Genomic DNA, 56,096 nt, shown 5'->3' on the forward strand with positions numbered 1-56,096 from the left:
GCCTCGTACGGTTGCCATACCAAATAAAGAGACAGCATGTGCGATATTTTTAATCTCACGGCTAAATCCGTACAAAGGTGAATTGGACGATTTTAAAATATTAGCTGTTAGCATTGGATCGCTCTCAACCACTTTAACAAGATCTGCTAAAGAACTATTTTTATCGACGCAAATACGCTGAATTTTTACAACCGTGTCATCAAGTGGGGGTAGAGCTTTAATTTTCTTTAAAATATTCTCATCCATAATTGATTCCTAGTAAATGTTAGTTACCACATTTTAGCGGTAGTTCGTTTATAGTTTCCTTTTGCCTTTTTACATGTAAAGTTTTTAAGTAACTATTCTGTAAAATGCGTGAAATTTATATTACATTATAAGGATTCAGATATGGCAATAACCGTCTATTATGACAAAGATTGTGATTTAAGCATCATTCGTTCAAAAAAAGTTGCGATGATTGGTTTTGGTTCTCAAGGACATGCACATGCAGAAAATCTTCGTGATAGTGGTGTTGAAGTCGTTGTTGGTCTTAGAAAAGATGGCAGTTCATGGGCAAAAGCAGAAGCTAAAGGCTTTCGTGTAATGAGCGTTGGCGATGCAACGAAATACGCAGATGTTATTATGATTTTATTGCCAGATGAGTTACAAAGCGATGTGTTTGCCGCAGAAATTAAACCCAATTTAAGTGCGGGCAAAGCGATTGCATTTGGTCATGGTTTCAATATCCATTATGGTCAAATTATCACTCCAAAAGGTATTGATTGTATCATGATTGCTCCAAAAGCACCTGGTCATACGGTAAGAAGTGAGTTTGTTAATGGCGGTGGTATTCCTGATCTTATTGCCGTAGATCAAGACGCAACAGGTTCAGCAAAAGCATTGGCACTGAGCTACGCATCTGCTATCGGTGGTGGACGAACAGGTATTATTGAGACAACCTTCAAAGACGAGACTGAGACTGACTTATTTGGTGAGCAAGCCGTTCTTTGTGGTGGTGTCACCTCTCTTGTTGAAGCTGGTTTTCAGACATTAGTAGAAGCGGGTTACGAACCTGAGATGGCATATTTTGAGTGTTTACATGAACTTAAACTCATCGTTGATTTGATGTACCAAGGCGGTATCGCTGATATGCGTTATTCTATCTCTAATACAGCAGAGTATGGTGATTATGTGAGTGGAAAACGTGTGATCAATGCTGAGTCAAAAGCAGCCATGAAAGAGATTTTAGCTGAAATCCAAGATGGTCGTTTTGCAAAAGATTTTATTTTAGAGCGAAAAGCAGGATACACCCGTATGAATGCTGAACGTGCAAAAACAGAGAGAAGTCTGCTTAATAAAACAGGTGAAAAACTAAGAGCAATGATGCCTTGGATTACTTCTAAAAAAATCATTAACAAAGATAAAAACTAAATTAGGTTACTTTGCTAGTATTAATGCTAGCAAAGTTTTTTAATCTAACTATGAGCATAATAACGCTTTAGGTCTTATTGTGCTCACGAATAGTGCATTACAAATAAGATTTTGAACACATAAAGAGGTTACATGGGTATTGTGATTACCGTAACGTCTGGTAAAGGTGGTGTTGGTAAATCAACAACAACCGCAAACCTAGCCGTTGGACTTGCAAATTTAGGTAAAAAAGTTGTAGCAATTGACTTTGATATAGGTCTTAGAAATCTAGATATGATTTTAGGTCTTGAAAACCGCATTGTGTATGATGTTGTCGATGTCATGGAAGGTCGTTGTAACCTTGCTCAAGCACTGATTAATGATAAAAAATCCAAAACCCTTTATTTCTTACCTGCAAGTCAGACAAAAGATAAAGACATTTTAAGTAAAGAAAAAGTCAAAGCTTTGATAGAAAGCCTCAAAGAGAACTTTGACATTATCTTAATCGACTCACCCGCTGGAATTGAGAGTGGATTTGAACACTCTATTTTTCTTGCAGATCGAGCACTCATCGTTTCGACACCGGACGTAAGTTCTGTACGCGATGCAGATCGTGTTATTGGAATCATCGATGCTAAAAGTGAAAAAGCAACCAATGGACAAGAAGTTGAAAAGCATGTTATTATTAACCGCATTAAACCTGAAATGGTCGATGCTGGCAATATGCTCAGTGTTGAAGATGTGTTGAGCATTTTAGCCTTGCCACTCATTGGTATTGTTCCTGATGATGAAGACATTATCACTTCGACCAACACAGGAACACCTATTGTGACAAAAGATAAATCGCTTGCGGCTGAAGCCTATCGTCGCATTGCACGTCGCATTTTAGGAGAAGAGGTTGAGTTTCTTGATATTAGAGCGAAGAAAGGACTTCTTGCAACTATCAAAGGAATTTTCAAATGAGTTTTTTTGATTCACTTTTTGGGCGCAATAAAAATACAGCGCATGTCGCAAAAGACCGCCTTAAAATTATGCTAGCACATGAAAGGGCTAGTTGTAAGTTACCGTATTTAGATGACCTTCGCAATGACTTAATTGATGTCATCAAAAAATACACCAAAGTAGAAGATGTTAAAATTACTTCTCACAATAATCAAAATCTGGAATTCTTAGAAGTTGAAGTAATTCTTGGAAAGTAATGTAATTTATGGTAAAAAAAAATAAAGAAAAACAGACAAAAAAAGTAACGCCTTCGCATCAAGAGATTCGTTCAAGCACTTTGAAAAAATACAGCTTGATGATTATGTTCGTATTAACGTTGGTGATGATCGCCTTTGGCGGTTATCTCTACATGACAACCTCGTATCAGCATTACAAAGCTATTCAGCAGCAACAAAATGCATCAACAGATGAGTTAATGCGCAAAATGAAGCAGATGTTGGATGATGAAAAAACACGTTTGGCAACGCTTCCTCCTGTGCCAACAGCAGAATCCAATGAAAGCAATACAACAACGACGCCAAAAACCACAACAACCACGCAAGAAAGCAATCTCACCACCAAAGAGCCTGCCGTTTTTCCTGAAAACAATCAAAGTGTTGCCTCCACTGCAACTCCTGCAATGGAAAGTAGCGTGCCTAAAGTGGCTACTTCGGTTAAAGAAGATGATAAAAATCATGACCGCTCTGAAGTTCAAGAGTACCAACGTAGTTTAAAAGATGAAAAAATAGTCTCTAAACCCACAGAAGTGATTCGTAAAAAGTATCCTGCTGGGACAACGCCAAGGCTAGCGATTATCTTAGATGATGTTTCTTTTCCTTGGCAGACACGTTTGATTAAAGAGATTCCGTATAAGGTAACCCCCTCTTTTTTCCCGCCAACCAAAGGGCATCCAGAAACCGTTCGTCTTTCTCATGAGTTTGAATTTGCAATGATTCACTTGCCGTTAGAATCAAAATACTACTCTCGCCCAGAGGAAGATACCCTCAATACAACCGATGGCATTGATGTTATTGAACGACGCATCAAGCGTATTAAAGAGTGGTTCCCTCAAATTAAATACTATAACAACCATACCGGTGGCTCCTACACGGCTGATTATAATGCTATGGATCGTTTAATCAAAGTGATGAAAGAAAATGGGTTGATTTTTGTGGACAGTCGGACAATTGGAAGCAGTAAAGCTCCTGTTATTTGCAAAAAATATGACATGTTCTTATATTCACGAGATGTCTTTTTAGATAACTCACTGGATAAGCCTTTAATTCGTGAACAATTGCGCCAAGCTGTGGTAAAGGCCAAGAAAAATGGTTATGCGATTGCTATTGGGCATCCTCATAAAAATACGTTGGAAGTCTTGCGAGATTCTAAAGATCTCTTAGAAGGTGTTGATCTCGTTTATCTTAAAGATTTGTGATGTTTCAAACCATAGACTTTCATATTCCTGAATTAGAGAGCATGAAAGTCTATCCTTCTGCTTTGTATTTTTTAGGAAACATCTCTCTTTTGAAACGCCCTAAAATCGCAATTGTCGGTACACGCCGTCCAAGTGCTTACACCAAAGCCTATACACAGATGTTAGCTCGCAAACTTTCTCAAAACGGTTTATGTATTGTCAGCGGTGGCGCACAAGGTGTTGATGCGATAGCGCACTTGGGGGCACAAAGCAACAATACCATTATGGTCGCAGGTACGGGGCTTGACATACGCTATCCTGCTATCAATCAAAAACTGATTGCGGAAATCGAATTACACGGATTGGTCATCAGTCAATTTGAGGCAGGTAAGCCCTCAACAAAATGGAATTTCCCGCTGCGTAATGAGCTGGTTGTTGCCCTGGGAGACGAGCTTATTGTCACACAAGCCGATTTGAAAAGTGGTAGCATGCGAAGCATTGAATACGCCCTTAAGATGCAAAAGCAAATCTATGTGTTACCCCAACGTTTAGGTGAAAGTGAAGGCACACATTGGTTATTAAAGCAAAACTTGGCAAAATCAATTGATGATATTGAAACGTTCTGTGGACGTTTTGGCTCCACATCTAATGTCGAAGAGAACGCATTTTTAGCGTACTGTGACACGCAACCTTTGTACCACGATGCCGTTGAACGTTTTAGCAAAGAAGTGTTTGAGTACGAATGTTTAGGACAAATAATCGTTGAAAATGGGCGCATTAAACGCGCATGAAGGATAAGAAATGATTGGTTTTGAATGGATACTTGCATTTTTGGTTTTAGGAGCCGTGGTCGGCTTTATGGCAGGGCTTTTGGGTATAGGCGGTGGCGGCATTATGGTTCCCGTTTTAACGAGTATTTTCTTGGCACAAGGTGTCCCTGTTGAACAAGTGGTTCATATGGCACTGGGTACGTCTATGGCGTCGATTGTTATGACCTCTTATGCAAGTATGCGAGCACACCATAAACGAGGTGCGGTACAATGGAATGTGGTTAAAATGATGGCAAGCGGTGTCATTATAGGTACCTTTGGTGCTACCTTTTTAGCATCTAGCATGAAATCATCTCAACTTGCTATTTTCTTTGCCGTATTTATGGCTTATGTGTCTATTCAGATGGCAATCGATAAGAAGCCAAAACCAAGCCGTGAACTTGTCAGCAACAAAGCGCTTTTTGGTGGTGGCACGTTTATTGGTATTGTCTCAGCGCTTGTCTCTATCGGTGGCGGCTCACTGACCGTTCCTTTTTTGGTCTGGCAAAATGTTGATTTGAAAAAAGCGATAGCTACATCGGCTGCAATTGGTTTCCCTCTTTCTATCGCAGGTACGGTGGGGTATATGGTCAATGGCATGATTCACTCGCACGCTTCTTCAGATATGGTGCTAGGTTTTGTCTATCTTCCTGGTGTGATTTTGATTTCTGCAGTGAGTTTTTTTACAGCACCTCTTGGTGCAAAAATGGCGCATAATTTACCCGTTGCGAAACTAAAAAAGATTTTTGCATTACTCTTAATGAGCCTTAGCATCAAGATGCTGACATCGGTTTTGTAATTTTTACATGTAAAAGGATAGTGCATGGCGATAGAAACAGTAAAAGCCTATTTTAAAGAGCATCATATGGAAGATGCTGTGATTGAGTTTACAAAGTCTAGTGCCACGGTTGAATTAGCCGCACTTGCACTGGGCTGTGAACCTGCACGCATCGCAAAAACGCTCTCCTTTTACAGGGGAGAGAACGCTGTGTTAATTGTTACGGCGGGTGATGCTAAAATTGACAACCAAAAATATAAGGAGCATTTTCAAGAAAAAGCGAAGATGCTAAAATACGAAGATGTTGAAACCTTGATAGGACATGGTGTGGGTGGCGTTTGCCCTTTTGCCGTGAATGAGGGTGTTGCCATCTACTTAGATGTTTCACTTAAACGGTTCGATACAGTTTATCCAGCAGCAGGCAGTGCCAACAGTGCTATTGCCTTAACATTAGAAGCGTTAGCTTTTCATTCTAAGGCTTTAGGTTGGGTTGATGTGTGCAAAAATTGGCACGCGTAGTTTTACATGTAAAGAGGAAAAATAGATGAAAAAATATTATTGGTTGGTTTTACTCTTACCCTCTTTGGCCATAAGTGGCAGTAACCCTTTTTTAGAAATTCAAGCGAAAGAGGCTACAAAACACTGTATGGAAACATCAGAGATTCAAAACACGTATACTCCAGAAACCCTTTTCCAATCCAGCGCGTTATGCGTTGAAGAAGAAAAATACCCTCAAGCTGTTGAGCTTTATCTTGTGGCAATAGCGTATGGAAATTACGATAGCGCCAGAGTGTTAGATAAAACGGCAAGACAAGCTTTAGATAACCTCAAAACAAGTAATTTTGGCGATATTGATGCGCGTAAACGCAATCTTTTTGCCGAGGCACTTCGTACGCGTTTAGATAATATGAAACAGAGTTGCTCGTTTCTTATTGCGTTAGGAAAACCTAATTATTATCCACGTTATATGGTGCAAGCGGGTGAAAATGCGCTGATTCAAAAATCGAACAATAGCTTGGTGCCAAATTACAATGAAAAAGAGCTCTGGCACGACACGCTTTTTACCTACCTTCGATGTCCGTAAACCTTTTACATGTAAAACTGCAAAGAGCGCTTTAAATCAATCTAGGTTACAATAGATACCTTATTTCAACAACGAGTAATCATAGTGAAAAAAATGGCATGTATCGATGTGGGGTTAAAACGTATAGGATTAGCCTTATGTCTTGGCGCAAATATTGTCACTCCACATGAAGCAATTTTACGTAAAAATCGCGACCAAGCGGCGCGAGATGTGGATGCTTTTCTAAAAGAGTGGGGTATTGAATGTTTGATTGTGGGGCTTCCAAAAGGCGGAAGTAGCAGTGAAGAGATGGAACGGAGAATTAAACATTTTGTGAGTTTGCTGTCATTTAGTAATGAGGTCATTTATCAAGACGAATACGGCTCAAGCAATGAGGCGAAAGAGATGATGCAAGGTGTTACCCGCCAAAGGCGTGATGGAAAAATTGACTCCATGGCGGCTAAAGTTATTTTAGAGCGTTATTTAGATGCACAAAAGGCGCACCATGGTTGAGCTTGAGGTTGCCGAAATTATCGGAACGATTGCATTTGCTTTGAGTGGTTTTTACGTGGCTATCAAAGATAGATTGGATTTATTGGGTATTTTTATTGCTTCTTTTTTGACGGCATTAGGTGGAGGACTCGTTCGTGATACCTTAGCCAGTCGTGCGCCGTATACGTTTACGCACCTTTTGCCTTCTATTTTGGTGATTGGTGTTATTGCATTAAGTATCGTGTTGAAGTTACATCTTAAAGATGAAATCGAGAAGAAGTTTTATTTTATTATCAGCGATACATTGGGATTGGTCTCTTTCTCAATTTCAGGTGCATTGGTTGGATTGCAAGCGGATTTTAATTTTTTTGGCGTCATTTTATTGGCATTAGTGACAGCCGTTGGAGGTGGTGTCGTCAGAGACATTTTGCTCAACCGTGTTCCGTTACTTTTAACCAGTGAATTTTATGGAACGGTTTCTCTGTTGGTTGGAGCGATTTTGTATGTTTTTGAACAATTGAGTATCAGTGGCTATCTTTCATTTATGGCCGTTTTTGCTTTTGGTGTGACGCTTCGTTTGGTGGCTTATTATAAACAGTGGCAGTTGCCCAAAATTGGGTAGCACTTTTGTGCTATAATGCGATTTTTTTAGAGGAGTGAATTATGGATTTAGAAACAATGGATAAAGAGTACGTTCTTCACACGTACACACGAAATTATGTCAATTTTAAACACGGAATTAACGCAACACTTTTTGATGATAAGGGTAGAGATTATATCGATTTTACAAGTGGTATTGGCGTTGTGAGTGTCGGACATGGTAATCAACGCTTAGCCGATGCCATTAGCGACCAAGCACGCAATCTCATTCATACCTCCAATCTATATATGATAGAACCGCAAGCAAGACTGGCTAAAAAAATCAATGAACTCACAGGGTTTGACGTGAGCGTTTTCTTTGGAAACTCAGGAGCCGAAGCCAATGAGGGCGCGATTAAACTTGCACGAAAATACGGCGAGAAAAAATTTGCCAATAAAAAATACAAAGTCTTAACGCTTGAACATTCATTTCATGGAAGAACGATTACTACGGTGAAAGCAACAGGACAAGAGAGCTTTCATAAAAGCGCGTTTGCTCCATATCCTGAAGGGTTTGCTTATACTAAAGCCATTGCAGATTTGTACAATGCGATTGATGATGAAACCATTGCCGTTATGATTGAACTTGTACAAGGTGAAGGCGGGGTTAAAGCGTTTCCAAAAGCGGAAATTCAACACCTTGCGAAGTTCTTGAAAGAGAAAGAGATTTTATTGATTATTGATGAAGTTCAAAGCGGTGTTTTTAGAAGCGGTGAATTTTTGGCAACCTCGTTGTATGATATTGAGCCTGACATCATCACTCTTGCAAAAGGGCTTGCGGGTGGTGTGCCAATAGGTGCGGTTGTAACCAAACATAAAGACATCTTTGAAGCGGGAGACCACGGAAGTACTTTTGGTGGTAATTTCCTCTCAACCCGTGCTGGACTTGAGGCGTTAGCCATTTTAGATGAGTACAAACAAAGTGGCATGCTTGATAAAACACTTATCTATTTTGAAGAAAATCTTAAAAGAGTGTGCGCGGCATATCCTTCCTTATTCGAAAGTGTAGAAGGTCTTGGCATGATGCGTGGAATACGCTGCAAAAGTGCGGATATCCTCGCCAGCATCATTAAAAAAGCGTTTGAAAATGGACTGTTGGTTCTAAAAGCGGGACAAAATACGCTTCGTTTCTTACCGCCTCTTACGATTTCAAAAGAAGAGATTGATGAAGGCTTCAAACGTTTAGAAACTGCGTGCAAAGCACTTAGTTGAGGCCTGTTTGAAATTTAGCGCGTATATGCATGAATGGCTCTATGGCAAAGAGGGCTATTACACCAAAGAGCGAATCATTGGTAAAGAGGGTGATTTTTATACGGCTGTGAGTACCAGTATGTTTTTTGGCGGTTCTATCGCTAAAAGATTAATTTCAACGATAGAGAGTGGATTTTTAAGTCCATCGGCCTTTGTCGTTGAAATTGGTGCGCACAAGGGCTATTTATTAGCCGATATGATTCAATTCATCTATACACTCAAACCTGAACTTCTCCAAACCTTAACCTTTGTCATCGTCGAGCCGTTTTCAAAAAACCAAACCATGCAAAAAGCATATTTTGATGAAGCCTTTGGCGATGCTATTACTCTTTTACATATAAAAGATTTAGAAGCGTTTTCGTGCCATGAAGCCTTTTTTGTCGCCAATGAAATTTTTGATGCCTTTGCTTGTGAGGTAATCAAAGAGGATCAGATGCTTTTTATTGAGAATGGTACAGCCTATTTTGATACGATGGATGATATCACAAGAACATATGCGCATGAATATGGCATCACTAAGGGTGAGCTGTGTTTAGGGTATGAACCGTTTGCTGCTTCTATGGCACAATGTGCAAAACGGTTTGAATTCGTGACATTTGATTATGGTCAAAAAGAGCCAAGGGAAGATTTTTCGTTGCGTGTGTATGCAAAGCACACCGTCCATCCTTTTTTTGCATTAACCCATCTTGTCGAAGAGTCTTTACAAGAGAAAGAGTCCTTTGACACTTTCTTTGCTCAGTCAGATATTACGTATGATGTCTGTTTTAACCATCTTTTTCATGCCTTCAAAAAAGAGGGGATTCGTATTGAGCAGTTTAGCTCTCAAATGAAGGCATTGGTCGATTTTGGTTTAATTGAATTATTAGAACTTTTTGCACAAAAGGTCTCTCCTAAAGTTTATGAACAAGAAGTCAATCGTGTGAAAACATTGATTGACCCTTCCTTTATGGGAGAACGATTTTGTATGGCATGTTTTCGTAAAGGAGAAGAGAATGCATCTAATCATTAATGGCGAGGCAAAAGAGAGTCACGCATCAACCATTCAAGACCTCTTAAATGAACTTGGCATTGAAAGTAAAGTGATGGCGGCGGCTGTGAATATGAGCGTGATTAAAAAAGAGCAGTGGGAAACGTATCAGTTATGCGAGAATGACCGTGTTGAGTTTTTACAATTTGTCGGTGGTGGTTAATGCCACAAAAGAAGAGATTCTTTTTTCCCTTCTATCACAGCAACCGCAACGGCAAACCCATTGTCGTGTGTGATTGAAAGCGAAACATCTGTAATCGCATAGGTTTCTATAAGGTGTTTAGAAAGTGTGAAATGAGGCGCATTTTTTGCGTCTTTATAGAGTTTAATATCAAAAAAACCGCATGTGGCGCTAATACCTGTTCCTAATGCTTTTGAAATGGCTTCTTTTGCCGCATAAAAACCAGCCGCAGTTGCGTCATTTTTAACGAAAGAGAGTTCTTCTGGCGTGAGAAACTTTAAGAGCGCTTTATCGCCAAAACGCTCTTGAAGCTTACGAATACGTTCAATAGAAACGATATCAATCCCTATCATTGAACCACAAAATCTGTAAAGTAGATATTTTTAACTTGACCATCGGAGAGATTTTCATTGATTTTATCAAGGACCTCTTCTTTGAGTTTATCTTTACCTTTTAAGGTACTGATTTCTTCAAACGTTTTGGATGAGAATGTACGGATAATAATGTCGCGAATAAGCGATTTTTTATGATCCATCTCTGGTTGTAATTTTGCATCACTGAGTTCTAAATCAATCGAAACTTTTAAAAAGCGGTTACCACTTTCGCTGAGTAAATTCACAACGAATTGCGCCATAGGATACATTGGTCCGATAACAAGATGGTCCGTTGATCTTTTTGTTTTTTTCTTTTCTGTTTTAACGTCTTGATGACTTGTATCCGCATTTGCAACCGTCGCTTCATCATGGCTACCGCCTAAGAGAAAAAACGCAGCTGCGCCACCACCTACGAGCAGTACTACTAATAATACAATGATGATAATAAGGACGGTGTTACCTTTTGATTTTTTTTCAACTGTGACGTCACCATCTTCGGGTTTTTTACCAGCCATTTTGCTTCCTTCTTTTACATGTAAATCTTAAACTCTTAGTCATATCGACTAAAATTTGAAAAATTTTACATCCACTCGATTAATTTTGAAACTTCATCAATGTTATAGCACTTCACACCATCTAAACTTTCAAGCGGAAGCGATGGCACGACGGCCTTTTCAAAGTGTTGTGACTTGGCCTCTTTTAAACGCAAATCAAGGTTGAAAATATCGCGTACATCACCGATTAATGTTACTTCACCGATAAAAACAGTATCTTTACTAATGGGGCGATTACGATAAGAGCTAATGATAGCGGCAATAATGGCTAAATCAGCGGATGTTTCTGTGATTTTAATGCCACCTGCAATATTGATATAGACATCGTATTGATTAAACGGAAGGTCGAGTTTTCGCTCCAAAAGCGCTAAAAGCATCGTAAGGCGATTGAGTTCATATCCTGTGGCACTGCGTTTTGGATTGGGGTAACCGCTATCGCTCACTAAAGCTTGCACCTCTAAAACGATAGGACGACTTCCTTCCATTAAAACCGTAATAGCAGAGCCTGCTTGTGCACGACCTCTGGTAAAAAACTTTTTAGAAATATCTTTGGCACTAACCAGACCAATTTTGGTCATCTCAAAAATACCGACTTCGCTAGTGGTTCCAAAGCGATTTTTAAAGCCTCTTAGAAGTCTGAGTTCTCGTGAAGAATCACCTTCAAAATAGAGTACCGTATCGACCATATGTTCTAGCACTCTTGGTCCTGCGATAGAACCATCTTTGGTGATATGCCCGATGATAAAAATAGCAATATTACGCTCTTTCCCAAAACGCATGAGCTCAAATGTAATCTCTCTCACTTGTGAAACGCTACCCGGAGCTGAGGCGATTTTTTCACTGTAAATGGTTTGGATGGAGTCGATAATTAAAACCTCAAAGGACTGTTTTTCTAATTCAGAAAAAATGGTATCCAGTCTGATTTCTGAGAGTAAAAAAAGATTGGGATAGTTGCTATCAACACGATTGGCACGTAATTTAATTTGGCTAGAGGATTCTTCACCACTGACGTAAAGAACTTTTTTCCCTTCTTTGGCGAGATTTCCAGCAATTTTTAGAAGGAGGGTTGATTTGCCAACACCAGGACTTCCCCCGATGAGTGTTAAACTTCCAGCAACAATGCCTCCACCAAGAACCAAATCTAGCTCGGAATCTCCTGAACTAAACCGGTCAATGTGTTCAAATAAAACCTCTGTGATTGGAATAGCCGCGCTACTTTGAGGAGAATTTGGTTTTGAAGAGACCTCTTTGAGCACTTCAATTTGTTTTTGCGAAAGCTCAATGAATTCATCCCATGCCCCACAATTAGGACATTTTCCAAGCCATTTTGCGCTTTGATGCCCACAGGCTTGGCACTCAAAAAGAATCTGTTTTTTAGCCATTGGTCGAAGTGAAAATTGAATCTAAAATCGTATCAATATAATCATCGGGATTAAATGGAATTAAATCATCTTTCCCTTCACCGACACCAACATAAGCGATAGGCAGTTCGAGTGCTTTTGCGATACCAAAAAGTGAGCCGCCTTTTGCTGTACCATCAAGTTTGGTAATAATAATAGCATCAATATGAATCATTTCATGAAAGGCTTTGGCTTGATTAATGGCAGACGTTCCTTGCGTTCCATCCAAAATTAAAATTTTGCGGTGGGGTGCGCCAAGAAGGGCTTTATCGCAAATGCGCACGATTTTTTTAAGCTCGTTTGCAAGATTGACTTGATTGTGAAGTCTGCCTGCGGTATCAATAATGACATGGTCTATTTTTTTAGCAATTGCAGAGCTAATGGTATCATAAGCTACAGCAGAAGGATCATGCCCTTGTTGTGTGTACACAATCCCTACATCAAGACGTTCCGCCCAGCTTTTGAGCTGTTCAATAGCCGCAGCCCTGAAGGTATCGGCAGCACCTAAAAGAACGCTTTGTCCCTCTTGTTGGTAATTGTGTGCCAGTTTGGCAATGGTAGTTGTTTTTCCCGCGCCATTCACACCGATAATGAGCTCAACAAATGGCTTTTGTGCTGTTGTGACTTCAGGTGTTTTGTACGTAAAGTAGGCTTTTAATACACGTTTAACATCGGCTCGTACGACATTTTGTGCTGGGGGGAGATAATAAATGATTTCTTCAACTAATTCATAGGGAATATCAGATTCTATTAAAATTTCTTCCAAAAGAGCCTTGTCGATTTTCTCAACTTTTTCAGGAAGAATCTCTTTAATAGCACCGAGTGTTTTATCAAGACCTTTTTTAATAAAGCTAAACATTAAAGCACTTTTTTGATATCGGCATCAATCATCTCTTCGGGTATTGCACCGACATAATGTGTTGAGTATTGTCCATTTTTATCGTATAAAAACATTAATGGAATATTCTTGACTCCGCCAACACTCTGTGCAAATTTAAAATTGTCGATACCGTTGGTAATGATGTAATTAATATTATTGAATTTCATAAAATTACTGATCTCTTCATTGGATTTATTCTCTTCAAGTAAAACACTAATAATGACAAAATTCTCTTTATACTTCTCTTGAAGGCTAATTAAATGGGGAATCTCTGCTTTACAAGGAGGACACCATGTAGTGAAAAAATTGACTAAGACGACTTTGTTTTCATAGCCTGAAAAACTATATCCTTTGTCTTTTGTTGTAACGACTATCTCTTTTCCTGTAATATCATGCAAAACAATCTTCTCTATTTTAACTTCTTCATTGGTTGTAATGTTGTTATCAGCTTTCTTTTTTTCAGAAGAACAACCGCTTAAAAAAAGTAGGGCGCAAGAGGTAAACAGAGCAATCCAAAATTTCATTGTGATCCTTTTTTTAGATTATAAAGGATATGATTGTAGTCAAACAAGCCTTAAAGTGACAACAATGGAAAAAATTAAGTTTGAAAACAAATCACACTTTCGCTCCGTTGCAAGAGCTAAACTCAGTACATTACGTAACACTTATAAACGTGATAAAATCATTCAGAAAGAGCTTTTATCACTGTTACAATCTGTAAGAGCCCGTACCATTCTTTTGTACAATCCACTCCCTATTGAAGCCAATGTCACGAACGTAATCGCAACATGCAGACGAAGAAAATGTAAAGTGTATGTTCCGTTTATGGAAGGTATTAGTTTCAAGATGGTAGAATGGAGATTGCCTTTATACACGAAAACATTTAACATCAAGGAGCCAAAGAACTCTTTTGCTGTTAAACCAAACATTGATTTTGCTATCGTGCCTGTCATTGGGGTTGATGGGGCACTCAAACGCGTTGGTTTTGGGAAAGGGATGTACGATCGTTTTTTTGAGTCTCTGACACCTAAACCTCCAATATTATTTGTTCAAAGGGAGCTTTGTATGACACACACTCTATTAGCAGAAGAACATGATATTGCAGCAGATATTTATTTAACCCCATATAAAACTATTATAAAAAGAGGGAAAAATGGTCTTAGAGTCATTAGCAGTCGGTGGAGCCGCGCTAGTAAGCGGCGTTGCAGGATTTTTCATCGCCAAAAAGATGGAAGCTGCCAATTATGAGATACATGTTGCTCAAGCAAGAGCCAAAGCCAAAGCCATAGAGCATGAAGCAGAATTAATCCTTAGTAATAGCAATCTAAAAGTTAAAGAAGCAGAGCTAGAAGCCAAACGCAAATACGAAGATCGTACGATTAGCCTTAAAAAAGAGCATACCGAAAAGGTATTAGAGCTTGAGAAAAAAGAGCGTTCGTACAAAGATGAACTCAAAAAAATAACCAAAGAACGTGAAGAACTCCAAGTATTACAAGAGAACGCAACGACTTTATTTGAAGAAGGCAAACAATTAAAAGATGAATACAGTGTCAAAGTCAGTGAAGCATTAATTGTCTTAGAACGCTCCGCAGGACTGACACAAAATGAAGCGAAAGAGATAGTTCTTACCAAAGTAGAAGAACAATCACGCGCCGAAATCGCCCATACAGTAAGACGCCTTGAAGAAGAAGCCAAACAAGATATCAAACGACGCGTTAATTACATTTTAGCGCAAGCGACAACCCGCTTTGCCGGTGAATTTGCAGCTGAGCGTTTGATTAATGTTGTGAATATTAAAGATGATGAACTTAAAGGCCGTATCATTGGTAAAGAGGGTCGAAATATCAAAACGCTTGAGATGCTTTTAGGTGTTGATATTATTATTGACGACACACCAAATGCCATTATCTTAAGTAGTTTTAACCTCTATCGCCGTGCCATTGCAACTAAAGTCATTGAACTCTTGGTTCAAGATGGAAGAATTCAACCTGCACGTATTGAAGGTATTTATGAAAAAGTCAAAGATGAATTTGATCAAAGTCTCATGGAAGAGGGCGAGAATATTGTCATTGACCTAGGTCTTACAAAAGTTCACCCTGAGCTTGTGAAACTCATTGGTCGTCTTAAATTTAGAGCAAGTTATGGTCAAAATGCTTTGGGACACTCTCTTGAAGTTGCACACCTTGCGGGTATTATTGCCGCTGAAACGGGTGGCGATGTCCTTCTTGCACGCCGCGCAGGTATCTTACATGATATCGGTAAAGCTTTAACCCATGAGACAGCAGGCAGTCACGTTGATTTGGGTGCTGAAATCTGTCGTCGTTATAAAGAGCATGATGTTGTCATTAATGCCATTTTTGCTCACCATGGACATGAAGAACCGACATCCGTTGAATCAGCTGCCGTATGCGCCGCAGATACTCTCTCAGCTGCACGTCCTGGTGCGCGTAGAGAAGTTTTAGAGAGCTTCTTAAAACGTGTTCAAGATATTGAAGATATTGCTAAAAACAAACAAGGTATTAAACAAGTATACGCCATCAATGCGGGTCGTGAGATTCGTGTCATTGCCAATGCAAAATTGATTAATGACGATGAAGCTGTTTTACTTGCTAAAGAAATTGCCAAAGAGATTGAAGATAAAGTTCAATACCCTGGCGAGATTAAAGTCAATGTCATTCGCGAGTTACGTGCGGTTGATTTTGCGCGTTAATTCTTTTTACATGTAAAGAGCTTCGGCTCTTTACATTCTGCACTTTATACCTGGAAATTTTATGCAAACACTCTATACATTCACATCACTGTTTCACATTGTAAAGAGCTATAAAAAAGAGCTGATTATCGCAAATATCGTTGCTTTTTTAGCGGTGGCTGTGAGTACGCCTGTTCCACTTTTAATGCCTCGATTGGTTGATGAGGTCTTGTTAGGAAAAGCGGGATTTGTGACCCATTTTGTTGATGCGTTATTTCATTCGCATCAGCCACCGTATGTCTATATTGCGATAGTTCTCATCACTGTTATTGTCCTTCGCGTACTTTTTTTCTTGCTCAATTATATGCAAACAAAACTCTTTACCATCGTCTCCAAAAATGTTGCGTTCAAAGTTCGTGAAGACGTTCTTGCTCATTTGAGTAAAGTAGCAATGAATCAATTTGAGCTTTTTGGCTCAGGTAAAGCGGCATCGTTATTGGTTGTTGATATTGAAACCATTGATAATTTTTTAGGTGTTTTTGTGAGTCGGTTGATTATTTCTATTTTAACTATTTTGGGCGTGGGTGCTGTTTTATTAATGATTCATTGGCAATTAGCACTTTTCATCTTAATTTTAAATCCTGTCGTGATTTTGTTTACAACCAAATTAGCTAAAAAGGTAGCGAAACTTAAAAAAGAGCAAAACAAAGCATTTGAGCTTTTCCAAGATACGTTAGCCGAAACATTGGAAATGTTTGTGCAAATTCGTTCTACCAACAAAGAAAAACTGTTTTTTGATAAAGTCCATGAGCATTCACAAGCGATTAAAACCAGTTCAATTTTATTTAGCTATAAAAGCGATGGCGCCAATCGTCTCTCTTTTTTGATTTTTCTCTCAGGTTTTGAGCTTTTTCGCGCTGCAAGTATTTTTGTTGTAGCGTATTCAGATTTAAGCATTGGCTCGATGTTGGCGATTTTTGGTTATCTTTGGGTCATGATGCCGCCTATTCAAGATATTTTGAATATTCAATATTCGTATCACAATGCGCAAAAAGCATTGGATCGCATCAACGAAATTTTACAGCTTAAGCAAGAAGATATAGGATTACATGTAAAAAATCCTTTTGAAAAAACGCTCACAAATGCCTTGGACGTGAAAGAGGTGAGTTTTAGCTATGATGGGCATAAAACAGTGTTGGAAGACATTAATTTACATATTCCTAAAGGCTCAAAAATCGCTATAATTGGCGCAAGTGGAAGCGGTAAAACAACCTTGGCGCATCTTTTGGTCGGGCTTTACCCACTTGAAGAGGGCGATATTTGCTTTGATGGAATTTCCGTTAAAGAGATAGGGCTTGATATTGTGCGAGATCACCTTTTTTTAGTGTTGCAAAATCCACAGCTTTTTAATGCCACCATAGCGCAAAATTTAATGCTGGATGAAAAAAGTGACCATGCGCTCATTCATAAAGCACTACAAATTGCGCAATTAGACCAGTTTATTGAAGAGCTACCCGATGGTTTACAAACACAAATTGGTAAGCATGGGATTAAACTCTCCGGCGGTCAAAGGCAACGTCTTTCAATTGCTAGAATGGTTCTTCAAAATCCAAATATTGTTATTTTGGATGAATCTACCTCGGCATTGGATGTCCATACGGAAGCAAAATTATTCAATGCGCTTGAAGCGTATTTAGAAGGCAAAACGACGATCATCATAGCGCATAGACTGAGTACGATAAAAAAAGCGGACTATATTTATGTGTTAGATAAAGGTAAAATTGTAGAATCAGGAACTCATGAAGCGCTTATGCAACAAGAGGGTGCCTTTTTTAACTATGTTGTAGAAAATCAAAGGAGTAAAGACAAATGAAAAAAGTATGGATCAGTCTTTTGATGGCATTGTGTGTCAGTACGTTGCTGTATGGTTCAGCTGAAGAGAAGTTACTCAATTCTTCCAATGCACTCAAAAGCATGTTACGGGATTCTCAAGCCATTCCGCGAAAAGTTTTTAGTACGGCACAAGCCATAGCTATATTTCCTAAAACCATTGAAATTAGTATGCTTTTAGGCGGTAAAACGGGTAATGGTGTGATGGTCGTACGCCGCAATGATGGTTCATGGAGCTATCCATTTTTTGTTAAATTAGGTGGCGCGGGACTTGGGTTACAACTTGGTTATGAATCCAAAGACATCTTAATGGTCTTTAGAAGCAAAGACAGCGTTAAGAAGCTGATGGGTAATAAGATTACCTTAGGGGTGGATGCTTCTGTTGCTGCAGGTCCTGCAGGGGAGAGTGTCGGTAAAGGCAGTGAGCTCGATTTTAAATCGGAAATTTATACGTATACGAAAACCGAAGGGTTGTTTGTTGGTTTTTCTGTTGATGGCTCTGTCATGACACATGACCATGACCAAAATATAGAACTTTACGGTAATAATATTACCCCTGAACAGATTGTAGAATCAGATGGGTTACTCTCTTCGTATGCCATTGAAGAGTTTATGAAAACAATTCAGCAAATTAGCAACTAAGGATTCATGTGCAAGATATTTTAAGTTCTCTTTCGACCTATGGTTATATTTTATTGTTTGCGTATTCTTTCGGAGGAGGAATGCTTGCGATTATTGCTGCGGGGGTTTTGAGTTATGCGGGGAAAATGGATTTAAGTGCGTCTATTGCTATTGCCGCAGTAGCCAATGTTATTGGCAGTGCCTTTTTATTCTCTATGGGACGTTATAATAAAAAAGCGTTGATGCCTTACATCAAAGCACATCGTCGAAAATTGGCATTGAGTCATATTTTGATGAAACGCTATGGTGATAAAATTATTTTTATCCAAAAGTTTATTTATGGATTAAAAACGTTGGTTCCCATTACAATTGGACTTACAAAATATCCTCTACTGAAATTCCATACGATTAACACTATTTCAGCAATTATCTGGGCTGTTGGACTTGGACTAGCAAGTTTTCAAGCCGGTGAAATTTTGATGAAAATTGCCTCGTATTTTTCAGATAATCCTTATATGGCTCCAGTGATACTGCTTAGTATCTTAGGAATTATTTGGCTCTACTTTCAAAAGGCAACCACAAAGAAGAGCTAAGGCTCTTCTTAAAATATTTTGTTGCTGATGACCAACATCTTCTGTTCAAAACGATTCATAAATTCATTGTATGCTTTACGTGAGTGACTTAGGGTACAGATTATACTTTTCATAGGGCACCTCTGTTATAAAATTTTCATTATTGTAATAAAAAATAAAAATGTGCTATAATTATATTTCAAAATGAAATATTGGAGGGTAAAAATGCCAGATATATTAGCCGTTTTGCATAAAATCAAAGATGTTCTTTCCGAAGAAGTTGGTAATAGAAAAGTGTTTGATAAAGATGTTGCCGAAGCCCTTGGCATTAATCAGCTCACCCTTGCTACTATGAAAAACAGAGATAAAATTCCTTATAAAGAAATTTTAGAATTTTGTGCGAAACGCAAAATATCTATCAATTGGCTTTTATTTGACCAAATTGTGGAGAGTTTGCAAGTTGAAACCGACAAATTTGCACGCATTCACTATTTTAAAGATATTTACGCCTCAGCTGGTGGTGGGGCTTTAAACGATGATGAGTCGAGTGAAATGATGACACTCGATGAAGAGATTGTCGCTAAACTTGGAGGCATCGGAATGATAAAGCACATTCAAGCCATCAATGTTTTAGGTGATTCTATGGAACCAACGCTTTACAGTGGCGATGTTGTTTTTATCAATAAAGAGTACACCAATGCGATGAAAGCGGGTATTTATATTGTCTCAACGCCTGCTGGGTTGTTTATTAAACGTTTGCAGTTACAAGCCAATGGCATGGTCGCACTCGTCTCCGATAATGAAGCCTATTCACCTGAGCTCATCAATGCAGATGATGTTCAAATTTTAGGAAAAGTAGTTGGTAAGTTGTCTGCTAATATTTGAGAGTTCATCCAGTCAGAAAACGCTGCTTCTGGATGAACTAAGAGGTTATTTTTGTTTAGACCAGTAGCCTGCAAGAATAGAGCCAGAGATGTTATGCCATACGCTAAAAATAGCGCCTGGTAATGCACTAAGCGGCGTGAAGTATTTCATAGCCAGCGCTACGGCAAGGCCTGAATTTTGCATACCGACTTCAATCGCAACAGTTTTACAAATTTTCTTATCGTACCCTAACCATTTGGTAATAAAATAACCGCTGGCAAGCCCCGATGCGTTATGAAGCATAATCCCCAAAATCGTCATGAGCCCAACGGTTGCGATGTTCTTTTGATTGAGTGAGACAACAATGGCGATAATAAATACAATAGCAACCATCGAGAACGTTGCAAGATACGGTTCATAGCGTTTGATGATGACATGTAAAAAGTAATTGACAATGACACCTGAGATAACGGGCGCAACTACCATTTGTAAAATTCCTATTAACATACTTTGTGCTGGAACAGGAACACTCTGCCCGACATAAATCCACGTTAAAAAAGGTGTCGCAAAAACGGACAGAAGCGTAGAGGTCATTGTCATGGTAATGGAAAGTGCGACATCCCCTTTGGCTAAATAGGTAATAACATTGGATGCGGTTCCTCCTGAAACAGCGCCGACAAGTATCATACCGACCAGTAATTCTGTGGAAAATCCAAACAGTTTTGAGAGTAGAAATGCCGCAAAAGGCATAATAAAAAATTGTAATGCAACCGTGATAGCAATAATTCTTGGTTGTTTAAGCACGCGTGCGAAATCTTCTAAACGCAATGTGACACCCATAAAAAACATAATGGCAATGAGTAAAGGAGCAATTTGTGCTTTATACGGCGTGAAAAATTGAGGCATCATATACGCAGTTATTGAAAAAAGAAGTGCCCATAACGGAAAAAGGGAGTTAATACGACTAATCATAACGTTCCTTTGATAAAAAATAAAGAGAGATTATAACAAAGCAAAGATTGATTTATGCAAAAAGAGAAGGGAAAAGAAGATTACATGTAAAGTAAAAATACTTTACATGTAATGAGGTATTAGAGTTTATCTTTAATTTCAATGGTAAGGATTTTATCATTTTGATTAATGCTATCAAGCACTTTAAAGCTCTCTTTATCGTCTTTTGCAATTGCGCCAAAAACGGTATGCATTCCATCTAAGTGAGGACAATCAACAAAACAGATAAAGAACTGGCTACCGCCGGTATTTGGTCCTGCATGTGCCATAGAGAGTGAACCACGTTTGTGTTTGCTTTTTTGACCTTTACATTCACATGCAATAGACCAACCAGGACCACCGGTTCCTCTTCCATCTGGGCAACCACCTTGTGCCATAAAGTTTTTGATAACACGGTGAAAAATAAGACCATCATAAAATTTGTCATTGGCTAACGTTGCGAAATTTGCAACAGCAATAGGAGTCTCTTCAGGGTTGAGCTTAATGATTATGTCACCTTTTTCTGTTTTGACGATGGCATATTGAAAAGCAGCTAATTGCTCTTTTGTGTAGTCATACGTTTTAAGTCCCTTCATTGTAAAGCCTTTAATGTTTAATTTAAATAGTTTTGATTATAACAAGCCGTTCCTATGAGATGGATTAACTCTTATTAATAACCGCTTCGTTTTGCTTGCTTAAGAGTGTTTTCACATACTTAGGATTTTCAGTGGGTGGCTTGGAAACGATAATATGTTGCAACGTTTCTAGCTTTTGATACGTTTTGGCAAATTCAACTAAAAGTTTGTCTTTTGCAAAATAGTGAAAGTAATTGACAAAAGATTTTTCCCAATCAATGGCTTGATTTTGGTTTAAAACAGCATCTTTAAACTGTTCGATATACAGCTTACGCATGATATTAGCGACATTTTGCTTACATGTTGCAATTTCCATATAAGGTGCAAGATTTGCAAAAACTTTTGCATACTCTTTTTTATCGAGTAATATAAGCTGTTCTTCTTGAAACTGTTTTTTCATCTCTTCAAGTGTTTGGATAAGCTCATAATTACTTTGAAGTTGAAACTGGTTTTGTGTTTTTACGGCTTCCATCAGCATATGATGTGTTATTTGATATTCTAAAATCATCAAGGCTTTTGAGGCTTCTCGTAAGCGATTGGCTTGATTTTGGTAAGGTCGGAATTGATGTAAAATATCGGCAAGAATCAGCGCTTGCTGATAGTTTTTCTCTTCTATATATTTGAGTGTTTCATGTTGGACGCGTTCTGCAACTTGCAATACCTTTTGGTACAGAGGTGTCAATTCTAAGAACGCATTCTGTCCAACCAGTTTGAAATAAAACGCAAAATTTTTCTCTTTCACTGAAGTCTCGGCTAATGTAAAAATGCCTGAGCGTTTGAGCATATTCTCAATAATGGGCTTTTTCACTTCAACGTCTAAAAAGAGGCGTAACGTGTCTTTGGCTTGCTCTTTGTTATGTTGAGGGTCTCTAGAGAGCAAAATTTGTGCTTTTTGAAGGTTTTTATTCCATAAGGATTCCATATGCGTATAAAGAGAGCTTTGTTTCAGCTCCGGTTTTGATGTCACAAGGTCGTAGGCTGCTGCAAAACTTAAGCTCCTGATATAGCGATGCAGTGCCATTAAATCGGGTTGCAGCATCTCAATTTCATTAAATTCAAGTTTGCACTTAGGATGAAACAGATAAGGATCAGCCAAAGCTTGTGCTTGTGCAATCTCCCCTCGAGAAAGAAGATTCATAATGGTCTCTTTCTCTTCTAACCAGCATTCGTAAATTTTTTTCGTTTCGCGATGTGACATTAAGAAAATATTTTTTTGAAATAAAAGTGCGGCTTCTTTGATTTGTCGTAATTTAATATAGTTGATAAACTCTTCTTCAAACTCTCTATGATTGTAAAAAAGAACCTCTCCTGTTTTAAAGCCAATCATAAAATAGCGTTTACCGCGAGCCAGCGTCGTAATTCCTTGATAGGGGAGTTTGACTTGATACAAAATATCCATCGTCTCAATATGAACAGCAAACAGCATCGACTCGCGTGTGCCAATATATAAAAACTTTTTACTGTGCGAGATTGAGAGTACCGAAGGCCATAAACTATGGTCCAAAGAGACTTCTTTGATAATTTGTTGGCGGTAAAGGTCGATTTTAATCAGCTTTCCATTGCGCAAAATGGCTAGGAGATATTGGTTGTCCAAAAATGCCATCATCTCAATGACGGTTTCCAGTTTTTGCTCAAAAAGAATGCTGAAGCTATTGGTTTTATAGACGACAAGGTCTTTTGAAAAAGAGGAACGTGCGGCAAGGTGAAACTCTTCACTAATCGCCACAGCGCTGATTGTATCACTGGTTACGGGTAACTCAGCTTGCAAGGTTCCATCTTGCGCACTGATAATATAGCTTCTTCCACGCTCATTTCCCGTGATTAAAAGCGCATCGTGTTCACTGAGTTCTGCTTTGGTGACAACTTCATTATCGTTGTAATGCAGTGTGTGGATAGGTAAAATTTTAGAACGAATGTCAATGATATGTTCGCCCCCTTTTTGTGAAAAAGAGACATAAGCAAGCGATTTACCTATGGCAAAAGGTCGTTTATAATAATCAAATAACATATGATCATAGAGGCGAGAGAGTGAGGTGCTTTTCGTAATTTTAAGCTCAGCAAGATTAATGATATGGAGATGGCACTCGTTATCAATGATATGAAGGGAAGAATCATCCTCTGCTAAACTCATGCGAGAAATAGCAGCGTGAAAAGCTATCTCTCTTGAACTTGGCAGCATAATTCAAAATCCTCTTGCTTAATAATACAAATCAAGTATGTCTTATCTGAATAAAGGCTAATTTTCACTAACACTTCTTGCATATGACTGATGGACTGAATAGAGCCTTTAAACGTTATATCTCCTTCATAGGGCCAATTGTTTTTAATGGATTCGATACTGGTAAAATAATCCATTTCTTCAAAATAGACCAACTCTTTTAAATGAAGGGATTTATTCGTGAGTTTCGTCAATGTATCGTCATTAGAATGGCTACTGACAATTTCTTCAAAAAGTTTATTATGACTTTTAAATACAAGATCATCTTGAATCAGTGCCGCTGCAAAAGGAATGTGCTTTAAGAGTTCATTTTCCTTAAGACTCATTGCTAAAGTAAGATTCTCTTGTGCGCGTTCTTCGTTGTGTTTATGAAGCTCCGTTAAATCTTGGATAATGCCTATAAATTCAATAATGTCACCTTTACTATCTAAAATAGGCACAATGGTTGTAAAGTGATACAACGGTCTTAAATCGCGCGTTTGGTTGATGAGAAGACCTTGCCATGTCTTTTTCTCTAAAATGGTTCTCCAAATTTCAGTGTAGAGCTTTTTATCGGTTAGTGGGTGACCAATCAATTTGTGTGTTTTTCCGATAATTTCTTCTTTGGTGTATCCTGTCGCTTTACAAAAATTTTCATTGACATCGGTAATCACGCCAAATTTATCCGTCATGGAAACAATCGTTGCTTTATCAAGTGCTTCTTTATACGATTTTAAAATAGAGCTTTTTAGATCAAGTGACCTTGATTGCATATTGGCAAGTTTTTTTAGCTTTGTGTTAGCTTCTTGTAAATCTTGCTCGTATTTCCGCAACTCCTTTTTATGGTGTATGTGCTCAACAATTTTGTGTAAAACTTTAAAAATTTGTTCACTTTGCAAAGGTTTTGTAATGAAATTATCCACACCTAAATTAATCAGTTTGACGAGATACTCAATTTCATTGTGTGCTGAGGTAACGAGTACAGGTTGTTCTGGGTAGAGTTCTTTAATTTTTTCAATCATCTCGATGCCATCCATGACAGGCATCCTAATATCTGTTATGACAAGATTGTAATGATTTTTTGCGAGTTTTTGTAGCCCTTCTTCTCCATTGCTGGCCAGATCGACTTGGTTGAAAATATCACTTAAAAACAGGCTTACTTCTTCACGAAGCGATATATCGTCTTCGACATAAAGAACATTTAAATCTTTACTCCAAGCGATAAGTTGATCAATAGCATTTTCCATAACTTAACTCCAGCTAAGGATTTAGTAAATGTATTATATACTCCACGCGTTGTATTTGTGTTGTATTTTTTGATATACTAACCTAATTCTAGCGAAATTACCTGATAAATCTACGAATTGAGGAAGCAAAGTGCGTCAATCATTATCTTTACTACTGGTAGAAGATGATACCGCCTTAAACGAAGAATTAACGATTTTTCTAACAGATTTTTTTGACACAATTGATTCATGTATCTGTGCAGAAGAGGCTTATACCAAGTATTTGGAAAATACCTATGACCTTGTTATCAGCGATATTCAACTTCCTAATCAAAACGGTTTGAATCTTATAGAAAAGATTAAGAAGAAAAAACCCTCTCAAATGGTCATTGTAATTTCTGCGTATAAAGAGACGGATTATTTTCTCAAAAGTATTGATTTAGGAATTTTTAGTTTTTTAACCAAACCTTTTGATTCGCAGTTGCTTATTAATACGATGATTAAAGCAACAGCATTGTTGCAACAGGTACAGCCAAAAAGCGAAATAACGCAGGTTGTTTTACACGATGGCGTGGTCTTTGATATGAAAATGAAAACGTTACATGTAAAAGGTCTTGAAGAAGAATTGACTACGAAGGAAGAGTCGTTACTGTACATTCTTGTTAAAAATGCCAATGCGTTTGTTCGCAATGAACAGCTTTCCCAAGAAATTTGGCAGAATGATGAAGTCAATAGCTCGACCCTGCGCGCTTTGGTGAAACGAGTGCGTGATAAACTAGGCTACGAAGATTCTATTATTAACCTCAAAAATCGTGGCTATAAACTTACGACGAAACGTGACTAAAAAGGTGTGGGACATCGAAATAAAATCCTTGCGAAAAATCGACACCTAAGCGTTTAACGGTCTCATATTCGTCTTGTGTTGCAACATACTCTGCAATGACTTGAATATGCATTTTTTTAGCCATACTGGTAATGGTCTCAACAATATGTTGGTTGCGTAAATTGGTATCAATTCCGCTAATAAACTGACCATCGATTTTAAGGAAACTCACGCCAACACTCTCTAAGCGGTTGAGATTTGATCTGTCACTTCCAAAATCATCCAATGCTAAACGGTATCCCATTGATTTTAAGATATTGAGGTTTTGAAGCGGCACATGGTTAAGATCGCTTAAAATAATATCTTCTAAAATTTCAAAAGTAACGAATGTAGGGTCAATCTCATAGAGTTTTTGTTTCGCCATTAAAAATTCGATAAAACTACTGTTTAAAAGGTCTTCATTGGTGATATTTAAAGAAAATTCAACCTTCTGATGTGAGAAGATTTTGAACGATTTATTAATCATACTGCGTGTAAGATTGCTCATCAATCCACTTCGTCTAGCCGCTTCTAAAAAATGCGATGGAGAGATGACTTCACCATCATCTTCAATGCGTGCGAGACATTCATATTTGGCTATTTCGCCTGTTTTGTTATCGACAATAGGTTGGAAATAGGGCACTACACGGTCTTCTTCAAGCGCTAAACGAAATTTTTGTATCCAATTGGTTTCACTTTCAGAACGCTTGAGAAAAAGGTCAGATGCATTGTAAATGTTATATTGATTAGGTAACCCTCGCATCTTCGCTTCGCGTAACGCGATACGTGCATTTGGAAGAAGAGAAGAGGGGTCTTTACTGGTAGCAATACCGCACGATAGGGTTACATACAGAGGTTTATGTTGAAATTCACCCACGGGTGTTTCACGGAAAAAGGCTTGTATTTGTACCGCAAACATCTCAGGATGGACTATCTTTGGATCAAAAATAATGACAAATTCATCGGAATTATAACGGTATAAATGTACATCTTCTGCAATATTGTAGTGCAAGTATTCTCCGACGGTTTTGAGAATATCATCGGCAAGGTCGATACCATAGGTTTGGTTGATAAAACTAAAATCGTCAATGTTGTAAAGCATAATTGTGAGTTCGTGGTCTATTGGACACTTATCTAAAAACGCATACAGCATCGTTGCATTTTGAAGTTTTGTGACCTTGTCAATTGTGAGAAAATCATGTACAAGTTGTGAACTATGCTCTAATTGAGCATTTTTTTCTTCAATCATTTGTTGAAGCTGTGCTTTATTATTGGCACTCTCTTTACGCTCTGTTGCAAGCGTTGAGACTTTGTAGAGTGTTTCAAGAAGCTGGTCAAAATCAATAGGTTTTAAAATGTAACCATTGACATTGTTACGAATACTTTCTAAAAAATATTCGGTTTCATTGTGCGCTGATATGACGATAATGAGCTGATTGGGATTGATCAGTTGGACACTTTTAATAAGTTCCATTCCATTCATATGCGGCATATTTAAATCGGTAATGATGATGTCGTATTCAAACGGAGTTTGTTTGTACAATGAAAGCGCTTCAATGCCATCGCTTGCTTCATCAATTTTCTCAAAAAGATCACTCAGTAAAGAAACTGTATTTTCTCGTAAAACAATGTCATCTTCTGCATATAATATATGAAGATTAGATGTGAGCGCTAAAAGTTCATTCAGACTGATTTGCACTATACTCTCCACGTATTTTAATGATAAATTTGGCTCCATTGTCCGTATTGCACACTTGCAACGAACCGTGACAATGTTCTTCAATAATGGTTTTTGACATATACAGCCCTAATCCTGTGCCATTTTTCTCTGTTTTGGTTGAGAAATATGGGTCAAAAACTTTCGCGATGACGCTCTCAAGAATGCCCCCAGCGTTATCTTCTACTTCTAAGATAAACAGGTCATTTTGCTCATACGCATTGAGCCATATAGTACCATGTTCTAACTTTTTTTCAAGTATGGCATCTTGTGCATTTTTAAGGATGTTAATTAAAACTTGCGTCACTTGCGTTTCATATGTCATCAGTTCATGCTCAGAAGTATTATTTACATGTAAAGTGATTTTATGGACATCTAGACTTTTACCGATGATTTTTAGTGATTTTTCAATAATGGAAGTTAAAGAACATTTCTCATGCTGTTGGTCGGGGCGGAAAAAATTTCTAAAATCGTCAATGGTATTGGTTAAAAATTGAATATAGTTTTCTATTTTTCCAATGGCTGTTGTTAAAAATTCTTCTTGCGCCTTGCGTCCTTCTGGGGTCTCTAAGTCAAATTTTTTAAGATTTTGTTTTAGCTTGATGCTGGCTGTGACCGTTGAAATAGCACCTAAAGGCTGTCTCCATTGATGTGCTATCATACTAATCATCTCACCCATTTGCGCTAAACGAGATTGATAAATCATCATTTTTTGCGTTTCCATATTTTCCACAATGCCTTCTTTAATCTTCCTGTCCATCGAATCATAAAGGTCTTGTAGTTCATGGCTCATGGCCGTAAAGTTATCGAGCAGAATGTTAATCTCTGAAATACGAGAACGTTTGAGTTTAGTGGTAATGAGCTTATCTTTTAGATTTTTAGTTGCTTCAATCAACTCATACAACGGATTTAAAATCTGCTGCGAGAAACGGCTCGCACGATTTAAAAGCACGAAAAGAAAGATAAGATAAAAAAGTGCCATCAACCCTAAGGCGACATAACCGATAAAATCTGTTTTTTGCTTCAATTTAATACTCGTTGCCAATAAAGAGTCACGGTCTAGTAAGAGAATAAATTTCCATCCCGTTTCACGAATACTATTTTGTGTAATTAAAAAGGAAGCGTTATCACTTTTAAATTCAGAGAGTGCAGTGTTTTCTTGAATGATACGACTCAAATACATGGCTAAAGCATTAGTTTTATTGGTAAAGAGATTAAAGTCTTGGGGCTTACTGATTGTTGCCTCAACTGGAGCGTGATAATCGTGTGATTTTAACTCTTTAAGGCCTAAAAAAGGCTCTAGCGCTTCATTCATTCCCAAGATATTGCCTTTATTATCGACAAGGACTGCCATAGAGACATAAGGCAGTTTGATAGATAAAATGTTCTTAATCAATTGCTCTATCGTAATATCAATCCCAACAACGCCTTCTAAAAAACTCTTTTTATACACAGGTGCGATGGCGCTAATCATCCATCCTTGACCTGCTGGGTCTAAATATGCATCTGTCCAAACCACTTTTTTCTCAGGATCATGTTTCGCATCGGCAAGAAAATAAAAATTGAAGCTGGGAATATCAATATCGTGAGCATACTGATTGCGTGCATCTGGCATAAACGGGCAGAGGCGATTCATCGAATCGTAACTGTTAAAATAGACTTGTGCGATATTGGGATTGCTGCTTAAAATATTGTTGTAAAATTCGTCCATTTTTTCAGTCGCAATAGCTTTTTCCATGCGGTTTGGAGTCTCTTTTTTGATGTCAGAAAAGAAGAGGGTGCATGAGTTGTCTTTCTTCTTTGTATTAGTGATGATGCCATTAGGTAATTGCGTATAAAAAGAGTCATTCGCTTTTACATGTAAAGGGTCATACGAAGCAAAAAAATTCTCATGCTCTTTTTGAAAAAGAGAGGTTAAATTGGCGACCATTTTAAATTCGTCATTCACGATAGTAGCAGAGCGACTGCTAATCTCTTTAATTTGGATTTTTGTCTCTTCAATAAGAGCATTTTTTGTCGTTTCATTGACATAGGCATTGCTCCAAAAGTACGCCCAAAGTAGCATCGCTTCGATCATCAGCAAAGGAAAAATAATTGATTTTAAATACTCTTTTTTAATCAGCTTTGATAAGGTGTGATAAGCAGCCATCCATTATCCTTCTTTTAGTTTAATCATAAAGCGAGCACCGACTTGGGTGTTTGTAGCGGCAATCTCTCCACCACAGTGCTCTTCAATAATCGTCTTTGACATGTACAGTCCCAGTCCTGTGCCATTCTTTTCATGTTTTGTGGAAAAGTAGGGCTCAAAAATGTGGGGTAAAACATCGTCTGGAATTCCGCCCGCATTATCTTCAATGCTAATCGTTTGCCATGTCTCATCACCGCCTACGATAATACGAATTTGAGGTGAAGGTGTATGTCGCTCTTTAATGACATCTTCTGCATTTTTGAGAATGTTTAATATGACTTGCGTCACTTCATTGGCATAGGTAAAAATTTCATTGGTTGCGTGCACTTCTGTGGTCACCGTGATACCATTAATTTCCAATGCTTTTCCGATAATTTCAAGTGTTTTATTGACCAGTTGTGAGAGCGTAACGCTCTCTTTTTGTTTGTTTGGTTTGAAAAAGTTTCGAAAATCATCAATGGTATGTGTTAAAAATTGAACATACGATTCTATTTTATTCATAGATTCTTGCAAGTACACTTTGCTCTCTTCGCGTCCTTCTGGCGTTGTGTAATCAAAACGATTGAGCGTGGTTTTGAGTTTGATAGAAGCGGCAACTGCGGAGATGGAACCCAGTGGTTGTCGCCATTGGTGCGCTATCATGCTAATCATTTCGCCCATTTGTGCCAGCCGAGATTGCTGTAAAATATGTTGGTCTTTTTCTCTGTTTTTAGAGACTTCTTCTTCGATGCGTTTTTCAAGTGTCTGGTTGATCTCAAGCAATTCAAGGTGGTTTTTACACGCGTGAACAGCGTTTTCAAGCTTTGAATGAAATGAGGAAATAATGGATTGTAACAGCTCCAACTCTTCATTATTGGCTTGAAATAAAAAGACAATCCAGTCTTCATTGACTTTTACATGTAAAAGGGATTTTCCGCTAGAAGCGTCATGGGTAATGAGTCCATCGTACATTTTAGATGATGGTATCTTAAAAAGATTTGCAAAGGCTTTTTTCCCATAAAGACACAACTGCTTGTACTGTTTATCTTGCTTATCGTATTCCCAATACGCAGAAGCAATGGCACCTGTTTTACGTGAAAAAACATGTAAAAAATGTTCGACCATCGTGTTGAGATGTAATGATGTTCCAATGGCGCTGACACATTCAAAAGTAATAAGCAATTGTTCATTGAGCTGTTGCATTTTAGAAGACTCCTACCACGCAAGATTCGTTGAAATACTCAATGTACTTTTCAGAACGATTGGCTATTTCTCCTAGTGATAAGATACCATAAACCAGTTGGCATGTATTAAATTGTTTTGCTAGATTTTTAATTTCATCGTCAAAACATGTTCCTAATACCTCTTTTCTTCCCATGCACTCAATAATAAAACACTCTTTATGCGCTAAATCGGTGCTTGCTTGTTTTGCTTCCAAACTGGAAAGTGTGGGAGCATTGAAAAAAGAGGGGACAATGGACTGCATAAAAGAGAGGTTAGAACCATCTTCAATCGGTCCTGACGTGATGAGGTGTTCTCCTTCAATCGCCACAGGAACACGCAACGGTTTTTCTTCTTGGGTCGTTCCTAATCCTAAAGGATACTTAAGTCCTGTTTTGAAAATGGATTCATCATTGATGGTTTCATGGAAAAGCTTTTGAATCATTTTGGCATAAAAAGCAGAAGCGCTCTCTCCATTAATCGTAGCGATGGTATTACTATTGTGCATACGAGCGGTATAAAAACCGTTAAAATAATGTGCCCCATGCTTGGCTCCAATCGCCATAGAGTTGTTCGAACTTAGCAGTAAAAAACCATTTTTATCATAAGGTTTTCCATTGAAAAAAAGACTAGGGGCACTCGGAGAAAGTGTTGTGCCGCATCCTGCACCAACGAGCGTAATGTCATCATTTGTAATGCTAAAAAGATTATCCAAATAGGCATAAATATTAGGATCAAGCCAATGAACAAACAGCATAGCACTTTTACTCTCTATCAACCACGGCGCATTAATCTTATCGTGCATGGTATAAAACGCAATCTGTGTGGCAGCATCCAGTTCACACAATAACATTGCATCGTGGTAAGTCTTCTGTTCCCAAATGATAGCAGGGATATGAATAGAGTAGATGCGATGATTGGGGTACTGGCTTATGAGCGAAGATTCATCGCAACCATCGGCAACAAACAAGAGATAATTTGGCTCAACAGCGATGAGCATATTTGCACTCTCGTCTTGGCGCACGAAAGAAATAGACTGAAACATGAAAGGCTCCTCTACAGTGTGCCTACAACACATGTATTGTTATAAAACTCAATACCTTCTTGATTGGCATTGGCAATCTCTCCAAGGCTCAAGACGCCCCACAATATGACGTCATTGGGATAGACGTCGCGTATGGCATGAAGCTCTTCAGGATAGGCATTTTCTAAAAAATAAAAGCGTGAAATACAATCAATGACTAAAACAGACGAACAAAGGGGATGTTCATAATATGCATTGGCTGCTGCATCGCCAGCGGCTTGAATCAAATCGTCATTGGTGGCTTCTAAAATGGATAGAACAGAATTGGGGTCAATTTTAGCGACTAAAACAAGATTGCTACCATCGGTACTGATAGGCTCTCTTAAAATAAAATCTTTGTTATAACGCACGATACCTAAAGGAAATCGTTGCGCAATTGTCATAAAAGGTGTAGTGTTAAAACGAAAAGCACTGACTCTCTCTACGGTGGTTTGATAGACTTGATATGCATCTTTAAAATTGATTTTTTGCAAAATGTTTCCATCGCTGTGTGTCGCGATAAAAGGTCCCATCACAGGCTTCCATCCATGCTTAACGCCAAGACCAATGGTCTGTTTTGATGAAATAACAATGGCATAATTGGTGTAGAGCTTCTCATGATCAAATAAAACAGGTTCAGGAGCGTCCAGTTTTGTTTTTCCAGCTCCGGCACCAACCAGTTTACTTTGCTCAGGCAAAAGGGCATATAATAGCTCTAAGAAATGCTCTGTCAAAGTTGAGTATCCATCGATAATCGCTAAGATAGAATTCATCTCATTATCGACGTGCAGTTGATTTAACTCATCCATCGGGATAATTTGATATGAAGTAGCATCACTCATTTTTGCGACAATGACACCTTGGTCGTGTATCGTATTTTGAAAGAGGAGGCGAGGGAAGATAGCACCTGTAAAAACAATCTCTTTTAAGGTTGATAAAGGTGTAATATCTGTATTTTCAGCTACAAAAAAAAGATAACGTCCGCTATCGAGTTTTACATGTAAATCTTCAACTCTTTCAAAAAAAGAGATATATTCAAACATCTTTTTCTCCCAAAGTTTTCTTCATGGCATTGTACACTTCAAGTGTTATAAACGCGTTGCATCATTCAATACAACAGTTTTGCAACGCTTGAGTGCTATGATTTTATCAATGTAACATTAAGGCGGGAAAGCATGTTAGAAAATGAACAACGTTATAGTGATGCCATGAATTTTGCAGGTCATGGGGTATGGGACTGGAATGCTACAACCAATGAGGTCTATTTTTCAGATCAATGGAAAAAGATGCTCGGATACGAACCAGATGAGATAGGCAATCGAATCGAAGAGTGGAGCACGCGTGTTCATCCAGATGATTTTACGCAATGCCTCAACGAACTAGCTGCACTTTTTAGTGGACAAATAGAACATTACCGCAATGAACATCGTATGCTCTGCAAAGATGGAACGTATAAATGGATATTGGACCAAGGGGGCATTATGGAGCGAAATGCCCAAGGTGTTCCATTGCGCATTATTGGAACACATACAGACATTGATGAGTTAAGAACAGCTTTGGAAGCAAAGTGATTTTAAAGTTTGATGATTGCTGCGCAGAGGGCTTTTGTACCTTGGATTAACACACTAGGGCTAAGGCGGAGTTGGACCCCTCTAAGTCCCGCACTGACATAGACATTCTCATGTTCATGAACGCTTTGGTGAATAAACGTTGGGTAGGTTTTTTTCATAGCAAACGGTGAACATCCCCCTCGAATGTAGCCCGTGAGTCCCAATAACTCTTTTACGGCAACAAGTTCACAACGCTTAACACCGGCTATCCGCGCAAGTGCCTTCAGGTCAATCTCTTCAGCCGCAGGAATACATGCAACGAGAATATGCTTCGCATCATCGCGTGCGACCAATGTTTTAAACACACACGCCGCATCAACCCCTAAAGCACTCGCAGCATGTGTTGCACTCAAGTCTTCCTCATCAACGTCATACGATGTCATCTCATAGGGAAGTTTCAACGTATCTAAGAAACGAGCAGCATTGGTTTTTTTCAGACTCATTTTTCCACTCTCTTATAGGATGTTTTGACACCTAAGATTGTACATTCAATTATTTTGTCATCTTTAATATAAAAAGGAATACGGATTTTTGTGTTGATATCAACCACTTCAACATATCCATCTTCAATATCGTATTTGACAGGCACACTACCGCCATTCGCCGAAAATTGATCTTTTTTAAATTCAATATCGCCCGTTGGAACGAAGATATTTGATTTTTTCTGCGGTTGCCATTTTCCAATCAATGGATTGGGGGTTTCATGCAGTGCAATGAACGTAATAATCGTTGCTATACCGAGTAATACGATACCTAAAATTATCTTAGGATGGTGTTTGGGATTCCAGTCTTTTTCCTGCATACATTGGCGCATTTTTTTTAAAACGGATTCGCGTGAAGGTTGTGGTTGTGAAGCCCTAGCTTTTGGGGATTCATTGTGTTCGAGCCGTTCAAAGAGTTCTTGCTCTTCTTCTAACTCGCGAAAAAATGCATCTTCATCTTCTTGATTTAAAGGGTCTCTTAGTGGAGGTCTTTTTGTTTTGAGTATTTTATGAGGGTCCATGTAGTTGAGCGTATCGTCTTCTTTGACTTTAAATAAATTAATAAATTTTTTAAACATTGCATACCTTATGCGTCGAGTTTTTACATGTAATGAAAGAAAAATTATAGCACTTCAATCTTTTAAGGACGATGAGATGGCGTTTTTCTTTTTACATGTAAAATAATTTTTTTGTATGCAACATGCTATAATCGCCATAGATATTACACTCATGATAAGGTATTTAATGCTTCGAGGCGATAAAGAAACAGATAAAAATATAAAGAAAAAAACAACTTCAAAATCGAGGCAAATAACACCTAAAAACAGCACATCGAAAAATACACGAACAAAACTACCTAAACAAACTATTGCGCCTAAGCACAATGAAGGTTCTTCGTTACTTTTTAAGCTTTTTACAGGAGGCGCAATTTTACTTTTTATTGCCATTGGCGTTAAATACGCAATTGACCAAACGATCAATCATAATCCGCTCATTGGAAAATGGCGTACGCAGACAGTTTTAGGCATCATGGAAGTTGAATTTGAGAAAAATAGTATGTCAGTTTTTGGCACGAAAACGCCGGTCAGTTATGACATCCAAGGTCAAAATATCATCGTTTTTGATGACGATATTAAAATAGGAAACACGTATAAAGTCATTGACAAAGACACCGTATCAACGGAAGCTGGAACCCATAAAGTTGTTTATAAAAGAGTCAAATAACAAACGATTTGTCTACAAGACTGCATCAAAGTGCTATAATACCCCAACGTAAAATCTGCGCAATCAACCCAATCTATAAACTTACAATCAAGGTCATACAATGCTCAATAATGAAAAGGATGTGCTTAATTTATTAGGACACTATTCTCAAAAAAAACAGACACAATCAAACGATAACAATAATACGATTTATCAAGAACTTGGGCAATTCATGATGCAAGATGAGCGAAAGAGAAGCCATAAAAGCTTTGGAATTCCTAATGTTATCTGGTATGTAGTTTTGCTTTTGATGGCGGGATATTTGGTGAAAGATATTTTTGCACTTAATCAAATCAACGGTACAAATGACACTTTTCCTTCTCTTCAAAAAATAGCAGAAGAAGCAAATACAAAAATAACACAAACCATAAACGAGATACAAAAATCAGCCAATAAAGCATTAGATGATGCGCATACCAAAAAGAACAATGCTGAAAAATAGTTCCTTGAAGTGAACATTTAGAGGAGGTTTAATCCCTCTTTTAACAAGTAAGGAATAAAATTTCAGTTCTTATTCACTTAATTGGTCCGTTAGCTCAGTTGGTAGAGCATATCACTCTTAATGATGGGGTCGTAGGTTCGAAGCCTACACGGACCACCATTGGGTTTACCTAGGGAGTGATTAATTGATTTTTCTTCTATTCTTTCTTATATTAATCTATCGCGATTAAACCTAAAACATCAAAACAAGTGATTGATAAAATAATAAATTCTGTGATTTTGCCCGATAAAGTGGTTTGAAATACGATGGCATGGGGTTTTAAATGGTTGCGGGAGCCGGATTTATTAAATTAAACTTAAGAAAATAACAAATGACCATAAAAACGGACTTTCGTAATTCTATCTTTTTCAAAAAACTGCATTTTTTGTTTATTTTGGACACGATTTGGACACAGTAATAAAGCTGCAAATAAACTCTTTTTATTTTTGAACTGTAGATTTTGTCAGATAAATTTCGTTCGACTTCTTTTTCTCTAGATTAATGATGTTAAAAATAAATATATACTTTGCATATCTTTAGTCCTTTTAACCATTATATATATCAATGTGAATGTCATTGTTATTGTCAATAATAAGAGCATTTTATGTATAATTTGACAATAAGGAAAAATTGAAATGACAAAAAGAGCTGACGCACCAACTATTACAAAAGCATTAATTGATTGGCTTGATACAAGATATCAAGATAAAACAATTACTACTGAAATATCTATAAATACTTCATATGGAACGAAAGTAGCAGATGTGGTTGTTTCTAATGGTCATGCTTTGGCTTTTGAAATCAAAAGTGAATTTGACACAACTAAAAGACTTGATGAACAAATAAATGGATATGCAGAAATTTTTGATTATGTTTATCTTGTTTATTGGGAAGAAAAATATACTTTAGAATCTTTACATCTTCCCGATCATATTGGTACGATTAAAGCTTTTATGAATAATGGATTGATAGATTTTAAGATAGTTAAAAAAGCAAAAATAAACAAGATAGCTACACCACTAACTATCGGTCAGTTACTATGGAAAAATGAATTAGAATACTTTTTAAAACAAAAAAACATACCAATTAAAACAAATTTTGACAAATCAAAATTACTTGATTTATTTGTTAAAAACTATAATAAAACAGAATCACAAAAGATATTTAGATTTGTTCTAAAAAAACGTTTTGAAAGAGGGTTTGACGCATATAAATCAATAAGAAATATATCGCCAAATCCTTTAAAGGCATTTGTTGATAATAAAAAAGATTTGACATATGTAGCTAAGTTATCTTATACATAGCCATTGTTGTTATATGATGTGCAATCATCCTATATTTCCAAGTTGCACCAGCCTTAAATTTTGAATGGTCTCCCATCGCTACATCATAAATAAATTTACATGTGCTACAATGGCTAGTAGAAAAGGTCCTAATTTCTGAAATTATTCTTCTGCACAATTCTTGATATTGCTCGTAATTTCCCTTTTCATCAGCTGTAAACATGCATAATTTGCCATCTTCAGTTGTATATTTTATAAATGGATAATACTGGAACCCTTTTTCTGGATCTATTTCAATTTTTGATGGAATTTTATCAACAAGAGTATAATCTGAGTAATTAATAGTTAATTTATCAAGTAATGTCTTTTTGATTAATTTGTTGTAATTTAATAAATGAGTATTTGATAATCTATGATAATCAAATTCTGTTGGCACCCTTGTATTATCTTTTAAAACTTCTCCAGCCAAAATAATTTTTTTTATTTTGAATTCTTTGACTATTTCTTTAATTAGATTTTCTGTCAAACTTTCAGTATTTTTATCTATATCAAAAATCAAAGTAGCTTTATCTGAAATCATTTTTCCATAAAAATCATATAATTGCCATAGTAAAGTATAATCATCATTCCTAAATGAGCTATCTGCAAATAATCGGATTGCAAAATTGTCAAATGTATCTATGATTTTTTTAGCGAAGTTTATGTTTTCTTTAGAGCTTTTTCTTGGCGTTTCATAATAATGGTCAAATGAAATAATAGGAATAAGATTTTTACATGAGTTTTCTCGAAAAGCTTTATCTAACTCTACAAAAAAATTGTATTTATTATCGCTATCTTTTAAATCATAGGCTGCAATAATTTCATTTTCTATATATGTTGGTAAATCTATATAGCAGTGTTTATTATTTACTATTTCTTTTATAGAATTTGCTTTATCATCCATTAAAAAATTAATAAAATTTGATAAACCTTCTATTTTTGTATCCACAAGTTCTATAATTGGCATGTAATCAAGTAATTTATTAACTTGCTTCATGCCTTTTAGCTCATTTAATTTATTTTTGATTATTGGATGATACATTTTTGTCTCCACTTTGTTGTGAAATAATTGTTGAAGTTTTTGAATAATTTAAATATCCAAAGGCAATTGAAGATAGAAGTGCTAATATTGAAAGCCATAAGCTAAAATTTTTATACCATTTGTCTTCTTTGTTTTTAACAATATCTTTATAAGCATCGAATAAATCTTCAAGAGATTTTATTTTTACATCTAAAACAGCAATATCTTTTTCATTTTGACTTACTTTTTTTATATTTTGTTTTATATCCCATATTTCTTGTTTCACATCATCTTTTAATTTTTCTTCTAGTGCTTCAAGAGAATATTCAACTCTTTCAATATCTTTTTCTATGGTTATTTTTTGTTCAGTTATTCTTTCTGATAACTCATAAATTTTTTTTATATTATCTTCATCCATCTAAAGCCTTTTTAAAAATTTATCTATACAACTTACTCATAATCTCCAAATTCATATTCCAAAGTCTTTTTTCTGGCTTCTTAACTTTACGTAGCATATTATTAAGCTTTTTAGAGTATTTTGACTTATTTTTTCCATAAATTGATTATAATATCTTCTTATTATTTTTTATGTTCAAAAGATCTAATATAAATTTCAATTCTATTGGCAACTAACGCTACATCTTCATCCAAAAATTCATCTTGTTTATTTTGCATAAATTTTTCTAATCCTTTTGGATTTAAAATCCAAATATCTTTTAAAGGTACTTTAGACTCAGTAAACCATCCTGGAAAAACAACAACTGGGAAAACGTTGAATTCTTTTTTTGTTGTTTCTTTTAAATAGTTTTTAAGCCAATTTACACCCGCTTTGGCTTGTATAATTGGTTTGTCGCTTTCAAATATTCCATTATAAGATAGTTTTTCACCATCATATACAACTTTACATTGACCTTTTAAGGGTTTGGAATAGGTTTTTGTTTCAATGACATAGAGACCTTTTTTGCCAACAAGAACATGATCTAAATTAAAATTTTTGCCAACAATGTCATGATAAACTTTAAAACCTTGTTCTCTAAGTAGTTCAAGATTCATCCCTACTTCACGTTCTCCATCACGTCCTTGTTTTAGTGCTTTTACTTCGTTTATTTTTGTAGAAAATTTATAATATGACCATATTGATACAATAATGGCTATAACTGTTAAAAAATGAGGATTTGGAATAGCTTTATTAAAATAAGAAACCCATGCATTAAAAGCAATCATAATGAAAATGATAGGTGAAATAATATAAACTAAAAATTTTTGGACAAAAAGATCATCTAACTTTTCATCGAGAGATTGGGCAGGGTAACGGAGTGGTTTTTCTTCAATAGGGGATTTGGTTAAGGCTTTTTCTTTTTTCATCAAGATGTATTCCTTTTTAGATTTAAAATGTTACTATAAAAATGATACGATGTTAGAACAAATTTGCAACAAATTAAATATTTCATATTCATTTAGAGGAATAATGTAACATTGAAAGATTTAACACCTCAAAAGTTCATAGAAACTGTTTATCAAGTTCTACAAGATTATGAAATTCCTAATCTTGATACTAAACTCAAAAATGGCGGTGAACTTCACTCCTTGTTAAGTACGATTAATAATTTATATGCTTATCAAACGTGGTCTTCAAAGCATATTTATTCTACGTTACCTAAGAATGCAATTGCAAGTAAAAATATTGATAATTATCTTTCTTCACAAATCAAACATATCGAAACAACAATGCAAATATGCCAATTTCAATATAATTCTATGTATGCATTTTTTGAATTATTTGGTATGCACTTTGGCTTAAAACTGCTTCTAAGGGATAAAAAAAGCTTTATTAATTCTTTATATGATCTGCATATGAAATATTGGACTGATTTAGAAGCTTTCCATCATCCCTTTGAATTAGTCCGTAATTTCTTTATGCCACTTTATGACATTAAAAATTTATTTCCAGAAGGTACAATAGAAAACTCCGATACATTTACTAATGCATTTGCGTGTAGTTTTTTAAATACATACTCATTTTTTCATGCTTTCAATATCACAGAAAAGCGTATTAAAACATCGTTTTCAATTCATGTTTACCAAGAACTATGCAATCTATCCCTTTCAAAGTATAAAACCAAAGAGATTACCGATACCATTATGCACCATTTAGATATTGATACAACCATTAATCTGCGTAAAATAGATCACATTCAATGTATTGGTCAAATAGGTATGCATAAAATCGATGGCTATGATGAACCCTTAATACCTCTTAAATTTCTTGATCATAAGTTGATTCATACAATTCAAAATCAACACATTCAAGAAGCCATTAATAACCATAATGAAGACCTAGCCGATGAATGGAAAGAGATTCAAATAAACATGGGTTTTGGTTATCACGTGCAAAAATACCGATAAATTTCGCAAAAAATACCTAGATAAATCCTCGCTCTTTTTCCTAAACTTTCATCGTTTTAAAACAATAAATCAAAGCTTTGGTTAATTTCATTCAAGGAGTTAGCTATTTTAACACTCAAAGCACATTTGCTGAATATCTTTACAGGTAATGACTTTACCAATCAGCAAACAGGGGATACGATTAAGGGTAAAACCAAACTTCAACTCTTGGCACGTGTACCACTTAAAAACGGTGAGTACAAAAACCAATTGATTGATCTTGCTATTCCAGTAGAGAAGCTCTCTTTATACGAGGATAAGATCAATAGTGATGTGGAAGTAGAGGTTGGTTTGATAGGTGATGCTAAATTCTACGGCATTTAAAAACAGGAGAGGAACAGGAGAAGCTCTTGGGGGACTTTGTCCCCTTAAGCTTCGGGTTCCTCCATTCTCTTTTAGCGATGCTTTTGGTAACACATCGCTCTCATACGGAAAATGATAAAAAAAGAAAGGAATTGTATGCAAGTAAAGTCTATTTATGGCATTGATACGCTTTACTACTTTGCTCAAAGTAATGAAGTGTATGAAAACGCTTTTTTTGATCTTCTAAACCAACTTGATGCCCAAACCAAACTTCATGAAACGGATATTTATGCGTACGCTCATTCATCTATGATTGTAACGCTTGGCAATACTGCTTTACAGTATCTTGGTAAAGATAAAGGGGTATATTGGTTTAGAGACATTAATGGGTATTTCAAACTAGGGTTTAAAAATCCAAACATAGCAAGTTATCAACACAATATTCATATACAGCTTCAAGGCGTTGGTATCTATACCATAGGACTAAAGAACCTCTTGGTCTTCATCAATGAAGAACTGCTCAAAGAAGTCACAACAGGACTCTTTGAAATCTCACGTGCTGATCTTAACTGCTTTGTGCAATATGATTTTGGATTTGTCACTAAAGAGATGTTTGTTTCTAAGAAAAAAGAGTATCACATCATTTCAGAGTTTGGCAACTCCAAACGCACACAAACGATCTATGTGGGTAAGAAACCATTTTTACTAAGATTCTATGATAAAAAAATAGAACTGGATAAATCAGATAAAGAAGAAGTCATGCAAGACTATTTTACCTATCATGGATTTGATCTTAAAGAGCCTATCTTTAACTTAGAGTTTGAAATGCACCGTGTTCATTTTAAAAATATGGGGATTCGTACTCTAGAAGGATTACTCAACAATGCCAACAATCTTTTTAAAACAGCAATGGATGATATAAGACTGATTGATGTAAGTACAATTACTCATAAAGATAGGCTCAATAACTCTAAACATCGAGCTAAAACGTTAGAGATTTGGGAACATATCAAAGAGAACTACAACATCACAGAGTTTTTACAATACGAAGTTGATTTAAAGCGTATTCCTCAAAAACGTTATGTTTATGATCTGCCAAAGTTTATTACAGACACCCATGAGCTTATCCATAAAGCACTCAATAATAATATTGTGCTTTCGCCTGATTTGATAACCAAAATATCAGATCGAGCTATTGATCTTTATAGTGAGATCAAAGAAAAACTAGCTAACCCCTCTCCAAGAATTACTACCAAATATGATGTGTTTATTAAGGATAAAGAGGATGATCTAATAGCACGGTATAAATGTACTAAAAAAGATGAACTTATCCCTTATCAACTGCCGTTTAAACTTCTAGGCACGAAAGAGCTACAACACACCATTAAGCGATTATCTAAGCAACTAGCAACAGCAACAGCAACACAGGGTGATGCTAAAACGCTTACGCAACAGCTTAAAATTGCTAATAATGAACTTAGCAAGCGTTTAGAGGTGATGTGATGATTGAAATGGAAAACATTAACCTCATTAAAGTAATGGCACAAGATATAGAGCTGATTAAAAAAGCTCTATCCAATCAAATCGATAAACGATGGCTCAATGTTAGAGAACTTGCAATATATTTAGGCTACTCGAAAGATCATATCTATAAACTCAAAGAGGACACGTTTATTGAAGGTGTTCATTTTTACAAGAAAACGGGTAAAATAATATTTGATAGAGTTACGATTGATTCGTGGGTGGTCGGAAAGGAAAACACCGATGACATTAACCAATCGAGAAGGCAAATTGTGGATAACGTTTTATTATCAATCCAAAAGGTATCGTAAATCTTTAGGCTTAGATGATACAAAAAACAATCGCAAATATGCCACCAACGTTTTAATACCTGAGATTCAGTATAAACTGAACTTGGGTGAGTTCTTTAACACACCAAACGAAAAGAAAGTTCCTACAGTAGGGGAATTTGCAAAAGTAAGCTTGGAGCTTCACAAAAGCTATCGGAAGCAGTCAACGATTTATGATTATCTTTCATCGTTAAAAAATCACATTTTGCCATATTTTGAAAATACACCTATCAATCAGATAAAGCCGTCTGATTTGGCACTTTGGCAAAATAAAGTTTTGGAACGAGTGAGTGCAGGACGACTAAAAAATATTCGTATTGTTCTAAATACAATTTTAGAAGATGCACTTAATGATGAGATAATTACAAAAAATCCTTTCAGCTCAGTGAAGTTACCCAAAAGAAACCCTATTATCATTCACCCATTTACATTGGATGAGATTAAGGTAATTCTTGGAAGAGCTGAGGGAATGTATCAATCTTTTTATGCTGTTGGTTTTTTTACTGGTATGAGAACTGGTGAAATTGTAGGCTTAAAATGGGAAGATGTTGATTTTGAAAGAAAAGAGATTCATATTTCACGATCAATAAGAATGGGTGTTGAATCTAGCCCCAAAACCTCTAACAGTATTAGAACGATTGATTTGCTTGATAGTCTTGTTCCGTATCTCAAAAAGCAGTTTTATAGAACAGGAGCAAAGCAATCCTATGTATTTCTTACCCAAAATGACACACATATCTTTGATGCTAAAAATATCAGAGATTTTGATTGGACAAAGTTGCTAAAGAAGCTTGATCTTCCATATCGTCCTATTTATCATATGCGGCATTCATTTGCAAGCATGATGATTGAAAATGGTGAGGATATATTATGGGTTTCAAATATGCTTGGGCACAAAAGCAGTAAGACAACGCTTGATCGTTATGCGAAGTTTACAAGCCAAAAAAGCAAGAAGAGGGCAACATTTCTGCAATCATTTTTTTAAATGACACAATATGGGCACAGTTTGGTCACATTTTAGATTTTAATTTGTGAAAGAAGCCTGTTTTAGGGAGTTTTAAAATAATGGTTGCGGGAGCCGGACTTGAACCAGCGACCTTCGGGTTATGAGCCCGACGAGCTACCAACTGCTCTATCCCGCGACGGAAGAATGAGATAAGGTGGATGGGGTAAAGGGATTCGAACCCCTGAATGACTGGACCAAAACCAGTTGCCTTACCGCTTGGCTATACCCCAATGCCTTAAATGAGGTGAAATTATAGTCACTTTTAATTTGTTTGTCAAGGGTAATTTACTATAATCTATTAAATCATTTTTTGGAGCAATTATGCCTATTCAAAGAGTCAAACAAGCGATAGAAGATATCAAGCACGGCAAGATGGTAATGATGGTCGATGATGAAGACCGAGAAAATGAAGGTGATTTAGTTTTCGCTGCTACCTTCTCCACACCAGAAAAAGTCAATTTTATGGCATCTCAAGCAAAAGGGTTGATTTGTGTTGCACTCAAAGAGGAAGTTGCAACAAGACTTGATCTCACACCTATGGTCAAACACAATGACTCACAGCATGAGACGGCATTTACGGTTTCAGTCGATGCACGTGTTTGTACAACCGGTATTTCAGCGTATGAACGTGATATTACCATTAAAATTCTAGCCGATAGTATGAGCTCTCCAAGGGAGCTTGTCAAACCAGGACACATCTTTCCTTTAATCGCGCGCAAAGGCGGTACACTTGTCAGGACAGGACACACCGAAGGTTCTGTTGATTTATGTCGTCTTGCAGGGCTTCGTGAAGTAGCAGTTATTTGTGAAGTGATGAAAGACGATGGTCATATGGCGCGCCGTGATGATTTGGATATTTTCTGTAAACAACACGGTATCAATATTGTCTATATCTCTGATATTGTGGCGTACCGTATGCAATCAGAATCTCTTGTTCGTGAAATTTTTTCATCCAATGTTGAGTTTTTTGGCGCCAATACGCGTAAAATAGATATGGTTGATCACGAAGGTAACCATCATATCGTTTACGCTTTTGGTGAAATTGGTAAAAACAGTGCGGTGAAGTTTCATCATATTTTGCCTGATAATGAGCTTTTTGCCAATGAAAAAAAATATCAAGGTATTTTAAAAGCCATCGAGTATCTAAAAGAGCATAATGGTGTTTTTATTTTTGTCGATAGCGAATATACTACCAATCAAGAGCTTCGTGAGTTTGGTATCGGAGCGCAAATTCTCAAAAAATTGGGTATTGAAAATATCGATTTGATTTCTATTACATCACGTAAAGACTATGTCGGTCTTGCTGGATTTGGATTAAATATCAACAAAGAGATTATTTTATAGTTTTACATGTAAAAGGACGCCAATGGATTTTTTCCTTCTTTCATCACTCTTACTCTTAGCAGTAACTGCTATTATGGTGACCCTTTCCAAGCATATGGGGTTGGGGTCTATCTTGGGATTGTTGATTGCAGGTATCATTGTTGGTCCTTACACGCCTGGCCCTATTGTTACCAATGAAGTGGCAACAATGCGTCATTTTACAGAATTTGGCGTAGTACTGCTTTTATTTGTTATCGGGCTTGAAATGCAGCCTGCCAAATTGTGGTCTATGCGTAAAGAGGTATTTGGGTTAGGCTCTCTTCAAGTCATTGCTTCAGGCATCGTACTAGGACTTTACATGTATTTTTTTGTCGAGCAGATGAGTGTCGCTATGTTGCTTGGGTTTACATTAGCTCTCTCTTCAACGGCATTTGTAATGCAATTGCTTCAAGAAAAAGGCGAAACCGCGAGCGAACATGGCAAAAGCGCTTTTGCGATTTTACTGTTACAAGATTTAGCCGTTGTTCCTCTTTTAGCCGTGCTTCCATGGATTGCCAAAAATGATGCCGCACCCAGTGGCACGTGGTGGAGTAAGGGGCTTACGGTTATCATTATGGTTGGGTTGTTGATTTTCTTTGGTCGCTATATCATCCCTTACGCACTTGATAAAGTCGCTAAACAACGTAATAAAGATGCTTTTTTAATGATAACGCTTTTAAGCGTGGTTCTCTCTGCTGTTTTGATGGACCATGCAGGACTTTCCATGGCATTAGGTGCTTTTTTAATGGGAATGTTTCTTTCAACCTCTCGTTATAGTTTTCAAATAGAATCAAGCCTAGAGCCTTTCAAGGGAATCTTGATGAGTCTCTTTTTTATCGCGGTTGGTATGTCGATTGATTTTCAAGCTATTTTTAGTGCCCCGTGGATTTTTGCTGAACATGTCGTGATGATTCTTATTTTAAAATCTGTGGTTATTTTTGCGCTGGTGTTAGCATTTGGCGCATCAAAAGCCAATGCAATTAAACTTGCTTTTTTATTGAATCAAAGCGGTGAATTTGGTTTTGTCCTTTTTGGAGCGGCTAAAGCGCTTGGCATTATTGATGACCAGCTGTTTGTCATCGGTATCGGTGTCATTTCCATTAGTATGCTCGTAACACCTGTTTTATATAATTTTGGGTGTCGTTTGGCGCACAAACTCTCCAATACCTCTTCGTTTTCGTATTTTAAAAATGATGACGAAGCAACGCATTTAGGACGTGTTGTTATCGCAGGTTATGGCAATACCGGCAAGGTCATCGCCAAAATGTTAAAAAACAGCGCGATTCCTTTTATCGTTTTTGATGTCAATACCACCGAAGTAGCCCGCGGTAGAAAAGAAGGATTGCCTGTCTTCTTTGGGGACATCACGGACTTGAAACTGCTCAATACGATTAAACTTGAAGAGGCCTCGATGATTATTGTCTCGATAGACCATAGTCTCAATGCGATTAAGGTCGTCAAGCATATCAAAGAGTATTATCCGCATATCAAGATTTTAGCCAGAGCGCTTGACATTAAAGCGATGGACAAGCTATTGCTTGCAGGTGCGAGTTGGGTCATTGCTGAAACGCTTGAGAGTAGCATCCGAACAGGCGCAGAAGCGCTGAGCCAAATGGGTGTTATTGCAGAAGAAATCAATGACTTATTGATGTTGTTGCGTAAAAATGAGTATGAAGTTATTCGTGAAATTACGAAAGAATAAATTTTACATGTAAAGGAGAAAGCCGTGTTTCGTTATTGGATGGGATGGATGTTAGGAATCTTTTTAGTCGGCTGCTCTTCGCAAACACCAACACCTTCTTTAGATTCGAATCAAACTGCATTAGAAGAAAAAAGTACCTCTGAAATTGAGCCTTTAAACGGGCGTATTCAAGAGGTGTATTGGAAGCTTATAGGGATTCAAGGCAAAGCAATTTTAACAGAAAAAAATGAGCGTGAAGCGTATATCATCTTGAAATTAGAAAATCAACGCTTACAAGGTTTTGGCGGTTGCAATATTTTATTGGGGAGTTATGCGCTTGATGAAGCTAAAAAAGAAGTCTATTTCAAGCAAGTGGCTTCTACGATGATGGCATGTCCAAGATTGAAAGATGAAACAGCTTTTGTTCAAACGTTAGCAACGATTAACCATTATACGATAGACAAAGGTGTGTTGATTTTGATGCACGATAATGAAGAAAAAATGAGCTTTGAAGCGAGTTTTGAGCCTTAAGAAGCGTTGTGCCGTGGAAATTTTTTGAGCTTTTCCAGTAGGGCGTGATGCGATTGTAAAAGAGGCTCGTTTAAAAGGTGTACGTGTGAAGCATTCTCTTTTTGCAATGTGTCGTACTCTGCCATAAATAAAAGCGCTTCAACCAGCTCTTGTAAGCGTATAATCTGCTGTAACCCTTCTGCTAAAATGATTTTATACTCACCATTACTTCGCTCTTTACGCAAGGCGATTTCAATTTCTCCTCGCATAATGGTCAAAGGTGTTCGCAGTTCATGCGATGCTTGGGTATTAAACTCTTTCATTGTCTCAAACGTTGTCTCAAGTCGCTCTAACATGGCATTAAATGCGCATGAGAGTTGGTTGATTTCATCATCGCTTTTATGGGTTTGAATGCGAAGCGATAAATCATGTGCCGTAATTTGATGGATACTGCTTAGAAGCGTTTTGAGCGGCGCGAAGTAGCGATGCATAATAAAATACCCACCGATACTTGAAAGAACCAAAATGAAAGGGTTTAGGATAAGCAGTGTGAACAAAAAGTGCTCTATGGCAACGCCAGCGGCATGATTAAGGGTTGCTAATTGTAAAAGGGTATGTTCTCCTAAAGGAAGGGTGATGACATACAAATCCCCATAGTGACTGTTAAACGAAGCTTCCAAAGAAGACGTTTGCCATGCCTTGGGCGGAATAGGCGGTGCAAATTTTTCATCGGTGGTCTGCAAAACGACAATGCTATCATTGACGTCTTTGGTAATCGTGCGTAAAAAAAGAGGTTTGATATAAAATATTTTCTCCTCTTTTTGAAGGTCTAAGTTCGTAATGTGCGTACTGCTTTTAAGTAAATCTTCTTGAATATCAACTGCAACGGTTTTAATGGTTGTATAGATGTTCTTTGTAACATTATGTTTGACATTGATAAATAAAGCGTAATTAAAACATGCCAAGATAATGCTTTGTATCAACAGATACCATAAAATGAGCTTGATTTTGATACTACGCATTCACAGCTCTTTTAAGGGTAATGAGAGGGATTTCGCTAGGAACTAAAAAGCGCATTTTTATGCCCCAACTTCCATACCCTGTGGTGACATAAATTTGTCTTGTATCTCTTTGGTGCAATCCTTTGATAAAAGGCTGAAAGAGTCTAACGACATAGCCAAATGGATAGATTTGACCCCCATGTGTGTGTCCGCTGAGTTGCAAGGTTATCGGCGAATGTTTTGTGAGTGAAAAATCTTTGGGTTGATGGGCAAGTAAAACGGTTGTATAGTTGGGATTGAGTTTTTTAAGAAGCTCATGTTCCTTTCGTTTAATACCAAAGTATTTGCTAAATGCATCACCAAAACCAATGAGTTGCAACGTTGCATTGTCTTTTGTCAGTAAAACGATGTGATTGTCGAGCATATGAAAACCCAGTGCTTCGATGATTGGCTTTATTGTTTGACGTGCAAAAAAAAGGTCATGGTTGCCACTGACAAAATAGACAGGGTGTTTGAGTTGTTTTAAAATAGCAAGATGCGCTTCTATTTTTTGAGGGTGTGTATCGATGAGGTCACCCGTTAAGGCGACCATATCAAGCGGCAAGGCATTCAGCGAATCAACCAGATGGGAAAGGGCATCAAGCGGCGTAGAAGCTTTTACATGTAAATCACTCAAATGAGCAATATGAAAGTTTTCAAACGATGCAGGCAAGCCTTGTAGCATCACATGCATCGGTTTAAAATTAAGCTGTTGATACGCCTTTTCAAACATCATTATGACCTAAGAGTGATTTGCAAGGGTGAGATTGTAAGTGATGTTCACTTCATTGCGTACGGTTAAAAAGAAAAGGGTTGGTGGTTCTATGCCAAAATCGGTCATTTTAATTTCAAATCCTCCGGCAAGATTCATCGCGTTGTCTTTACTATCGATAGTCGCTTTGGTAGTGATTTCTTTGCTAATTTTATTGAGTGTGAGTGTACCTTTAAGCATATAGCCGTCATCCACTTTCGTGACTTCTTTTAAATCAAAGGTTACCTCTTTGTTAGTCTCTGTTTTTAGCGCTTCATACATATGCTCATCCCGTTTTTCATTGTCGCTTTTTAAGGTAAGCAGTGGCAATGAAATCATGCCTTTGAGACTTAATGGGGAGTCATCCATATTGAGGTTAGCGGTGATATTGGTGCTTTTAGGGTCGATAGTGCTATCCCCTAAAACAGATGTTTGGGCTTGTATATAGCCCTCTTTGTATTGAAGCTCTTGAGCAAAACTGAGTGTTGAAAGAAGAGCAGTGGCAAGAAGTGCCAAAGTAGCTTTACTGAACATTGTTAATCCTTTTTTGGGAAGTTTGATAGAGTAGGTTATAGATTTCGATACAAAGAAGAATGCATATGACTAAAACTCCGATGTAGGTATAGCCAGAAAGGGCGCTCATAAGCCCACCACCGCCTACAATCCATCCTGTAAAAAGCATGATAATGCCTAAATAACGCAGCGTTGTAACACGAGCCAAGCGTTGCATAATGACAAAATTGTAATACGAAATAACAAACGGATAGACCATGCTAAGAAGTAGTGCCTCTTTTGTGGCGTAGAGCATATACGAGAGTGCAAAAAGCAATACAATAGTAAAGGAAGGCTCTTTAATACGCTCTCTAAGAAAAAATGCCGTTGCCATACCTATTACATGAAATATCATGATGACATACCATGTGTGTGAACGCCAAATGGAAATGTCTTGGGCGCGTGAGAGTGTCTCAAATAAATTGGCATCCAAAAATGCCCAAATTGCCATCGAAACAATGGCATAAAAACTCAGTGGCTCTTGCAAAATAATTTTGTGATGCGGTCGTTTATGGATAAAAAAGCTCGTGATAAGCGCTAAAAGCGAAAGAAGAATGGCTAAGTTTCCTCTTAAGAGTGGCGCATAGGTAAACAGTGGTGTCGCAATGGCATAGGTAAACCCAAGTGCTACGGCTATATGCGTATAAAATCCTCGGGATATTTTAATCAGTAAGGGTGCGCTCATACCAAGGCTAATGCCCAAAATCCCCAAGAGTGCAAGATTGAGCGAAGGGTAGAACAGTGAGCATAAGAGCTGTAAAGCGATAAAAAAGCTCATTTTTGCTTGGTCGTTTTTAAGCCATCTAAGCGGTCTATAGACCAGCAAACTACCGATAATACCACCTAAAGGCAGCGTAAAAAAAGCGCTTATGTCGGAGTGAAAGACTTCTACGATACCTGTTTGAGCAATCAAAAGGTAGTAGCAAAATTCACTGGCGATAAAGAGCGTGAAAAGAACATTAAACATAAGCTCTCCTTTGAAAAGTGTGGAAAAAGACAATAAAAACACATGCAAAGGCAAGGTCATAGAGTGCAATCAGCATAGCTTCTAGTCCAAGCGCATGGGAGAGATAGAGTGTCAAAAAGACCGATGAAACAATGATGCGATTAAATGCGCTCAAACGTGCCAATATCAATGCGTAAGTTGGATACAACAACCCAAATAAATGCACCATACCTGTGGTCGTCACAAAAGCAAAAACGATGTATTCGTATTTCCCTTCAAAATGAAATCCCAAAAGCGGATAAAGCGTACTCGCAAAGCACAGCAAAAACAATCCACCCAATCCATCGCTCAAAAATCCAGCCAAATGGTAAAGTCCTAGGCTATCAAAACTTTTTTTGTTTGGATACAGCTGTGGAGAGAAAAAACCTAATGTGACCAGTAAACTAAACAGACCGCAGAGCATACGAATGGTCCATAAAAGATTGATATCGGCTTGTAAAAATCCAGCTTCCATCATTCCAGCAAGTGACAGTGCTATAAGCATCATAAAAAATCCTAGCGTATAAAAGAGACTAAAGCTTTTTTCATTGAATTTTTTAAGATGTTGGGAAATGGTTGCAAGTGCCATAAAAAAGACACCCACACCCATGGCGATATGAGCATGTGCTACCACAAGGTCATTGCGATGAAAGAGCCAACGAAGAGATGGAATAAATAAGATATTGCCCTCAATATCGACAAACAAAAAGGCATAAATAGACAACACCAAAGAAGGTGCACTACTGAAACTGATGCGTGCATCTTTGAGCCATTTTAGAAGAAGAGGGACATAAAGTAGCGTTAAGTATTGAAAAAACCACTCTTGATTGTAGGTAAGATCACCTATAAAAATACGGTGTGCAACAGAAGCGATATAGCCTACAAGCGGAATAATCCACATAGCATGATACTTGGCAATAAAATGCTCTTTGGCATGCAATTTTATCAGTAAATAAAAAATGGGAATCAGCGTAAAACTCATACCCAGCGTATTATCACCATGCGGACCTACAATACTCTTTTCAACCTGACCGATACTAGGATTCATCAACACTAAAAGCGCGATAGGCGAAGCGATGACAAGGTATAAAGAGACTTTGATCCACTTAGGAATAACGTTGTACACTTTGATGTAATCGTACAGCGCTAAAATATAAAAAATGCCTGAAAAAGCGAGTAAGAAGTTCAGTCCATAGGCAAAATCATAAAAGGCAAGTCCTCTATTGACCCCAAAAAGAAGGCTGATGGTCATGAAAATCAGAAAAACCATCCATAAGGTGAAGTAGGTTTGAAGTTTATGAAAGCCTTTTTCGCTGTGGATGCCTTCTTTTTCCATTAAGACAAACGGTAAGAATGAGAGCATCAAAGGAATAAAACCATAGAGCATCAAAGAGATATGCACACTTCTAGCATTGGCCGGTGTTAAAAGCGAAGAGGGCAAAAAGTAGCCTAAAAGATTGAGCGAATATTCAAAGCCAAAGGCAAGTGCTAAAAAGAAAAAAAGTGCGCTCATTGCAAACGCCTTGGCAATAAAATCAGAGAATTTTTCCATCTTTAACCTCAATAATTTTGTCTGCAAACTGCGCAAGTTTCATATCGTGCGTTGCTACGATCATGGTCGTTCCTTGTGTGGAAAGTGTTTTGAACAGTGTGTAAATGTTGTGTGAATTGTACGAGTCTAAATTGCCTGTTGGTTCATCGGCAAAGATAATCTTTGGCTGATTGATTAAAGCTCTAACAATGGCGGCACGTTGGCGCTGACCTCCTGAAATTTCATCGGGATATTTGTGCTTAATCGCTTCAATACCACACGCTTTAAACAGCGTATCACTGTAGGTGCTATCGGACTTTTTGGATGCTAAATGGATGTTTTCTAGAATCGTCAAATAACCGATAAGGTAGTGAAATTGAAAGATAAATCCTACGTCATTTTGGCGAAATGTGTCGATATTTTTGATGTCGTTATAATTTTTATCTTCAAAAAACAGTTCGCCAGAACTTGGGCGAAGCAGAGACGATAAAATCGAAAGTAGGGTTGATTTTCCACTACCGCTCTCGCCAACAATGGCAATAAACTCGCCTTTATTGGCTTCAAAATTAATGCCATCTAGGGCTAAATCCTGATGGTAATAATGTGTGATGTCTTTGGCTCGTAATATCATAATGCACCTCGTTGGATGAGGATAATCGGGTCAATCTTTGAAGCACTGTACGCAGGAAGTACTGCGCCTAAAAGTGCCATGATGATGGAAAAACATAAAACGCCTAGCATCGTATCAAGGCTTAATTCACCATTGACATAGCCTTGAAATTTTTCGATATGTGCGATGAAGTATAAAAGAATTTTGGAAATGACAAGGGCAGAAATATAGCCAAAAAGTGTGATAAAACATGTCTCTGCTATAACCATATTCATAATAAAACGAGACGACTTCCCAATGGCGCGTAAGATACCAAATTCACTGCGGCGCTCATTAATCGTGATGCTAATCAGGCTAGCAATTCCCAAAAGTCCCATTAAAAAAGCGATGGAGCTAATGACATTCGAAGAGGTTTCGATGATTTTAAATTGGTTGTAGTTTTCGACAAATTCATGGGTCGTTTTTACATCAATGTCTTGGTTTAATGTCAGAATTTGATCAATAAAGGCTTGTGCGTCTTTCCCTTTTTCTAAACTCACTAGTAAAATGGAAGCCTCTTTGTTAAAAATGCTACGGGCATCTTCTAGGTTAAGCACCGCGCCTCCGTCTTCAAAGCCAATGCCGTTGTCAAACACTCCAACCACATGAAATGTTTTGTTGGAAATCGTTACGGTGTTGGGATTTTGAAGCCTTGCGTTGATATTTTTTCCCAAAATAACTTCACCATCTTTGGGATAAACACCGTGTGTTAGTCGGTAATTGGCAAAGCGATTGGGGCTGACGCCGTAAATTGCAGCGATAGGAAGTTCATTGATAGGGCTTGCTCCTAAAATGATGGCATAGACATCTTTCACCCCTTTGATGGTTTGAATGTCATGCGCTAATGCGACAGGAACGTCACTAAAAAAAGTATCGGCAATTTTGGCTTGCGTGACTATCAAGTCGCCGTCGCTTTTAAGCATGGTCGAGTACATGCCGATGATACCTTTTGAGATAGACGTTATCATGAAAATAGCCGTAATCGCTACCGTGATACTCAAAAAAATCAAAAACGTTTTAAAGCGATTGCGATTGAGTGCCTTGATGAAAAGTGGTATCAAAAAAACTCCTGTGATATTTTGATGACAATTTTAAAGAAACAACATGAATGGAGCATGAATTTTTTTTACATGTAAAACATTTAAAAGCAAGGATGACGTACAATGCAAGGCAATAGAAATTAAAAGAGAAACGCATGAAAATTATTGTACTCGATACCGAAACAACAGGAATGTTTGAAAAAGACCGCATTTGCCAGCTCAGTTTTTTAGTCCTCAATGAAGAGTTTGAAATCGAAGAAGTCCATAATGATTTGTGCAAACCTCCTTTGCCTATCTCCTATGAAGCGATGGCAATTCATCACATTACGCCTGAAATGCTAGAGGGTGAACCTTCTTGCGTGCAAACAAAAGCGTATAAACGACTGTGTGAGCTGAATGTTGCGCATAATCTGCTTGTTATTCAAAATGCCGCGTTTGATTTGGGTATGCTCGCCAAAGAAGGCTTCTCTTCTCAGATGAATCTTATCGACACTTTTCGTATTTTACGTGCTTATTACCCAAATGATGGCTCTTTTAGCTTACAATATAAACGCTACCAATGGGGATTGTACAAACAAGAAGCATCCATTGCTGAACAACTAGGGGTTACTATCAATGCGCATGATGCGCTTAGCGATGTGATTGTTCTTAAAAACCTTTTTGAAAGATTGTGCGATGAACACTCTATCCCTAAAATGCTACTGTTGTGTTCTGAGCCTATCATTTTAAGTCACATTCCCTATGGAAAAAACAAAGGCAAAAAATTTATCGATGTAGCACTGAGTGACCGCCAAGACCTTCATTATATGTTAAGTTCCAACGGGCTTGACGAAGATGTTAAGGCGTCCATACTCCATGCGCTTGAAGTAACCAGGGAAAATGTTACTTTGACCATCGGTTTTGGCAAATACGCAGGAAAAACCCCACAAGAAGTCTTGGAAATCGATAGAAACTATCTGGTTTGGATGGTCAATAAAATGGATAATTTAAGCGCCGAACTAAAAGAGGCGATAGAAAAGGTGTTGGTATCGTACCCGTAAGGTTTACATGTAAAACTCTATCCTTAACACACAAGGCTAAAATGCTTTAAAACTTCGCATTTGGAAAAGAGTACCACACCTTTTTCGGAAGTGTTTTCAGAGACAATAAGGTTGTCTTCCATCAGGTCGTGCAAAATAGCGTCTATTTTTTCTTCCTGGGGGAAGATTTTACGATACAAGAGTTGTTTGTAGGCGTACTGTTTGGCTTCTTCGTAAGTGTATGTACGTTTCCATGAACTAGGAAAATAGTGCACATTGTACGCTATAGAGGCTTTTTCTAGAGTGTGTAAAAAGCCTTTGACCTCGATGCTTTGATTGGAAGGTTGGTCTGGCGCCTTGTGGGCTAGAAGCATCACATCAAGCAGGGTATTGTTATGGTATTTTTTCCACCCGACAAATATTCCTAGTGATTTTGTCGATTGAATCATAAGCTCAATATCGACTTGAGAACTGATGGCAGGTGTCATGGATGCAAGCACAATGTCAAAGGTTTGCGTTGGATTGAAGGTATTCCAATTAGCATGTTGTAGTGTTATAAAAGAGCTTAAGCCTTTTTGTTCGCTTTTTTCATTCACTATTTTGAGCATATCGTAAGAGATGTCAAGTGCGGTGATGTGTGCGTTTTTTTCCGCTAATGGAATGGTAAACGCTCCCGTGCCACACCCGATGTCTAACAGTGAATAATTTTCAAAAGAGATGCCATGACTTTCTATCCACGTGATGATGTAGTTAGCATCTTCGTTTATGGAAGCATCGTCACGTTGGGGGTATTGTTTTGAAAAAGAGTTCCAAAGTGCTATGTCTGCGCTCATGTCAAATCCTTCAATCATTATATAATTAAAAATATAACGAAAATTTCTTTAACAAAAGGACACTATAAAATAAAAGGAATCATTCTTTTCGTTTTTTGCATGTACTGTTGGTATTGGCTTGAGTGTGCCATCCATAATGCCTCTTCTTTTTTTGCTTTCATCAAAAGCGTCAGCACTAAAAAAGAGTAGATAAAAATACTAAAAACTCCAAACTTCGAGAGTACAATGCCTAGCATCATCAGCAAAACAGAAAAATACATGGGATGTCTAATATATCGGTAAGCACCCGTTGTAATGAGTGTGGAGTTGTGTTTGATTTCCGGGGTAATGTTAAAGTTGCCAAGTTGGTTATGCACGATTGCATAAATGCCAACACCACAGCCTAGCACAATGATGAAAAAAGGCAAAGGCTTT

Annotated in this window: 62 protein-coding genes and 3 tRNA genes (2 of these 65 running past the window's edge); 34 read left to right on the plus strand and 31 right to left on the minus strand. The window is 37.4% G+C overall.

Annotation, left to right across the window (positions count from 1 at the left end; genetic code table 11):
• Nucleotides 1-246: the 5' end (the start) of an HDOD domain-containing protein gene (locus AC5SLP_RS11890; protein ID WP_495255375.1), read on the minus strand. 567 nt of this gene lie to the left of the window's left edge; 246 of the gene's 813 nt are visible here — the first part of the coding sequence; it begins with the start codon at nt 244-246; its stop codon lies beyond the left edge, outside the window.
• 141 nt (nt 247-387) lie between these two features.
• Here AC5SLP_RS11890 and ilvC point away from each other — a divergent pair, with 141 nt between their 5' ends.
• The 13 genes from ilvC to thiS all read left to right on the plus strand — a co-directional run bounded on the left by ilvC (nt 388) and on the right by thiS (nt 10,006).
• Nucleotides 388-1,410, plus strand: coding sequence for a ketol-acid reductoisomerase (ilvC, locus tag AC5SLP_RS11895; protein ID WP_495255376.1), 1,023 nt, complete (start codon nt 388-390; stop codon nt 1,408-1,410).
• Nucleotides 1,411-1,542: 132 nt separating this feature from the next.
• Nucleotides 1,543-2,352: a septum site-determining protein MinD gene (minD, locus tag AC5SLP_RS11900; protein WP_495255377.1), complete on the plus strand. Its 810-nt coding sequence runs from the start codon at nt 1,543-1,545 to the stop codon at nt 2,350-2,352.
• Nucleotides 2,349-2,588 (plus strand): cell division topological specificity factor MinE, encoded by a 240-nt coding sequence (gene minE / locus AC5SLP_RS11905; protein WP_495255378.1) that lies wholly within the window; start codon nt 2,349-2,351, stop codon nt 2,586-2,588. Before minD ends, minE begins: the two co-directional genes overlap by 4 nt.
• Nucleotides 2,589-2,596: 8 nt before the next feature.
• Nucleotides 2,597-3,805, plus strand: a complete 1,209-nt coding sequence (locus AC5SLP_RS11910) for a divergent polysaccharide deacetylase family protein (RefSeq protein WP_495255379.1) — start codon at nt 2,597-2,599, stop codon at nt 3,803-3,805.
• Nucleotides 3,805-4,575: a DNA-processing protein DprA gene (locus tag AC5SLP_RS11915; RefSeq protein WP_495255380.1), complete on the plus strand. Its 771-nt coding sequence runs from the start codon at nt 3,805-3,807 to the stop codon at nt 4,573-4,575. The genes AC5SLP_RS11910 and AC5SLP_RS11915 overlap by 1 nt, the downstream gene beginning before the upstream one ends.
• 10 nt (nt 4,576-4,585) lie before the next feature.
• A complete protein-coding gene (locus AC5SLP_RS11920) occupies nt 4,586-5,392 on the plus strand; it encodes a sulfite exporter TauE/SafE family protein (RefSeq protein ID WP_495255381.1) in 807 nt (268 codons plus the stop codon).
• 24 nt (nt 5,393-5,416) lie between these two features.
• On the plus strand, nt 5,417-5,890 hold the full coding sequence (locus AC5SLP_RS11925; RefSeq protein WP_495255382.1) for a YbaK/EbsC family protein: 474 nt from the start codon (nt 5,417-5,419) through the stop codon (nt 5,888-5,890).
• Between the two features lie 25 nt (nt 5,891-5,915).
• Nucleotides 5,916-6,455 carry a hypothetical protein gene (locus tag AC5SLP_RS11930; RefSeq protein ID WP_495255383.1) on the plus strand — a complete coding sequence of 180 codons (540 nt, stop codon included), beginning with the start codon at nt 5,916-5,918 and terminating at the stop codon, nt 6,453-6,455.
• 93 nt (nt 6,456-6,548) lie between these two features.
• Nucleotides 6,549-6,947 carry a Holliday junction resolvase RuvX gene (gene ruvX / locus AC5SLP_RS11935; RefSeq protein WP_495255459.1) on the plus strand — a complete coding sequence of 133 codons (399 nt, stop codon included), beginning with the start codon at nt 6,549-6,551 and terminating at the stop codon, nt 6,945-6,947.
• Nucleotides 6,940-7,548 (plus strand): trimeric intracellular cation channel family protein, encoded by a 609-nt coding sequence (locus tag AC5SLP_RS11940; RefSeq protein WP_495255384.1) that lies wholly within the window; start codon nt 6,940-6,942, stop codon nt 7,546-7,548. Before ruvX ends, AC5SLP_RS11940 begins: the two co-directional genes overlap by 8 nt.
• Before the next feature lie 41 nt (nt 7,549-7,589).
• Nucleotides 7,590-8,777 (plus strand): aspartate aminotransferase family protein, encoded by a 1,188-nt coding sequence (locus AC5SLP_RS11945; protein ID WP_495255385.1) that lies wholly within the window; start codon nt 7,590-7,592, stop codon nt 8,775-8,777.
• Nucleotides 8,778-8,802: 25 nt separating this feature from the next.
• Complete coding sequence (locus AC5SLP_RS11950; protein WP_495255386.1) at nt 8,803-9,825, plus strand: SAM-dependent methyltransferase; 1,023 nt, start codon at nt 8,803-8,805, stop codon at nt 9,823-9,825.
• Nucleotides 9,809-10,006, plus strand: a complete 198-nt coding sequence (gene thiS / locus AC5SLP_RS11955; RefSeq protein ID WP_495255387.1) for a sulfur carrier protein ThiS — start codon at nt 9,809-9,811, stop codon at nt 10,004-10,006. The genes AC5SLP_RS11950 and thiS overlap by 17 nt, the downstream gene beginning before the upstream one ends.
• Here the strand turns inward: thiS and acpS are convergent.
• The 5 genes from acpS to AC5SLP_RS11980 all read right to left on the minus strand — a co-directional run bounded on the left by acpS (nt 10,003) and on the right by AC5SLP_RS11980 (nt 13,756).
• Nucleotides 10,003-10,377, minus strand: a complete 375-nt coding sequence (acpS, locus tag AC5SLP_RS11960; RefSeq protein ID WP_495255388.1) for a holo-ACP synthase — start codon at nt 10,375-10,377, stop codon at nt 10,003-10,005. The genes thiS and acpS overlap by 4 nt on opposite strands.
• Nucleotides 10,374-10,913 carry a flagellar basal body-associated protein FliL gene (gene fliL / locus AC5SLP_RS11965; protein ID WP_495255389.1) on the minus strand — a complete coding sequence of 180 codons (540 nt, stop codon included), beginning with the start codon at nt 10,911-10,913 and terminating at the stop codon, nt 10,374-10,376. The genes acpS and fliL overlap by 4 nt, the downstream gene beginning before the upstream one ends.
• A 65-nt stretch (nt 10,914-10,978) precedes the next feature.
• Entirely contained in the window at nt 10,979-12,334 is a 1,356-nt protein-coding gene (gene radA, locus AC5SLP_RS11970) for a DNA repair protein RadA (RefSeq protein WP_495255390.1), read from the minus strand.
• Nucleotides 12,327-13,211, minus strand: coding sequence for a signal recognition particle-docking protein FtsY (gene ftsY, locus AC5SLP_RS11975; RefSeq protein ID WP_495255391.1), 885 nt, complete (start codon nt 13,209-13,211; stop codon nt 12,327-12,329). Before ftsY ends, radA begins: the two co-directional genes overlap by 8 nt.
• Nucleotides 13,211-13,756 (minus strand): TlpA family protein disulfide reductase, encoded by a 546-nt coding sequence (locus AC5SLP_RS11980; protein WP_495255392.1) that lies wholly within the window; start codon nt 13,754-13,756, stop codon nt 13,211-13,213. Before AC5SLP_RS11980 ends, ftsY begins: the two co-directional genes overlap by 1 nt.
• Before the next feature lie 64 nt (nt 13,757-13,820).
• On the opposite strand from AC5SLP_RS11980, the gene AC5SLP_RS11985 reads away from it, so the two are divergent.
• From AC5SLP_RS11985 to AC5SLP_RS12010, 6 genes are all read left to right on the plus strand, one after another.
• Nucleotides 13,821-14,480, plus strand: coding sequence for a 5-formyltetrahydrofolate cyclo-ligase (locus AC5SLP_RS11985; protein WP_495255393.1), 660 nt, complete (start codon nt 13,821-13,823; stop codon nt 14,478-14,480).
• A complete protein-coding gene (gene rny / locus AC5SLP_RS11990) occupies nt 14,386-15,942 on the plus strand; it encodes a ribonuclease Y (protein WP_495255394.1) in 1,557 nt (518 codons plus the stop codon). Before AC5SLP_RS11985 ends, rny begins: the two co-directional genes overlap by 95 nt.
• 61 nt (nt 15,943-16,003) lie before the next feature.
• On the plus strand, nt 16,004-17,794 hold the full coding sequence (locus AC5SLP_RS11995; RefSeq protein WP_495255395.1) for an ABC transporter ATP-binding protein: 1,791 nt from the start codon (nt 16,004-16,006) through the stop codon (nt 17,792-17,794).
• Complete coding sequence (locus tag AC5SLP_RS12000) at nt 17,791-18,453, plus strand: lipid-binding SYLF domain-containing protein (protein WP_495255396.1); 663 nt, start codon at nt 17,791-17,793, stop codon at nt 18,451-18,453. Before AC5SLP_RS11995 ends, AC5SLP_RS12000 begins: the two co-directional genes overlap by 4 nt.
• 8 nt (nt 18,454-18,461) lie before the next feature.
• Nucleotides 18,462-19,025 carry a DedA family protein gene (locus AC5SLP_RS12005; protein ID WP_495255397.1) on the plus strand — a complete coding sequence of 188 codons (564 nt, stop codon included), beginning with the start codon at nt 18,462-18,464 and terminating at the stop codon, nt 19,023-19,025.
• A 204-nt stretch (nt 19,026-19,229) separates the two neighbouring features.
• Nucleotides 19,230-19,889 carry a LexA family transcriptional regulator gene (locus tag AC5SLP_RS12010; protein ID WP_495255398.1) on the plus strand — a complete coding sequence of 220 codons (660 nt, stop codon included), beginning with the start codon at nt 19,230-19,232 and terminating at the stop codon, nt 19,887-19,889.
• Between the two features lie 45 nt (nt 19,890-19,934).
• Here the strand turns inward: AC5SLP_RS12010 and AC5SLP_RS12015 are convergent, their stop codons facing one another.
• The 4 genes from AC5SLP_RS12015 to AC5SLP_RS12030 form a co-directional block, all read right to left on the minus strand.
• A complete protein-coding gene (locus tag AC5SLP_RS12015; protein WP_495255399.1) occupies nt 19,935-20,840 on the minus strand; it encodes a bile acid:sodium symporter family protein in 906 nt (301 codons plus the stop codon).
• A 119-nt stretch (nt 20,841-20,959) separates the two neighbouring features.
• Nucleotides 20,960-21,454: a peptidylprolyl isomerase gene (locus AC5SLP_RS12020; protein WP_495255400.1), complete on the minus strand. Its 495-nt coding sequence runs from the start codon at nt 21,452-21,454 to the stop codon at nt 20,960-20,962.
• A 64-nt stretch (nt 21,455-21,518) separates the two neighbouring features.
• On the minus strand, nt 21,519-23,672 hold the full coding sequence (locus AC5SLP_RS12025; RefSeq protein WP_495255401.1) for a hypothetical protein: 2,154 nt from the start codon (nt 23,670-23,672) through the stop codon (nt 21,519-21,521).
• Nucleotides 23,648-24,937, minus strand: coding sequence for a response regulator (locus AC5SLP_RS12030; RefSeq protein ID WP_495255402.1), 1,290 nt, complete (start codon nt 24,935-24,937; stop codon nt 23,648-23,650). Before AC5SLP_RS12030 ends, AC5SLP_RS12025 begins: the two co-directional genes overlap by 25 nt.
• Nucleotides 24,938-25,067: 130 nt before the next feature.
• Between AC5SLP_RS12030 and AC5SLP_RS12035 the strand changes: the two genes are divergently transcribed.
• Complete coding sequence (locus AC5SLP_RS12035; protein ID WP_495255403.1) at nt 25,068-25,760, plus strand: response regulator transcription factor; 693 nt, start codon at nt 25,068-25,070, stop codon at nt 25,758-25,760.
• On the opposite strand, the gene AC5SLP_RS12040 is transcribed toward AC5SLP_RS12035, so the two are convergent.
• Genes AC5SLP_RS12040 through AC5SLP_RS12060 form a run of 5 tightly spaced genes read right to left on the minus strand, consistent with a single transcriptional unit; the run spans nt 25,741 to nt 32,989 of the window.
• Nucleotides 25,741-27,477: an EAL domain-containing protein gene (locus AC5SLP_RS12040; protein WP_495255404.1), complete on the minus strand. Its 1,737-nt coding sequence runs from the start codon at nt 27,475-27,477 to the stop codon at nt 25,741-25,743. The two genes, AC5SLP_RS12035 and AC5SLP_RS12040, sit on opposite strands and share 20 nt — an antisense overlap.
• On the minus strand, nt 27,458-29,644 hold the full coding sequence (locus tag AC5SLP_RS12045) for an ATP-binding protein (protein ID WP_495255405.1): 2,187 nt from the start codon (nt 29,642-29,644) through the stop codon (nt 27,458-27,460). Before AC5SLP_RS12045 ends, AC5SLP_RS12040 begins: the two co-directional genes overlap by 20 nt.
• 3 nt (nt 29,645-29,647) lie before the next feature.
• A complete protein-coding gene (locus tag AC5SLP_RS12050) occupies nt 29,648-30,865 on the minus strand; it encodes a sensor histidine kinase (protein WP_495255406.1) in 1,218 nt (405 codons plus the stop codon).
• Between the two features lies 1 nt (nt 30,866).
• Nucleotides 30,867-31,928: an FIST C-terminal domain-containing protein gene (locus tag AC5SLP_RS12055; RefSeq protein ID WP_495255407.1), complete on the minus strand. Its 1,062-nt coding sequence runs from the start codon at nt 31,926-31,928 to the stop codon at nt 30,867-30,869.
• Nucleotides 31,929-31,939: 11 nt separating this feature from the next.
• Nucleotides 31,940-32,989: an FIST C-terminal domain-containing protein gene (locus AC5SLP_RS12060; protein ID WP_495255408.1), complete on the minus strand. Its 1,050-nt coding sequence runs from the start codon at nt 32,987-32,989 to the stop codon at nt 31,940-31,942.
• Between the two features lie 132 nt (nt 32,990-33,121).
• Here AC5SLP_RS12060 and AC5SLP_RS12065 point away from each other — a divergent pair, with 132 nt between their 5' ends.
• Nucleotides 33,122-33,517 carry a PAS domain-containing protein gene (locus tag AC5SLP_RS12065; RefSeq protein ID WP_495255409.1) on the plus strand — a complete coding sequence of 132 codons (396 nt, stop codon included), beginning with the start codon at nt 33,122-33,124 and terminating at the stop codon, nt 33,515-33,517.
• Between the two features lie 2 nt (nt 33,518-33,519).
• On the opposite strand, the gene ybaK is transcribed toward AC5SLP_RS12065, so the two are convergent.
• Both ybaK and AC5SLP_RS12075 read right to left on the minus strand, forming a co-directional pair.
• On the minus strand, nt 33,520-33,999 hold the full coding sequence (ybaK, locus tag AC5SLP_RS12070; RefSeq protein ID WP_495255410.1) for a Cys-tRNA(Pro) deacylase: 480 nt from the start codon (nt 33,997-33,999) through the stop codon (nt 33,520-33,522).
• The gene (locus AC5SLP_RS12075; protein WP_495255411.1) at nt 33,996-34,616 is read right to left on the minus strand and encodes a hypothetical protein; all 621 of its coding nucleotides are present in this window, start codon (nt 34,614-34,616) and stop codon (nt 33,996-33,998) included. The genes ybaK and AC5SLP_RS12075 overlap by 4 nt, the downstream gene beginning before the upstream one ends.
• Nucleotides 34,617-34,782: 166 nt before the next feature.
• On the opposite strand from AC5SLP_RS12075, the gene AC5SLP_RS12080 reads away from it, so the two are divergent.
• The 4 genes from AC5SLP_RS12080 (at nt 34,783) to AC5SLP_RS12095 (ending at nt 37,086) form a co-directional block, all read left to right on the plus strand.
• A complete protein-coding gene (locus AC5SLP_RS12080) occupies nt 34,783-35,262 on the plus strand; it encodes a hypothetical protein (RefSeq protein ID WP_495255412.1) in 480 nt (159 codons plus the stop codon).
• 100 nt (nt 35,263-35,362) lie between these two features.
• Nucleotides 35,363-35,743, plus strand: coding sequence for a hypothetical protein (locus AC5SLP_RS12085; RefSeq protein WP_495255413.1), 381 nt, complete (start codon nt 35,363-35,365; stop codon nt 35,741-35,743).
• An 83-nt stretch (nt 35,744-35,826) separates the two neighbouring features.
• Nucleotides 35,827-35,902: transfer RNA gene (locus AC5SLP_RS12090), tRNA-Lys, on the plus strand.
• Nucleotides 35,903-36,417: 515 nt separating this feature from the next.
• Nucleotides 36,418-37,086, plus strand: coding sequence for a sce7726 family protein (locus AC5SLP_RS12095; protein WP_495255414.1), 669 nt, complete (start codon nt 36,418-36,420; stop codon nt 37,084-37,086).
• On the opposite strand, the gene AC5SLP_RS12100 is transcribed toward AC5SLP_RS12095, so the two are convergent.
• The 3 genes from AC5SLP_RS12100 to AC5SLP_RS12110 all read right to left on the minus strand — a co-directional run bounded on the left by AC5SLP_RS12100 (nt 37,067) and on the right by AC5SLP_RS12110 (nt 39,490).
• Complete coding sequence (locus AC5SLP_RS12100) at nt 37,067-38,146, minus strand: beta family protein (RefSeq protein ID WP_495255415.1); 1,080 nt, start codon at nt 38,144-38,146, stop codon at nt 37,067-37,069. The genes AC5SLP_RS12095 and AC5SLP_RS12100 overlap by 20 nt on opposite strands.
• Nucleotides 38,121-38,543 (minus strand): hypothetical protein, encoded by a 423-nt coding sequence (locus tag AC5SLP_RS12105; RefSeq protein ID WP_495255416.1) that lies wholly within the window; start codon nt 38,541-38,543, stop codon nt 38,121-38,123. The genes AC5SLP_RS12100 and AC5SLP_RS12105 overlap by 26 nt, the downstream gene beginning before the upstream one ends.
• A 161-nt stretch (nt 38,544-38,704) precedes the next feature.
• Complete coding sequence (locus tag AC5SLP_RS12110) at nt 38,705-39,490, minus strand: nuclease-related domain-containing protein (RefSeq protein WP_495255417.1); 786 nt, start codon at nt 39,488-39,490, stop codon at nt 38,705-38,707.
• Between the two features lie 111 nt (nt 39,491-39,601).
• On the opposite strand from AC5SLP_RS12110, the gene AC5SLP_RS12115 reads away from it, so the two are divergent.
• The 5 genes from AC5SLP_RS12115 to AC5SLP_RS12135 all read left to right on the plus strand — a co-directional run bounded on the left by AC5SLP_RS12115 (nt 39,602) and on the right by AC5SLP_RS12135 (nt 43,708).
• On the plus strand, nt 39,602-40,531 hold the full coding sequence (locus tag AC5SLP_RS12115; RefSeq protein WP_495255418.1) for a hypothetical protein: 930 nt from the start codon (nt 39,602-39,604) through the stop codon (nt 40,529-40,531).
• Nucleotides 40,532-40,657: 126 nt separating this feature from the next.
• Nucleotides 40,658-40,894, plus strand: coding sequence for a hypothetical protein (locus AC5SLP_RS12120; protein WP_495255419.1), 237 nt, complete (start codon nt 40,658-40,660; stop codon nt 40,892-40,894).
• Nucleotides 40,895-41,029: 135 nt separating this feature from the next.
• Nucleotides 41,030-42,376 (plus strand): hypothetical protein, encoded by a 1,347-nt coding sequence (locus AC5SLP_RS12125; RefSeq protein ID WP_495255420.1) that lies wholly within the window; start codon nt 41,030-41,032, stop codon nt 42,374-42,376.
• A complete protein-coding gene (locus AC5SLP_RS12130; protein WP_495255421.1) occupies nt 42,376-42,705 on the plus strand; it encodes a helix-turn-helix transcriptional regulator in 330 nt (109 codons plus the stop codon). The genes AC5SLP_RS12125 and AC5SLP_RS12130 overlap by 1 nt, the downstream gene beginning before the upstream one ends.
• Nucleotides 42,638-43,708, plus strand: a complete 1,071-nt coding sequence (locus tag AC5SLP_RS12135) for a tyrosine-type recombinase/integrase (RefSeq protein ID WP_495255422.1) — start codon at nt 42,638-42,640, stop codon at nt 43,706-43,708. The genes AC5SLP_RS12130 and AC5SLP_RS12135 overlap by 68 nt, the downstream gene beginning before the upstream one ends.
• 81 nt (nt 43,709-43,789) lie before the next feature.
• Here the strand turns inward: AC5SLP_RS12135 and AC5SLP_RS12140 are convergent.
• Nucleotides 43,790-43,865, minus strand: a tRNA-Met gene (locus AC5SLP_RS12140).
• Nucleotides 43,866-43,884: 19 nt separating this feature from the next.
• A tRNA-Gln gene (locus tag AC5SLP_RS12145) sits at nt 43,885-43,959 on the minus strand.
• A 91-nt stretch (nt 43,960-44,050) separates the two neighbouring features.
• Here AC5SLP_RS12145 and AC5SLP_RS12150 point away from each other — a divergent pair.
• From AC5SLP_RS12150 to AC5SLP_RS12160, 3 genes are read left to right on the plus strand one after another with little or no spacing between them, the layout of a single operon-like run.
• On the plus strand, nt 44,051-45,073 hold the full coding sequence (locus AC5SLP_RS12150) for a bifunctional 3,4-dihydroxy-2-butanone 4-phosphate synthase/GTP cyclohydrolase II (RefSeq protein ID WP_495255423.1): 1,023 nt from the start codon (nt 44,051-44,053) through the stop codon (nt 45,071-45,073).
• A 22-nt stretch (nt 45,074-45,095) separates the two neighbouring features.
• A complete protein-coding gene (locus tag AC5SLP_RS12155) occupies nt 45,096-46,793 on the plus strand; it encodes a cation:proton antiporter domain-containing protein (protein ID WP_495255424.1) in 1,698 nt (565 codons plus the stop codon).
• A gap of 24 nt (nt 46,794-46,817) precedes the next feature.
• Nucleotides 46,818-47,303 (plus strand): META domain-containing protein, encoded by a 486-nt coding sequence (locus AC5SLP_RS12160; RefSeq protein WP_495255425.1) that lies wholly within the window; start codon nt 46,818-46,820, stop codon nt 47,301-47,303.
• Here the strand turns inward: AC5SLP_RS12160 and AC5SLP_RS12165 are convergent.
• Genes AC5SLP_RS12165 through AC5SLP_RS12195 form a run of 7 tightly spaced genes read right to left on the minus strand, consistent with a single transcriptional unit; the run spans nt 47,300 to nt 53,851 of the window.
• Nucleotides 47,300-48,304 carry a histidine kinase dimerization/phospho-acceptor domain-containing protein gene (locus AC5SLP_RS12165; protein ID WP_495255426.1) on the minus strand — a complete coding sequence of 335 codons (1,005 nt, stop codon included), beginning with the start codon at nt 48,302-48,304 and terminating at the stop codon, nt 47,300-47,302. The two genes, AC5SLP_RS12160 and AC5SLP_RS12165, sit on opposite strands and share 4 nt — an antisense overlap.
• Nucleotides 48,297-49,055, minus strand: a complete 759-nt coding sequence (locus tag AC5SLP_RS12170; protein ID WP_495255427.1) for a metallophosphoesterase — start codon at nt 49,053-49,055, stop codon at nt 48,297-48,299. Before AC5SLP_RS12170 ends, AC5SLP_RS12165 begins: the two co-directional genes overlap by 8 nt.
• 9 nt (nt 49,056-49,064) lie before the next feature.
• Nucleotides 49,065-49,607, minus strand: coding sequence for a YceI family protein (locus AC5SLP_RS12175; RefSeq protein WP_495255428.1), 543 nt, complete (start codon nt 49,605-49,607; stop codon nt 49,065-49,067).
• Nucleotides 49,597-50,592 carry a hypothetical protein gene (locus tag AC5SLP_RS12180; protein ID WP_495255429.1) on the minus strand — a complete coding sequence of 332 codons (996 nt, stop codon included), beginning with the start codon at nt 50,590-50,592 and terminating at the stop codon, nt 49,597-49,599. Before AC5SLP_RS12180 ends, AC5SLP_RS12175 begins: the two co-directional genes overlap by 11 nt.
• A complete protein-coding gene (locus tag AC5SLP_RS12185) occupies nt 50,585-52,162 on the minus strand; it encodes a cbb3-type cytochrome c oxidase subunit I (RefSeq protein ID WP_495255430.1) in 1,578 nt (525 codons plus the stop codon). The genes AC5SLP_RS12180 and AC5SLP_RS12185 overlap by 8 nt, the downstream gene beginning before the upstream one ends.
• Nucleotides 52,146-52,772 (minus strand): ABC transporter ATP-binding protein, encoded by a 627-nt coding sequence (locus AC5SLP_RS12190; protein ID WP_495255431.1) that lies wholly within the window; start codon nt 52,770-52,772, stop codon nt 52,146-52,148. The genes AC5SLP_RS12185 and AC5SLP_RS12190 overlap by 17 nt, the downstream gene beginning before the upstream one ends.
• Nucleotides 52,769-53,851 (minus strand): ABC transporter permease, encoded by a 1,083-nt coding sequence (locus tag AC5SLP_RS12195; RefSeq protein ID WP_495255432.1) that lies wholly within the window; start codon nt 53,849-53,851, stop codon nt 52,769-52,771. The genes AC5SLP_RS12190 and AC5SLP_RS12195 overlap by 4 nt, the downstream gene beginning before the upstream one ends.
• A 134-nt stretch (nt 53,852-53,985) precedes the next feature.
• On the opposite strand from AC5SLP_RS12195, the gene AC5SLP_RS12200 reads away from it, so the two are divergent.
• A complete protein-coding gene (locus AC5SLP_RS12200; RefSeq protein ID WP_495255433.1) occupies nt 53,986-54,870 on the plus strand; it encodes an exonuclease domain-containing protein in 885 nt (294 codons plus the stop codon).
• 23 nt (nt 54,871-54,893) lie between these two features.
• Here AC5SLP_RS12200 and AC5SLP_RS12205 read toward each other — a convergent pair whose 3' ends face one another.
• The gene (locus tag AC5SLP_RS12205) at nt 54,894-55,682 is read right to left on the minus strand and encodes a class I SAM-dependent methyltransferase (RefSeq protein ID WP_495255434.1); all 789 of its coding nucleotides are present in this window, start codon (nt 55,680-55,682) and stop codon (nt 54,894-54,896) included.
• A 62-nt stretch (nt 55,683-55,744) separates the two neighbouring features.
• On the minus strand, nt 55,745-56,096 hold the 3' portion of the coding sequence (locus AC5SLP_RS12210; RefSeq protein ID WP_495255435.1) for a methyltransferase family protein. 89 nt of this gene lie beyond the right edge of the window; the window shows 352 of its 441 coding nt (coding positions 90-441); its start codon lies beyond the right edge, outside the window; it ends in the stop codon at nt 55,745-55,747.

This window comes from Sulfurospirillum sp. E15m, from assembly GCF_059415145.1.

What these genes read in the sequence shown, in the direction of transcription:
- AC5SLP_RS11915 (WP_495255380.1), top strand. Translation starts at nt 3,805, where the DNA reads ATGTTTCAAACCATAGACTTTCATATTCCTGAATTAGAGAGCATGAAA.
- AC5SLP_RS11940 (WP_495255384.1), top strand. Translation starts at nt 6,940, where the DNA reads ATGGTTGAGCTTGAGGTTGCCGAAATTATCGGAACGATTGCATTTGCT.
- AC5SLP_RS12150 (WP_495255423.1), top strand. Translation starts at nt 44,051, where the DNA reads ATGCCTATTCAAAGAGTCAAACAAGCGATAGAAGATATCAAGCACGGC.
- AC5SLP_RS11910 (WP_495255379.1), top strand. Translation starts at nt 2,597, where the DNA reads ATGGTAAAAAAAAATAAAGAAAAACAGACAAAAAAAGTAACGCCTTCG.
- AC5SLP_RS12015 (WP_495255399.1), bottom strand. Translation starts at nt 20,840, where the DNA reads ATGATTAGTCGTATTAACTCCCTTTTTCCGTTATGGGCACTTCTTTTT.
- AC5SLP_RS12025 (WP_495255401.1), bottom strand. Translation starts at nt 23,672, where the DNA reads ATGCTGCCAAGTTCAAGAGAGATAGCTTTTCACGCTGCTATTTCTCGC.
- AC5SLP_RS11980 (WP_495255392.1), bottom strand. Translation starts at nt 13,756, where the DNA reads ATGAAATTTTGGATTGCTCTGTTTACCTCTTGCGCCCTACTTTTTTTA.
- AC5SLP_RS12010 (WP_495255398.1), top strand. Translation starts at nt 19,230, where the DNA reads ATGCCAGATATATTAGCCGTTTTGCATAAAATCAAAGATGTTCTTTCC.
- AC5SLP_RS12155 (WP_495255424.1), top strand. Translation starts at nt 45,096, where the DNA reads ATGGATTTTTTCCTTCTTTCATCACTCTTACTCTTAGCAGTAACTGCT.
- AC5SLP_RS12000 (WP_495255396.1), top strand. Translation starts at nt 17,791, where the DNA reads ATGAAAAAAGTATGGATCAGTCTTTTGATGGCATTGTGTGTCAGTACG.
- minD (WP_495255377.1), top strand. Translation starts at nt 1,543, where the DNA reads ATGGGTATTGTGATTACCGTAACGTCTGGTAAAGGTGGTGTTGGTAAA.
- ilvC (WP_495255376.1), top strand. Translation starts at nt 388, where the DNA reads ATGGCAATAACCGTCTATTATGACAAAGATTGTGATTTAAGCATCATT.
- minE (WP_495255378.1), top strand. Translation starts at nt 2,349, where the DNA reads ATGAGTTTTTTTGATTCACTTTTTGGGCGCAATAAAAATACAGCGCAT.
- AC5SLP_RS12185 (WP_495255430.1), bottom strand. Translation starts at nt 52,162, where the DNA reads ATGGAAAAATTCTCTGATTTTATTGCCAAGGCGTTTGCAATGAGCGCA.
- ybaK (WP_495255410.1), bottom strand. Translation starts at nt 33,999, where the DNA reads ATGAGTCTGAAAAAAACCAATGCTGCTCGTTTCTTAGATACGTTGAAA.
- AC5SLP_RS12205 (WP_495255434.1), bottom strand. Translation starts at nt 55,682, where the DNA reads ATGAGCGCAGACATAGCACTTTGGAACTCTTTTTCAAAACAATACCCC.
- AC5SLP_RS11930 (WP_495255383.1), top strand. Translation starts at nt 5,916, where the DNA reads ATGAAAAAATATTATTGGTTGGTTTTACTCTTACCCTCTTTGGCCATA.
- AC5SLP_RS11985 (WP_495255393.1), top strand. Translation starts at nt 13,821, where the DNA reads ATGGAAAAAATTAAGTTTGAAAACAAATCACACTTTCGCTCCGTTGCA.
- AC5SLP_RS12030 (WP_495255402.1), bottom strand. Translation starts at nt 24,937, where the DNA reads ATGGAAAATGCTATTGATCAACTTATCGCTTGGAGTAAAGATTTAAAT.
- AC5SLP_RS12055 (WP_495255407.1), bottom strand. Translation starts at nt 31,928, where the DNA reads ATGTTTCAGTCTATTTCTTTCGTGCGCCAAGACGAGAGTGCAAATATG.
- AC5SLP_RS12180 (WP_495255429.1), bottom strand. Translation starts at nt 50,592, where the DNA reads ATGTTTAATGTTCTTTTCACGCTCTTTATCGCCAGTGAATTTTGCTAC.
- AC5SLP_RS12190 (WP_495255431.1), bottom strand. Translation starts at nt 52,772, where the DNA reads ATGATATTACGAGCCAAAGACATCACACATTATTACCATCAGGATTTA.
- AC5SLP_RS11950 (WP_495255386.1), top strand. Translation starts at nt 8,803, where the DNA reads ATGCATGAATGGCTCTATGGCAAAGAGGGCTATTACACCAAAGAGCGA.
- acpS (WP_495255388.1), bottom strand. Translation starts at nt 10,377, where the DNA reads ATGATAGGGATTGATATCGTTTCTATTGAACGTATTCGTAAGCTTCAA.
- AC5SLP_RS12125 (WP_495255420.1), top strand. Translation starts at nt 41,030, where the DNA reads ATGCAAGTAAAGTCTATTTATGGCATTGATACGCTTTACTACTTTGCT.
- ftsY (WP_495255391.1), bottom strand. Translation starts at nt 13,211, where the DNA reads ATGTTTAGCTTTATTAAAAAAGGTCTTGATAAAACACTCGGTGCTATT.
- AC5SLP_RS11920 (WP_495255381.1), top strand. Translation starts at nt 4,586, where the DNA reads ATGATTGGTTTTGAATGGATACTTGCATTTTTGGTTTTAGGAGCCGTG.
- fliL (WP_495255389.1), bottom strand. Translation starts at nt 10,913, where the DNA reads ATGGCTGGTAAAAAACCCGAAGATGGTGACGTCACAGTTGAAAAAAAA.
- AC5SLP_RS12165 (WP_495255426.1), bottom strand. Translation starts at nt 48,304, where the DNA reads ATGCGTAGTATCAAAATCAAGCTCATTTTATGGTATCTGTTGATACAA.
- AC5SLP_RS12065 (WP_495255409.1), top strand. Translation starts at nt 33,122, where the DNA reads ATGTTAGAAAATGAACAACGTTATAGTGATGCCATGAATTTTGCAGGT.
- ruvX (WP_495255459.1), top strand. Translation starts at nt 6,549, where the DNA reads ATGGCATGTATCGATGTGGGGTTAAAACGTATAGGATTAGCCTTATGT.
- AC5SLP_RS12095 (WP_495255414.1), top strand. Translation starts at nt 36,418, where the DNA reads ATGACAAAAAGAGCTGACGCACCAACTATTACAAAAGCATTAATTGAT.
- AC5SLP_RS12170 (WP_495255427.1), bottom strand. Translation starts at nt 49,055, where the DNA reads ATGTTTGAAAAGGCGTATCAACAGCTTAATTTTAAACCGATGCATGTG.
- AC5SLP_RS12130 (WP_495255421.1), top strand. Translation starts at nt 42,376, where the DNA reads ATGATTGAAATGGAAAACATTAACCTCATTAAAGTAATGGCACAAGAT.
- AC5SLP_RS12045 (WP_495255405.1), bottom strand. Translation starts at nt 29,644, where the DNA reads ATGGCTGCTTATCACACCTTATCAAAGCTGATTAAAAAAGAGTATTTA.
- thiS (WP_495255387.1), top strand. Translation starts at nt 9,809, where the DNA reads ATGCATCTAATCATTAATGGCGAGGCAAAAGAGAGTCACGCATCAACC.
- AC5SLP_RS12135 (WP_495255422.1), top strand. Translation starts at nt 42,638, where the DNA reads ATGACATTAACCAATCGAGAAGGCAAATTGTGGATAACGTTTTATTAT.
- AC5SLP_RS12200 (WP_495255433.1), top strand. Translation starts at nt 53,986, where the DNA reads ATGAAAATTATTGTACTCGATACCGAAACAACAGGAATGTTTGAAAAA.
- AC5SLP_RS12105 (WP_495255416.1), bottom strand. Translation starts at nt 38,543, where the DNA reads ATGGATGAAGATAATATAAAAAAAATTTATGAGTTATCAGAAAGAATA.
- AC5SLP_RS11995 (WP_495255395.1), top strand. Translation starts at nt 16,004, where the DNA reads ATGCAAACACTCTATACATTCACATCACTGTTTCACATTGTAAAGAGC.
- AC5SLP_RS12175 (WP_495255428.1), bottom strand. Translation starts at nt 49,607, where the DNA reads ATGTTCAGTAAAGCTACTTTGGCACTTCTTGCCACTGCTCTTCTTTCA.
- AC5SLP_RS12080 (WP_495255412.1), top strand. Translation starts at nt 34,783, where the DNA reads ATGCTTCGAGGCGATAAAGAAACAGATAAAAATATAAAGAAAAAAACA.
- radA (WP_495255390.1), bottom strand. Translation starts at nt 12,334, where the DNA reads ATGGCTAAAAAACAGATTCTTTTTGAGTGCCAAGCCTGTGGGCATCAA.
- AC5SLP_RS11925 (WP_495255382.1), top strand. Translation starts at nt 5,417, where the DNA reads ATGGCGATAGAAACAGTAAAAGCCTATTTTAAAGAGCATCATATGGAA.
- AC5SLP_RS12020 (WP_495255400.1), bottom strand. Translation starts at nt 21,454, where the DNA reads ATGAAGGGACTTAAAACGTATGACTACACAAAAGAGCAATTAGCTGCT.
- AC5SLP_RS12075 (WP_495255411.1), bottom strand. Translation starts at nt 34,616, where the DNA reads ATGTTTAAAAAATTTATTAATTTATTTAAAGTCAAAGAAGACGATACG.
- AC5SLP_RS12050 (WP_495255406.1), bottom strand. Translation starts at nt 30,865, where the DNA reads ATGCAACAGCTCAATGAACAATTGCTTATTACTTTTGAATGTGTCAGC.
- AC5SLP_RS12085 (WP_495255413.1), top strand. Translation starts at nt 35,363, where the DNA reads ATGCTCAATAATGAAAAGGATGTGCTTAATTTATTAGGACACTATTCT.
- AC5SLP_RS11945 (WP_495255385.1), top strand. Translation starts at nt 7,590, where the DNA reads ATGGATTTAGAAACAATGGATAAAGAGTACGTTCTTCACACGTACACA.
- rny (WP_495255394.1), top strand. Translation starts at nt 14,386, where the DNA reads ATGGTCTTAGAGTCATTAGCAGTCGGTGGAGCCGCGCTAGTAAGCGGC.
- AC5SLP_RS12110 (WP_495255417.1), bottom strand. Translation starts at nt 39,490, where the DNA reads ATGAAAAAAGAAAAAGCCTTAACCAAATCCCCTATTGAAGAAAAACCA.
- AC5SLP_RS12100 (WP_495255415.1), bottom strand. Translation starts at nt 38,146, where the DNA reads ATGTATCATCCAATAATCAAAAATAAATTAAATGAGCTAAAAGGCATG.
- AC5SLP_RS12060 (WP_495255408.1), bottom strand. Translation starts at nt 32,989, where the DNA reads ATGTTTGAATATATCTCTTTTTTTGAAAGAGTTGAAGATTTACATGTA.